This window comes from Rahnella perminowiae (assembly GCF_019049695.1).
GTDB lineage: Bacteria > Pseudomonadota > Gammaproteobacteria > Enterobacterales > Enterobacteriaceae > Rahnella > Rahnella perminowiae.
The window spans coordinates 1-57671 of the sequence record NZ_JAFMOT010000185.1 but is presented as its reverse complement, the minus strand read 5'-3'; the positions used below and the strand labels follow the sequence as shown (position 1 = coordinate 57671).

The 57671-nt window shown below is 52.0% G+C and carries 47 protein-coding genes and 1 tRNA gene; 23 read left to right on the top strand and 25 right to left on the bottom strand.

The features are described 5' to 3' along the window. Positions 1 to 84: 84 nt before the first annotated feature. Complete coding sequence (gene exuR / locus J1781_RS19525) at positions 85 to 861, bottom strand: transcriptional regulator ExuR (RefSeq protein ID WP_129954687.1); 777 nt, start codon at positions 859 to 861, stop codon at positions 85 to 87. Between the two features lie 189 nt (positions 862 to 1050). After that, positions 1051 to 2343, bottom strand: a complete 1293-nt coding sequence (locus J1781_RS19520; protein WP_129954686.1) for an MFS transporter — start codon at positions 2341 to 2343, stop codon at positions 1051 to 1053. Positions 2344 to 3312: 969 nt separating this feature from the next. On the opposite strand from J1781_RS19520, the gene uxaC reads away from it, so the two are divergent. From uxaC to J1781_RS19445, 15 genes are all read left to right on the top strand, one after another. Then, positions 3313 to 4725: a glucuronate isomerase gene (gene uxaC / locus J1781_RS19515; RefSeq protein ID WP_129954685.1), complete on the top strand. Its 1413-nt coding sequence runs from the start codon at positions 3313 to 3315 to the stop codon at positions 4723 to 4725. Between the two features lie 157 nt (positions 4726 to 4882). Next, positions 4883 to 6334 carry a tagaturonate reductase gene (locus J1781_RS19510; protein WP_217138185.1) on the top strand — a complete coding sequence of 484 codons (1452 nt, stop codon included), beginning with the start codon at positions 4883 to 4885 and terminating at the stop codon, positions 6332 to 6334. 10 nt (positions 6335 to 6344) lie between these two features. After that, a complete protein-coding gene (locus J1781_RS19505) occupies positions 6345 to 7835 on the top strand; it encodes a UxaA family hydrolase (protein ID WP_129954683.1) in 1491 nt (496 codons plus the stop codon). A gap of 96 nt (positions 7836 to 7931) precedes the next feature. After that, positions 7932 to 8486, top strand: coding sequence for a YgjV family protein (locus J1781_RS19500; protein WP_129954682.1), 555 nt, complete (start codon positions 7932 to 7934; stop codon positions 8484 to 8486). A 182-nt stretch (positions 8487 to 8668) separates the two neighbouring features. After that, a complete protein-coding gene (locus tag J1781_RS19495) occupies positions 8669 to 10348 on the top strand; it encodes an alpha-amylase family glycosyl hydrolase (protein WP_217234042.1) in 1680 nt (559 codons plus the stop codon). Between the two features lie 105 nt (positions 10349 to 10453). Further along, positions 10454 to 11746, top strand: coding sequence for an ABC transporter substrate-binding protein (locus J1781_RS19490; protein ID WP_217157861.1), 1293 nt, complete (start codon positions 10454 to 10456; stop codon positions 11744 to 11746). A gap of 30 nt (positions 11747 to 11776) precedes the next feature. Continuing rightward, a complete protein-coding gene (locus J1781_RS19485) occupies positions 11777 to 12658 on the top strand; it encodes a carbohydrate ABC transporter permease (protein WP_129954679.1) in 882 nt (293 codons plus the stop codon). Then, complete coding sequence (locus J1781_RS19480; RefSeq protein ID WP_129954678.1) at positions 12645 to 13490, top strand: carbohydrate ABC transporter permease; 846 nt, start codon at positions 12645 to 12647, stop codon at positions 13488 to 13490. Before J1781_RS19485 ends, J1781_RS19480 begins: the two co-directional genes overlap by 14 nt. Positions 13491 to 13533: 43 nt before the next feature. Then, the gene (locus tag J1781_RS19475; RefSeq protein WP_217234041.1) at positions 13534 to 14586 is read left to right on the top strand and encodes a D-guloside 3-dehydrogenase; all 1053 of its coding nucleotides are present in this window, start codon (positions 13534 to 13536) and stop codon (positions 14584 to 14586) included. Positions 14587 to 14598: 12 nt separating this feature from the next. Next, complete coding sequence (locus J1781_RS19470; RefSeq protein WP_217234039.1) at positions 14599 to 15390, top strand: sugar phosphate isomerase/epimerase family protein; 792 nt, start codon at positions 14599 to 14601, stop codon at positions 15388 to 15390. 15 nt (positions 15391 to 15405) lie between these two features. Then, on the top strand, positions 15406 to 16464 hold the full coding sequence (locus J1781_RS19465; protein ID WP_217234038.1) for a Gfo/Idh/MocA family protein: 1059 nt from the start codon (positions 15406 to 15408) through the stop codon (positions 16462 to 16464). After that, positions 16461 to 18707 carry a glycoside hydrolase family 65 protein gene (locus J1781_RS19460; RefSeq protein ID WP_217234037.1) on the top strand — a complete coding sequence of 749 codons (2247 nt, stop codon included), beginning with the start codon at positions 16461 to 16463 and terminating at the stop codon, positions 18705 to 18707. The genes J1781_RS19465 and J1781_RS19460 overlap by 4 nt, the downstream gene beginning before the upstream one ends. Further along, the gene (gene pgmB, locus J1781_RS19455) at positions 18697 to 19380 is read left to right on the top strand and encodes a beta-phosphoglucomutase (RefSeq protein ID WP_217234036.1); all 684 of its coding nucleotides are present in this window, start codon (positions 18697 to 18699) and stop codon (positions 19378 to 19380) included. The genes J1781_RS19460 and pgmB overlap by 11 nt, the downstream gene beginning before the upstream one ends. Positions 19381 to 19389: 9 nt before the next feature. Next, on the top strand, positions 19390 to 20478 hold the full coding sequence (locus J1781_RS19450; protein WP_217234035.1) for an ABC transporter ATP-binding protein: 1089 nt from the start codon (positions 19390 to 19392) through the stop codon (positions 20476 to 20478). A 97-nt stretch (positions 20479 to 20575) separates the two neighbouring features. Beyond that, positions 20576 to 21586 carry an OmpG family monomeric porin gene (locus tag J1781_RS19445; RefSeq protein ID WP_217234034.1) on the top strand — a complete coding sequence of 337 codons (1011 nt, stop codon included), beginning with the start codon at positions 20576 to 20578 and terminating at the stop codon, positions 21584 to 21586. Positions 21587 to 21631: 45 nt separating this feature from the next. Here J1781_RS19445 and J1781_RS19440 read toward each other — a convergent pair whose 3' ends face one another. From J1781_RS19440 to arcA, 13 genes are all read right to left on the bottom strand, one after another. Beyond that, positions 21632 to 22663, bottom strand: coding sequence for a LacI family DNA-binding transcriptional regulator (locus tag J1781_RS19440; RefSeq protein WP_217220002.1), 1032 nt, complete (start codon positions 22661 to 22663; stop codon positions 21632 to 21634). Between the two features lie 99 nt (positions 22664 to 22762). Beyond that, the gene (locus J1781_RS19435; RefSeq protein WP_129954670.1) at positions 22763 to 23494 is read right to left on the bottom strand and encodes a proteasome-type protease; all 732 of its coding nucleotides are present in this window, start codon (positions 23492 to 23494) and stop codon (positions 22763 to 22765) included. Positions 23495 to 23520: 26 nt separating this feature from the next. Next, the gene (locus J1781_RS19430) at positions 23521 to 24315 is read right to left on the bottom strand and encodes a transglutaminase family protein (RefSeq protein WP_129954669.1); all 795 of its coding nucleotides are present in this window, start codon (positions 24313 to 24315) and stop codon (positions 23521 to 23523) included. After that, positions 24315 to 25256: an alpha-E domain-containing protein gene (locus J1781_RS19425; RefSeq protein ID WP_129954668.1), complete on the bottom strand. Its 942-nt coding sequence runs from the start codon at positions 25254 to 25256 to the stop codon at positions 24315 to 24317. Before J1781_RS19425 ends, J1781_RS19430 begins: the two co-directional genes overlap by 1 nt. Further along, on the bottom strand, positions 25250 to 26701 hold the full coding sequence (locus J1781_RS19420) for a circularly permuted type 2 ATP-grasp protein (protein WP_129992016.1): 1452 nt from the start codon (positions 26699 to 26701) through the stop codon (positions 25250 to 25252). Before J1781_RS19420 ends, J1781_RS19425 begins: the two co-directional genes overlap by 7 nt. A gap of 208 nt (positions 26702 to 26909) precedes the next feature. Further along, positions 26910 to 27296 carry a 2-iminobutanoate/2-iminopropanoate deaminase gene (gene ridA, locus J1781_RS19415; RefSeq protein WP_056776488.1) on the bottom strand — a complete coding sequence of 129 codons (387 nt, stop codon included), beginning with the start codon at positions 27294 to 27296 and terminating at the stop codon, positions 26910 to 26912. 55 nt (positions 27297 to 27351) lie between these two features. Then, positions 27352 to 27816, bottom strand: coding sequence for an aspartate carbamoyltransferase regulatory subunit (pyrI, locus tag J1781_RS19410; protein WP_013577172.1), 465 nt, complete (start codon positions 27814 to 27816; stop codon positions 27352 to 27354). Between the two features lie 19 nt (positions 27817 to 27835). Then, positions 27836 to 28771 carry an aspartate carbamoyltransferase gene (pyrB, locus tag J1781_RS19405; protein ID WP_217234033.1) on the bottom strand — a complete coding sequence of 312 codons (936 nt, stop codon included), beginning with the start codon at positions 28769 to 28771 and terminating at the stop codon, positions 27836 to 27838. A gap of 244 nt (positions 28772 to 29015) precedes the next feature. Beyond that, on the bottom strand, positions 29016 to 29522 hold the full coding sequence (locus J1781_RS19400; RefSeq protein ID WP_217220008.1) for an arginine repressor: 507 nt from the start codon (positions 29520 to 29522) through the stop codon (positions 29016 to 29018). A 61-nt stretch (positions 29523 to 29583) separates the two neighbouring features. Continuing rightward, complete coding sequence (locus J1781_RS19395; RefSeq protein ID WP_217234032.1) at positions 29584 to 30987, bottom strand: YfcC family protein; 1404 nt, start codon at positions 30985 to 30987, stop codon at positions 29584 to 29586. Between the two features lie 52 nt (positions 30988 to 31039). Continuing rightward, positions 31040 to 32047 carry an ornithine carbamoyltransferase gene (gene argF, locus J1781_RS19390; RefSeq protein WP_217234031.1) on the bottom strand — a complete coding sequence of 336 codons (1008 nt, stop codon included), beginning with the start codon at positions 32045 to 32047 and terminating at the stop codon, positions 31040 to 31042. A gap of 33 nt (positions 32048 to 32080) precedes the next feature. Then, entirely contained in the window at positions 32081 to 32992 is a 912-nt protein-coding gene (arcC, locus tag J1781_RS19385) for a carbamate kinase (RefSeq protein WP_217234030.1), read from the bottom strand. Between the two features lie 22 nt (positions 32993 to 33014). Next, the gene (arcA, locus tag J1781_RS19380) at positions 33015 to 34235 is read right to left on the bottom strand and encodes an arginine deiminase (RefSeq protein ID WP_217220021.1); all 1221 of its coding nucleotides are present in this window, start codon (positions 34233 to 34235) and stop codon (positions 33015 to 33017) included. Positions 34236 to 34922: 687 nt separating this feature from the next. On the opposite strand from arcA, the gene J1781_RS19375 reads away from it, so the two are divergent. Next, the gene (locus J1781_RS19375; RefSeq protein ID WP_217219314.1) at positions 34923 to 35393 is read left to right on the top strand and encodes a NanQ anomerase/TabA/YiaL family protein; all 471 of its coding nucleotides are present in this window, start codon (positions 34923 to 34925) and stop codon (positions 35391 to 35393) included. Here J1781_RS19375 and J1781_RS19370 read toward each other — a convergent pair. Beyond that, complete coding sequence (locus J1781_RS19370; protein WP_129954665.1) at positions 35374 to 37176, bottom strand: sugar phosphorylase; 1803 nt, start codon at positions 37174 to 37176, stop codon at positions 35374 to 35376. The genes J1781_RS19375 and J1781_RS19370 overlap by 20 nt on opposite strands. Positions 37177 to 37334: 158 nt before the next feature. Continuing rightward, on the bottom strand, positions 37335 to 38342 hold the full coding sequence (argF, locus tag J1781_RS19365) for an ornithine carbamoyltransferase (RefSeq protein ID WP_129954664.1): 1008 nt from the start codon (positions 38340 to 38342) through the stop codon (positions 37335 to 37337). Positions 38343 to 38510: 168 nt separating this feature from the next. On the opposite strand from argF (J1781_RS19365), the gene rraB reads away from it, so the two are divergent. From rraB to J1781_RS19350, 3 genes are all read left to right on the top strand, one after another. After that, a complete protein-coding gene (gene rraB / locus J1781_RS19360; protein WP_129954663.1) occupies positions 38511 to 38936 on the top strand; it encodes a ribonuclease E inhibitor RraB in 426 nt (141 codons plus the stop codon). A 201-nt stretch (positions 38937 to 39137) separates the two neighbouring features. Next, on the top strand, positions 39138 to 40568 hold the full coding sequence (locus J1781_RS19355) for a glycoside-pentoside-hexuronide (GPH):cation symporter (protein ID WP_217234029.1): 1431 nt from the start codon (positions 39138 to 39140) through the stop codon (positions 40566 to 40568). A gap of 14 nt (positions 40569 to 40582) precedes the next feature. Further along, on the top strand, positions 40583 to 42142 hold the full coding sequence (locus J1781_RS19350; RefSeq protein ID WP_238483165.1) for a glycoside hydrolase family 43 protein: 1560 nt from the start codon (positions 40583 to 40585) through the stop codon (positions 42140 to 42142). 40 nt (positions 42143 to 42182) lie between these two features. Here the strand turns inward: J1781_RS19350 and J1781_RS19345 are convergent, their stop codons facing one another. From J1781_RS19345 to J1781_RS19330, 4 genes are all read right to left on the bottom strand, one after another. Beyond that, positions 42183 to 43616, bottom strand: coding sequence for a 6-phospho-beta-glucosidase (locus tag J1781_RS19345; RefSeq protein WP_217234028.1), 1434 nt, complete (start codon positions 43614 to 43616; stop codon positions 42183 to 42185). 63 nt (positions 43617 to 43679) lie between these two features. Next, complete coding sequence (locus J1781_RS19340; RefSeq protein ID WP_217234027.1) at positions 43680 to 45212, bottom strand: PTS transporter subunit EIIC; 1533 nt, start codon at positions 45210 to 45212, stop codon at positions 43680 to 43682. A 147-nt stretch (positions 45213 to 45359) separates the two neighbouring features. Then, positions 45360 to 46100, bottom strand: a complete 741-nt coding sequence (locus J1781_RS19335; RefSeq protein ID WP_129954658.1) for a MurR/RpiR family transcriptional regulator — start codon at positions 46098 to 46100, stop codon at positions 45360 to 45362. Positions 46101 to 46144: 44 nt separating this feature from the next. Then, positions 46145 to 46648 (bottom strand): GNAT family N-acetyltransferase, encoded by a 504-nt coding sequence (locus tag J1781_RS19330; protein WP_129954657.1) that lies wholly within the window; start codon positions 46646 to 46648, stop codon positions 46145 to 46147. Between the two features lie 676 nt (positions 46649 to 47324). Here J1781_RS19330 and J1781_RS19325 point away from each other — a divergent pair. Continuing rightward, positions 47325 to 48356 carry a LysR family transcriptional regulator gene (locus tag J1781_RS19325; protein ID WP_235173385.1) on the top strand — a complete coding sequence of 344 codons (1032 nt, stop codon included), beginning with the start codon at positions 47325 to 47327 and terminating at the stop codon, positions 48354 to 48356. A gap of 84 nt (positions 48357 to 48440) precedes the next feature. Here the strand turns inward: J1781_RS19325 and J1781_RS19320 are convergent, their stop codons facing one another. From J1781_RS19320 to pepA, 3 genes are all read right to left on the bottom strand, one after another. Further along, entirely contained in the window at positions 48441 to 51296 is a 2856-nt protein-coding gene (locus J1781_RS19320) for a valine--tRNA ligase (RefSeq protein WP_129954655.1), read from the bottom strand. Further along, positions 51289 to 51774, bottom strand: a complete 486-nt coding sequence (locus tag J1781_RS19315) for a DNA polymerase III subunit chi (RefSeq protein ID WP_129954654.1) — start codon at positions 51772 to 51774, stop codon at positions 51289 to 51291. The genes J1781_RS19320 and J1781_RS19315 overlap by 8 nt, the downstream gene beginning before the upstream one ends. A gap of 116 nt (positions 51775 to 51890) precedes the next feature. After that, positions 51891 to 53402 carry a leucyl aminopeptidase gene (gene pepA, locus J1781_RS19310; protein ID WP_129954653.1) on the bottom strand — a complete coding sequence of 504 codons (1512 nt, stop codon included), beginning with the start codon at positions 53400 to 53402 and terminating at the stop codon, positions 51891 to 51893. Between the two features lie 278 nt (positions 53403 to 53680). Between pepA and lptF the strand changes: the two genes are divergently transcribed. Then, complete coding sequence (lptF, locus tag J1781_RS19305) at positions 53681 to 54775, top strand: LPS export ABC transporter permease LptF (protein WP_129954652.1); 1095 nt, start codon at positions 53681 to 53683, stop codon at positions 54773 to 54775. Next, positions 54775 to 55845 (top strand): LPS export ABC transporter permease LptG, encoded by a 1071-nt coding sequence (gene lptG / locus J1781_RS19300; protein ID WP_129954651.1) that lies wholly within the window; start codon positions 54775 to 54777, stop codon positions 55843 to 55845. The genes lptF and lptG overlap by 1 nt, the downstream gene beginning before the upstream one ends. Positions 55846 to 55933: 88 nt before the next feature. Here the strand turns inward: lptG and ampH are convergent, their stop codons facing one another. Beyond that, a complete protein-coding gene (gene ampH, locus J1781_RS19295; protein WP_129992005.1) occupies positions 55934 to 57073 on the bottom strand; it encodes a D-alanyl-D-alanine-carboxypeptidase/endopeptidase AmpH in 1140 nt (379 codons plus the stop codon). A 219-nt stretch (positions 57074 to 57292) separates the two neighbouring features. Here ampH and J1781_RS19290 point away from each other — a divergent pair. After that, a tRNA-Leu gene (locus tag J1781_RS19290) sits at positions 57293 to 57377 on the top strand. Positions 57378 to 57671: the final 294 nt, after the last annotated feature.

Below are 57671 nucleotides of genomic sequence, written 5' to 3'. Positions count from 1 at the left end.
CGACAGTGCCTGACAGGATTGACGGGGAGAAAGCAGAAGCTGGAAAAAGGCAGGTTGGGGGAATTAACCTGCCTTAAGGGGAATTTATTTAGTATTCAGTAACGGCGGATCGAGATGAACAACCGGGTTTTCTGAATAAAGATAACGGTCTACGTTGAACTCGAAATCATCGCTGGTGGCGCGGAAAAGCATTTGTTTGGTATTTTCCAGATGCTGCCACATCGCCAGTTTGGCGGCGTGCGGATCACGGCGGATCAAGGCTTTCAAAATCAGATCATGTTCTTCACACCAGCTCTCAATAGACTTCTCATCGATGTGCTCATGCAGTTTGCGCCAGTACGGGTTATGCAAACGCTGGCTCCACATCTTTTCCACGATAGTCGCCAGGGCATTATTCTGCGTGGCCTGTGCCACCTGCACGTGGAATTTTAAATCCCATTCGGAATCGCGGAAGCGGTCTTCCTGGCGCGCATGCTCCTGAATCTCCATCAAACGCATGATGTCTTGCTTTGTGACCTGCGTGGCGGCGAATTCAGCGATGTTACTTTCAATCAACTGACGTGCCTGTAACAGCTCAAACGGACCGGCGGTACCAAACTCGCTGCCACAATCGGTCACCACAAGGTGGCGCTGTTGATTGGACATCACATGAATTCCCGACCCTTTACGGACTTCTACATAACCTTCAACTTCCAGCATGATAATCGCTTCACGCACGACCGTGCGGCTGACATCCATTTCATCGGAAATCAGACGTTCGGCGGGCAGCTTCTCGCCAACCGGATATAAGCCTGTTTCGATGCGTTCCTTGAGCGTGGCAGCCAGTTGTTGATAGAGGCGTCTGGTGTCTGTGGATTCCATATGAGTGCTCTTTAAAGTAGTGAAACCTGTAAGAAGTGAGTGTCGGACAGACCTGTAAATTTATTATACCAGTGCCAGTATACGTTTTACGAAAGGTTGATGCACCGTACATTGGACAGAAAGGCACCGCAGAAAGGGCAGAAAAAGCAAAGCCCGGTAAAGATACTTACCGGGCTGACAAACAAGAACTCAGGCTTTCGCGGTTTTCAGCGGAGCCGGGACAGGTTCTACAGCAGAACGGTTCTGCAAGACTGTCCAGATGATGATGGCACCAAGCAGGTCGAAGACAGCAAGGGCCGCAAACAGCGGGCTGAAACCGATGGTATCGGCCAGCGCACCGACCACCAGAGCAAACATGGTGCTTGCCATCCAGGCTGCCATCCCGGTCAGACCGTTGGCGGTAGCCACTTCGTTACGACCGAACACGTCAGAAGACAGAGTGATCAGCGCACCGGACAGTGACTGGTGAGCAAAACCACCTACACACAATAAAGCGATAGCGGCGTAAGGGCTGGTGAACAGGCCAATCATGCCAGGGCCAATCATCAGAACCGCCCCCATGGTCACGACCAGCTTACGGGAAACGATCAGGTTAACTTTGAAGTACTTCTGGAATAACGGTGGCAGATAGCCGCCCAGGATACAACCGAGGTCTGCAAACAGCATCGGCATCCAGGCAAACATCGCGATTTCTTTCAGGTTAAAGCCATACACTTTGAACATAAACAGCGGGATCCAGGCATTGAACGTCCCCCAGGCAGGTTCCGCCAGGAAACGTGGCAGCGCGATGCCCCAGAACTGGCGGTTACGCAGGATCTGCCAGGCAGACATTTTCTTGCCGTTGTTGGTCTGATGCTGTGCTTCCTGACCTTCCAGAATGTAATTACGTTCCTCAGTGCTGAGTTTCTTCTGATCTTTAGGATGCTTGTAGAAGACCAGCCAGCTCAGCGCCCAGATCAGGCTCAGTGCACCGGTAATGATGAAGGCCAGTTGCCAGCTGTGCATCACGATACACCAGACGACCAGTGGCGGCGCAATCATCCCGCCGATTGATGAACCGACGTTGAAGTAACCTACGGCGATAGAACGCTCTTTGGCCGGGAACCATTCACTGCTGGCTTTCAGGCCGGCAGGGATCATCGCGGCTTCAGCCATACCGACGGCACCGCGGGCGATAGCCAGGCCACCCCAACTGCTCGCCAGCGCGGTCGCCATACAGAAGACTGCCCACATGATGGCGAACATGGCATAGCCTACTTTGGTGCCCATGACGTCGAGAACGTAACCGGCGACCGGCTGCATCAGGGTATAGCAGGCAGAATAGGCGGCGATGATGTATGAATATTGCTGTGTGGTGATGTTTAACTGGCTCATCAGCGTTGGCGCTGCGGCTGCAATGGCGTTACGTGTCAAATAACCTAATACAGTGCCGCATGTCACCAGGGCGATCATGTACCAGCGTAACCCTTTAATCTTACCCATTTAACTCTCTCCCAGTAAATAATCCGGCGATGACAACATCAGGCTGTCAGGGCGCATTTCGCACCACCTGAACAAGCGTGGGGTTCTGGCTTCCTTAAAGTATTTTCGGGAACGTGGCCGCCAGATGATTTCACTGGGAGCTGCCCGTGTTATTACGCACTGCGTTATTGTTATCTGTGCGTAAGTGTCCGATGAACGTCCTGAACACCAGAATTACTGCTTCGCCAGGGATGACTGCACCCGGGAAGTGTTTTGCCCGGGCAACAGCGAAGGGACGTGGCAGGTAATCTCTGACGCTCTTGTCCGGGCGATGCAAAGATAACTTGTCATACAGATTTAAAATTTGAATGACATCACAAAACCACATTTATATTGTGTGGTTACGTAAGTTTTTTAACTACAGACTTATTTACTTGATTTTACAATGAAAGTGGCCTTTCGCATGATCAGCTTCACACTTTTAGAACCATCAGTAACAATGACAATCTGATTATCGAAACGTAATTGGTGTAACAACTTTACGAAACGATCACATTTAAAACGCACAGTTAATGAACGACCTTATTTGTTCATTTATGAGAGATAATCCGTACGACAAATGAGCATCCGGTCGCCGGAGCCTTACGTGATGGTGCTCCGCTGTGGCACGGGCGGGGGCAGGCTGAAGGGAAAGGTGTAATTAAAGAAACACCGAACTTTTATTACATTGGGCATCAATTAACTTGTCATACAGATTTAAAGTTTGAGTGACATCACAAAATGACACTCTGATTGTGAGGATAATAAGCACCAGTACCTGATGGCGATAAAGCCATTGTTTTACAGAGAATTAGTTTGTTTTTTTGGAATGAAATCAGGCGGTTTAGCGGCTTTTGTCCGTTAAAAAGTACTGGACGATAGCTTAAATTGGTGTGATAACTTCGCACCATTGAGTGATAACTCTACAGAATTGATGATGAGGAACTTAAGATGGCGCAGTTTTTAACGGAAGACTTCCTTCTCGACACTGAATTCGCACGTCGCCTGTATCATGACTACGCGAAAGATGAGCCCATTTTTGACTACCACTGCCATTTGCCGCCTGAGCTGATTGCGCAGGACTACAAATTCAAAAACCTGTATGACATTTGGCTGAAAGGCGATCACTACAAATGGCGCGCAATGCGTACCAACGGTGTGCCTGAACGTATGTGTACGGGTGATGCCAGCGACCGCGAAAAATTTGACGCCTGGGCGGCAACCGTTCCTCACACTATCGGTAACCCGCTTTATCACTGGACTCACCTTGAGCTGCGCCGTCCGTTTGGCATCACCGGTAAACTGCTTTCGCCGTCTACCGCAGGCGAAATCTGGGAACGTGGTAATGAATTGCTGGCGCAGGATGCATTTTCTGCCCGCGGCATTATGAAACAGATGAACGTGAAAATGGTCGGTACCACGGATGATCCTATCGATTCACTGGAACATCATAAAGCTGTCGCCCTGGATTCCGCTTTTGATATCAAAGTGCTGCCAAGCTGGCGCCCGGACAAAGCTTTCAACATCGAAGCGGCAACCTTTGTGGATTACATGAAGAAACTGGAAGCTGCCGCTGATGTGTCCATTACCCGTTTCAGCGATCTCCGCGATGCCCTGAAAAAACGTATGGATCACTTCGCGGCCCACGGTTGCAAAGTGTCAGACCATGCGCTGGATGTGGTGGTTTATGGTGAAGCGGATGACGCAACGCTGGATGGCATTCTGGCCCGTCGTCTGAGTGGTGAAACGCCAACTGCACAAGAAATTGCTCAGTTCAAAACCGGCGTTCTTCTGTACCTGGCGTCTGAATATCAACGTCGTGAATGGGTACAGCAATATCACATTGGCGCGCTGCGTAATAACAATACCCGTATGTTCCAGCTGATTGGCGCAGACGTCGGTTTTGACTCGATTAACGACCAGCCGCTGGCTGAACCGTTGTCTAAATTACTGGGCGCACAAGGTCTGGCCGGTGGCCTGCCAAAAACTATCCTGTATTGCCTGAACCCGCGTGATAACGAAGTGATCGGCACCATGGTCGGTAACTTCCAGGGGGAAGGGATGCCGGGCAAAATGCAGTTCGGTTCCGGCTGGTGGTTTAACGACCAGAAAGACGGTATGCAACGTCAGATGACGCAGCTGGCTAACCTGGGCTTACTCAGCCGTTTCGTTGGCATGCTGACCGACAGCCGCAGTTTCCTGTCTTATACGCGTCATGAGTACTTCCGCCGCATTCTGTGCCAGATGATCGGTCGCTGGGTGGAAGATGGCGAAGCACCGGCAGACATCGAACTGCTGGGCAGCATGGTAAAAAACATCTGCTTCGATAATGCGAAACAGTATTTCCAGATTGAACTGAATTGATCTGCAGGAACTGAGCAGTACGACGGAGCGCAGGTTCCTGCGCTCCTGAAAATAAATACTTAAATAACAAACAACTATCCCAATAGACAACGACGGCCACGGGGCAATTTTCCCGCCCTCAAAGACCGGAGTCTGAGCAAATTAAGGTGAATGTGAGATGCAAAGGTTAAATCGCCGTGACTTCCCTGGCCGTCAACATCCGGACAAAATTATTCAGTTCGGTGAAGGTAATTTCCTGCGGGCGTTTGTCGACTGGCAAATCGACCTGCTGAACGAACATACCGATCTGGATGCCGGGATCGTAGTGGTTCGTCCGATTGACACCGACTTCCCGCCTTCACTCAGCACGCAGGATGGCCTGTATACCACCATCATCAGCGGCCTGAACGAACAAGGGCAAACGGTGCGTGATACCCGGATCATCCGCTCCGTTAACCGTGAAATTAATATCTACCATCAGTTTGATGAGTATCTGGCGCTGGCCCGCGATCCGAATATCCGCTTCGTGTTCTCTAACACCACTGAAGCGGGTATCAGCTATGTGGAAAGTGACCGTCTGGACGATACGCCTCCGGCCAGCTTCCCGGCCAAACTGACCCGGTTACTGTTCGAACGTTTCACACATTTCTCCGGTGCGGCTGATAAAGGCTGGGTTCTGCTGCCCTGTGAACTGATCGACTACAACGGTGAAGCATTGCAGGAACTGGTGCTGCGTTACGCACAACAGTGGGCGTTGCCAGCGGCATTTACTCAGTGGCTGGAAAGCAGCAACACCTTCTGTTCAACGCTGGTTGACCGCATCGTCACCGGTTATCCGCGCAGTGAAGTTGACAGCCTGCAGGAAGAACTGGGCTATCAGGACAGTTTCTTCGACAGCGCCGAACACTTCTATCTGTTCGTGATCCAGGGGCCAAAAAGTCTCGCTCAGGAACTGCGTCTGGACAAACTGCCGCTGAATATCCGCCTGGTTGACGACATCAAACCGTATAAAGAACGCAAAGTGGCGATCCTTAACGGCGCGCACACTGCACTGGTGCCTGTGGCCTTCCTGTCAGGGCTGAATACCGTGGGCGAATCGATGAATGATGCGCAAATCAGCCGCTTTGTCGAACTGGCGATCGCCGAGGAAATCTCTCCGGTGCTGGATTTGCCGCAGGATGAACTGACGTCCTTTGCTCAGGCGGTACTCAGCCGTTTCCGCAACCCGTTCATCCAGCATCAGTTGCTGTCGATTGCCCTGAACGGTATGACCAAATACCGCACCCGCATTCTGCCGCAACTGCTGGCGAGCCAGGAAAAGAATCAGCTCCTGCCGCCGCGCCTGACGTTTGCGCTGGCAGCATTGCTGGCGTTTTATCGTGGCGAACGTAACGGTGAAATTTATCCGCTGCAGGACGATGCACACTGGCTGAGCCGCTTCTCCGAACTTTGGGGCAACGTGCGCAACGGCAGCCTGCCGCTGGCCGGGCTGGTCGAGACCGTGCTGGCGGATGAAGAACACTGGGGACGTGATCTGAATACCGTGCCGGGTCTGACGGCAAAAGTGACCGAACAATTGCAGTCAATTGAAGACCGTGGCATGCGCGATGCGTTGGCGGCTTACAGCTAAGAGAGCAACTATGCAAAGTATCATTCAAATCCATACCGCTGATAACGTCGCCGTTGCTTTGCGCGATATCGACGCGGGTGAGCAGGTCGAAGCAGGCGGTTACACCGTGGTGTTGCCTCAGCCTGTTGCACGTGGTCATAAGTTTGCTCTGCGCCCGATTGCGGCGGGGGAAAACATCGTGAAATACGGTCTGCCGATCGGGCATGCGCTGACGGCGATTGAACCAGGTGTGCATATCCATTCGCAAAACGGCAAAACTAACCTGAGCGATCTGGACGAATATCAGTATCAGCCGGACTTCGCCAGCCTGCCGGAACAAATGGCGGATCGCGATGTGCAGATCTTTCGCCGCAAAAACGGACAGGTGGGGATCCGTAACGAACTGTGGCTGATCCCGACCGTCGGTTGCGTCAACGGTATCGCGCGTCAGATCCAGTCACGTTTCCTTAAAGAGACCAATGATGCGGAAGGCACCGATGGTGTTTACCTGTTCACGCATCCGTTTGGTTGTTCACAACTGGGCGATGACCATGTGAACACCCGTACGATGCTGCAAAACATGGTACGCCATCCGAACGCCGGTGCGGTGCTGGTGATCGGCCTCGGTTGTGAAAACAATCAGGTGGACGTATTCCGTGAAACGCTGGGCGAAGTCGATGAAGAGCGTGTGCGTTTCATGACGCTGCAAAAATTTGACGACGAAGTGGAAGCGGGTCTGGAACGTCTGCGCGAATTGTATGCCGTAATGCGTGACGACAAACGTGTGCCCGGTAAACTCAGCGAATTGAAATTCGGGCTGGAATGTGGCGGCTCTGATGGCTTGTCGGGTATCACGGCTAACCCGCTGCTGGGGCGTTTCTCTGATTATGTGATCGCCAACGGTGGTACTTCCGTGCTGACAGAAGTGCCTGAAATGTTTGGCGCAGAACGGATCCTGATGAGCCGTTGCCGCGATGAAAGTACGTTTGAGAAAACCGTTCACATGGTGAACGATTTCAAACAATACTTCATCGAACATAATCAGCCGATTTATGAGAACCCGTCTCCGGGTAACAAAGCCGGGGGGATCACCACGCTGGAAGAAAAATCGCTGGGTTGTACCCAAAAAGCGGGCCAAAGCCCGGTGGTGGACGTACTCAAATACGGCGAACGCCTGACTATGCCTGGGCTGAATCTGCTCAGTGCGCCAGGCAACGACGCCGTCGCCACCAGTGCGCTGGCCGGTGCAGGCTGTCATATGGTGCTGTTCAGTACCGGACGCGGCACGCCTTACGGCGGCTTTGTGCCGACAGTGAAACTGGCCACCAACAGTGAACTGGCAGCAAAAAAACCGCACTGGATCGATTTTGATGCCGGACGCCTGATCCACGATGTCAGTATGGATCAGTTGCTGGGTGAATTTGTGGATCTGATCGTTGCGATCGCTGATGGCCGCAAAGCCAAAAACGAACTTAATGATTTCCGCGAATTAGCCATCTTTAAAAGCGGTGTCACATTGTAACAATTCAGTTTTCTCGTTAGAATGAAACGGCGTTTCAATTATGAAGCGCCGTTTGCTTTTGCAGCGTAAGCATTTCACGTATGAGACGCCTGACAAATGACGTATTACTGGTTTGCCCAGTCAGTGGGTGTTGTGGCCTTTATGGTTGGCATCACAATGTTTTTCAACCGCAGCGACCGCCGCTTTAAACAACAACTTTCTGCCTACAGCGCGATTATTGGCGTGCATTTTCTGATGATGGGGGCTGCCCCTGCAGGCATGAGCGCCTTACTCAATTCCCTGCGCACACTGATTTCCCTGCGTACCCGTAATCAGTGGATTATGGTGATTTTCATCGTTCTGACGCTGGTGCTCGGGCTAAGCCGTGCCCACCACTGGGTGGAACTCTTGCCCGTCGGCGCGACCGTGGTCAGTACCTGGGCACTGTTCCGTACCAGCGGACTGACAACCCGCTGCATTATGTGGTGCTCTACGTGTTGCTGGGTAGCGCACAACATCTGGCTTGGCTCGATTGGTGGCTCACTGATTGAAGGCAGTTTTCTGTTGATGAACGGATTTAACATCATCCGTTTCCGTCGCCTGCAACTGCGTGGTATCGACCCGTTTGAGGTCGAGAAGAAGATCGTTGAGAAGATGGATAAGCAGGGATAATCCCTGCTTTTTTATCCTTTATTCGTTTATCCTCTTTATTTTGAATCTGCTCACAGATTGCAATAATAATTCTCTTTTTCTCCCTGTATTGATTCTTCCGGCCTGTTTGCCTCGTTGACAACTTCCGGACGCAGGAGTAGTTTCCTTTTCTGTGGGAGCGGTCCCACGGAAAAGGAAGAATCATGGACGCTATTAAGGGATTACTGAAAGACATATATGCCGGGAAACTGTCACCGGTATTTTTAGATGATCTGTTTACACGTATTGAAGTTGCCAGAAATGAAATGGCCTATACTGCCAAACAGGGATGGGATGAAAAAGATGTGGTATTGATCACCTACGCAGATCAGTTCACAAACAAACAAGAAAAAACACTCTCCGTATTTGATTATTTTTATCAGCGTCATCTGGCGGATATTTTTAATATTGTGCATCTTCTGCCATTTTATCCTTATTCGTCGGATGATGGTTTCTCCGTAATTGATTATCAGCAAGTCAGTCCGGTGGCGGGGGACTGGGAAGATGTTCGCAAGCTTGGATTATCTTCACGGCTGATGTTTGATTATGTGTGCAATCATATTTCCGCCAGCAGTGAATGGTTTAGACAATTTCTGGCGGGTAATCCGAAATACGAAAACTATTTTATTAGCCTGAACGGGGATAGTGATTTATCTGGCGTGACCCGCCCCCGACAGTCGCCGCTGTTAACCGCGTTCCGTTGTGAAAATGGCGAAACCCGCCATGTCTGGACCACCTTCAGCGCGGATCAGATCGACCTGAATTTTGCGCATCCTGACGTGTTGCGCGATATGCTGGACGTGTTGCTGAAATACCTCGCAGAAGGCGCTGAGTATGTGCGTCTCGATGCGGTCGGCTACATGTGGAAAGAACCCGGCACCTCCTGTATTCATCTGCACAAAACGCACTTACTGGTGAAGTTATTCCGCGCTGTGGTGGATTATGTTTCCCCCGGCACCGTGATTATTACCGAAACTAACGTGCCGCATCAGGACAACATCAGTTACTTCGGTAACGGGTATGATGAAGCGCAGATGGTCTATCAGTTCCCGCTGCCACCACTGGTTCTGCATGCCATACACTGTGAAAATGGCGAAACGCTGAAACGCTGGGCCGCCGGTCTGGATGCCTGTACTCCCGCCACTACCTTCTTTAATTTTCTTGCTTCACATGATGGCATTGGCCTCAATCCGTTGCGGGGATTACTGCCGGAACCGGAAATCCTCAGGCTGGTGGAGGCGCTGCAACAGGAAGGCGCACGGGTGTCGTATAAAAATAATCCGGATGGCAGCACCAGTCCGTATGAAATCAACGTCACCTATATGGATGCGCTGAACCGGCAGGCGGACGGTGATGATATCCGTTTGCAGCGCTTCATGCTGGCGCACGCCATTTTGCTGGCGTTCCCCGGTGTTCCTGCGGTGTATATTCAAAGTATTCTCGGTTCACGTAACGATATTCATGGCGCAGAAATCGCCGGGCATAACCGGGCAATTAACCGGCAAAAATATGATGTCACTGAAATTGAAAAGATATTGTCGAAACCTGATTCATTACGTGCACGGGTATTTTGCGAACTGAAAAAATTAATCGCCTGCCGGACTGAACAAACGGCATTTCATCCTTGTGCGCCGATGCGTGTCATTGAATGTCATGAAAGTGTGTTTGCTTTTACCCGGGGGCAGGGTAACGAAGAAATAGTTTGCCTGTTCAACCTTTCCGCAACACCTGTTCAGATAAATTTCCCTTCGGGGAGTTATCAGGTTTTACCTGGCCATCTCTCTTTGGAATGCCACGGAGAAATAACATTAAAGGCTTACCAATATATCTGGTTGTGTCATTAAAGAAGTCGTTATTTAAATGCTTAATAGCCTAAGGGTTTGATATTTCACAGGCCAGTGATTTCGGCTGGCTATAAATTAGAAAAGGAAATCTTCATGAATATAAAAATGAAAAGAAAATATATCCTTATAGCCCCGTTAGTCTTATCCGTATTATGTTTATCGGCCTGTGAGGATGTTAAAGAGCAACAAGTTACCATTGAGTTTATGCATTCTTCGGTCGAGCAGGAACGTCAGGTGGTGATTAATCAGCTGATCGCGCAATTTGAACAGGAAAATCCGCAGATCACCATTAAACCGGTGCCGGTAGAAGAAGACGCCTACAACACTAAAGTGATTACGCTGGCCCGTACCGGCGCACTGCCGGCCGTTATCGAAGTCAGTCACGATTACGCCAAAGTGATGGATCAGGAACAACTGATTGACCGTGATGCCATCAGGCAGGTGATCGACGGCATCGGTGCAGACCAGTTTTATCCCGGCGTATTACGCATCGTGCGCACGGAAGAGGGCCAGCACTATACCGGCGTTCCGATCCACGGCTGGATACAGGGGATCTGGTACAACAAATCACAACTGTCAGAGGCCGGATTTTCCGCGCCGCAAAACTGGCAGGATATCACCCGCATTGCCACGGCATTTAATCAGCCCGCCCGGAAAAAATACGGCATCGCCTTACCGACTGCTGAAAGTGTCCTGACCGAACAGGCTTTCTCGCAGTTTGCGCTTTCCAATAATGCCAACGTCTTTGATGCACAGGGGCAAATCACGGTGAATACGCCGGAAATGCAACAGGCGCTGGCCTATTACCGTCAGCTCGCCACCTTCTCCATGCCCGGCTCCAATGATGTCATGGAAATCAAAGATGCCTTTATGAACGGCACGGTGCCAATGGCAATTTACTCCACTTATATTCTTCCGGCGGTATACAGCGAAGGCAAAGCTGACGATCTCGGGTTTGCCGTGCCGACCGAAAAATCCAAAGCTGTTTACGGCACCATCACCTCACTGACCATTTCTAACGGGCTGGATACGCCTGAACGTGAAGCTGCCAAACAGTGGGTGAGCTTCCTCGAAAAACCGGATAACGCCACGGCGTGGGTGCTGATGTCGCCGGGTGCCGCGTTACCGGTGACCAAAGGCGTGACCGGTAACGCCACCTGGCAAAACAACCCGGTGATTAAGGCATTTGGCACGCTGCCACAAATGCTGGTGAACGAGTTTGCTAACGTGCAGGTCTTCGGTTCCGTTGGGGAGAAAAACTTCGCGGCAATGGGCGATATCACAGGCTCCGCAGTACTCAGCGAAATGCTCAATAGCGTGACCGTCGGGAAGAAGGATCCGCAGCAGTCGCTGGCGGAAGGGCAAAAGCGTATCGAAACACTGATGCAAAAACGCTAAACGCAGGAGCCTGAACTCTCAGGGAAGATGATGAAATTACGTAAATTTAACCATTCTGACGGTCGGTTTGCGCTGCTCCTGCTCGCCCCTAGCATCCTTTTGCTGGGGCTGCTGGTGGCGTATCCGATGCTGTCGAATATTCAGATCAGTTTTCTGCAAATCCCGCTGAATCCGCGTCTCGATAACCGGTTTGTCGGGCTGGATAACTACCTCAGCATTCTCAGTGACCCGGGCTTTTATCATTCGCTGTGGGTGACATTCTGGTACACCGCGCTGGTCGTCGCGGGCAGCACCGGGCTGGGGCTGGGCGTCGCGCTGTTTTTTAACCGTCAGTTCCGCTTTCGCAAAACGGCGCGTTCGCTGGTGATATTGTCCTACGTCACGCCTTCCATTTCGCTGGTATTCGCCTGGAAATACATGTTCAACAATGGCTACGGCATTGTGAATGTGATCGGGGCTGACATGTTGCACCTGTTCAGAGATGCCCCGCTGTGGTTCGACAACCCGGTCAGTAGTTTTATTCTGGTGGTGTTGTTCGCCATCTGGCGCTACTTCCCCTATGCCTTTATCTCATTTCTGGCGATTTTGCAGACCGTCGATAAATCCTTGTACGAAGCCGCAGGTATGGACGGTGCCAATGCCTGGCAGAAATTCCGCATCGTCACGCTGCCCGCCATCATGCCGGTACTGGCAACGGTGGTCACGCTGCGCGCGATCTGGATGTTCTACATGTTTGCTGACGTCTATCTGCTGACCAACAAGGTCAATATTCTGGGCGTGTATCTCTATAAAACCGCCTTTGCTTTTAATGATTTAGGCAAAGCCGCTGCCATATCCATGGTGCTGTTTGCCCTGATCTTTATCGTGATTCTTCTTGCCAGAAAACGGGTGAATATCAATGGCAGCAACTAACCGCAAGATCCTGCGCAAAGCGGGCTTTTATGTCAGCCTGCTGATTTTTCTGGGGGTGATGTTATTTCCTTTTTTCATCATGCTGATGACCTCGTTCAAAAGCAGCAAAGAGGCGATTTCCCGCCATCCGACGCTGTTCCCGCAGGCGTGGGATTTCCACCATTACGTGGACATTTTCAACCCGCAGATTTTCCCGTTCCTCAGTTATTTTAAAAACAGCCTGACCGTGTCGGTGCTGGCCTCTGTGATCGCCGTGTTTTTCGGCATCCTTGGCGCTTATGCGTTGTCGCGGCTGCGTTTTAAAGGGCGCGTCACCATCAATGCCAGCTTTTATACCGTCTACATGTTTTCCGGCATTTTGCTGGTGGTACCGCTGTTTAAAATCATATCGGCACTGGGACTCTACGACACCACGACTGCACTGGTGATCACCATGGTGGTCCAGACGTTACCGACTGCGGTGTTTATGCTGAAAAGTTACTTCGACACCATTCCTCACGATATTGAAGAAGCGGCAATGATGGACGGCCTCAACCGGCTGCAAATCATTTTCTACATCACCGTGCCGCTGGCGATCTCGGGCATCATTTCGGTATTTGTGTACTGTTTTATGGTGGCGTGGAATGACTATCTCTTCGCCTCTATTTTCCTTTCCAGCTCGGCCAATTTCACCCTGCCTGTCGGCCTGAACACGCTGTTCAGTACACCGGATTATGTCTGGGGAAGAATGATGGCCGCCTCGCTGGTGACCGCGCTGCCGGTGGTGCTGATGTATGCACTGTCTGAGCGCTTTATCAAAGGCAATCTTACCGACGGCGGCGTAAAAGGCTGACGTAACCCATTAAATTTACTGATGAAAGATGAAGGAATATCCGATGAAAAAACTGGTCGCAACCCAGCCGCGCGTGGCTGAACTGATGGATTATGCGGACCGCCCGGTCGCGGCGCATGAAGTCAAAATTCGCGTGAAATTTGGCGCACCGAAACACGGCACCGAAGTGGTAGATTTTCGCGGCGTCAGCCCGTTTATCGACGAAGAATTTTCTGCTGAATGGGGCATGTTTGTGCCGCGTCCGGCAGATGCGCCGCGGGGTATTGTGTTCGGCGACTTCCAGCTCGGCAACATGGTGGTGGGCACCGTCTGCGAAAGGGGCGACGAGGTGACGGATTACGCGTTGGGTGATGATGTCTGTACCTACGGACCGCTGAGCGAAACGGTGATCGTCAACGCCGTGAACAATTACAAATTACGCAAAATGCCCGCCGGTGCCTCATGGAAAAACGCTGTCTGTTATGACCCGGCACAGTTTGCCATGAGCGGTGTGCGCGACGGCAATGTCCGCGTAGGGGATTTCGTGGTGATTGTCGGGCTGGGTGCCATCGGGCAAATTGCGGTGCAACTGGCGAAAAAGGCCGGTGCGAGCATCGTGATTGGCGTTGATCCGCTGGAAAAACGCGGGGAGATTGCACTGAAAAACGGCGCGGATGCGGTGTTTAATCCGATCGGCACTGACATCGGACTGGAAATTAAAAAGCTCACCGGCAAGCTGGGTGCTGACGTCATTATCGAAACCAGCGGCAACGCCCAGGCGTTGCAGGCGGCGCTGCGCGGCATCGCTTACGGCGGCACTATATCTTATGTCGCCTTTGCCAAACCTTTCGCCGAAGGCTTTAACCTCGGGCGGGAAGCCCACTTCAACAACGCCAAAATCATCTTTTCCCGCGCATGTAGCGAACCCAATCCTGACTATCCCCGCTGGAGCCGTAAACGCATCGAAGACGCCTGCTGGGAACTGCTGATGAACGGCTACCTGAACTGTGAAGACCTGATCGACCCGGTGGTCACGTTCAGCAACAGCGCGGAAAGCTACATGAAATACGTCGATCAACATCCTGATCAGAGCATCAAACTCGGCATCACTTTCTAAAAGGACTTAGACATGAAAATCGGTACACAAAATCAGGCGTTCTTCCCGGAAAATATTCTGGAGAAATTCAAATTTATCAAGGCAATGGGTTTCGACGGCTTTGAGATCGACGGTAAATTGCTGGTGAACCATCTTGACGACGTGAAAGCCGCCATTGCTGAAACCGGCCTGCCGGTGATCACTGCCTGCGGCGGCTATGAGGGTTGGATCGGCGATTTCATTGAAGAGCGTCGTCTGAACGGGGTGCAGCAAATCACGGCGATTCTGGAAGCGCTTTCGCAGGCCGGCGGTAAAGGGATCATCGTGCCCGCCGCCTGGGGCATGTTTACCTACCGCCTGCCGCCGATGACCTCGCCGCGCAGTCAGGCGGGCGACCGTCTGGCAGTCAGCTCATCCCTGCGGGAGCTGGAAAATGTGGCCAGACGCACCGGCACTACGGTGTATCTGGAGCCGCTGAACCGCTATCAGGATCACATGATAAACACGTTGGCAGAGGCACGCCGTTATATCGAAGAAGGCGCGCTTGAGCACGTCAAAATCATCGGCGACTTTTACCATATGAACATTGAGGAGGACTGCCTCAGCGCTGCATTCCATCAGCAACGTGATCTGCTCGGCCACGTCCACATTGCTGACAATCACCGTTACCAGCCTGGCAGCGGCAGTATTGATTTTGGTCGCGCATTTCAGCAACTGAAAGAAGATGGTTACGACGGCTATATCGTCTTCGAATGCCGTGTGCGGGCAGAAAATCCGGCACAGGCTTATCAGGATTCACTGACCTATCTTCGCAATTTACTCTGACGGACAGGCCGCAAAATGGAATTTATAACGAGTACGGCAGGAACGCTGAAAGTGGCGCTGGTCGGTGCCGGTCAGGTGGCGGAAAAGGTCCATGCGGCCTGTTACCGCCAGCTTCCGGGGCTTGAGCTGGTGGCTGTCGTGGACTGCGATAGGGCGCGCGCCCAGGCATTTGCAGAGCGTAACGGTATCGCCCGCGCCTGTACCTCGCTGGAAGAAATGCTGGAGGCTGAACATCCCGATATCGTCAGCATTTGTACGCCCAACCTTTTCCATCATCAGCAGGTGATCACGGCATTGCAGCACGGCTGTCATGTGTTCTGTGAAAAACCGCCAGCTATGAGCGCCGCACAGGCGCTGGAAATGTGGCAGGCAGCAGAACAGGCCGGACGGTTACTGGCCTATGATTTTCACCACCGTTTCGCCGAAGATGCACGCATTTTACGCGCAAAAGTCACAGCCGGTGAACTGGGTGAGGTCTATGTCACCACCGCACGGGCACTACGCCGCTGCGGTGTGCCCGGCTGGGGAAATTTTACGGATAAAACGCAGTCCGGCGGCGGACCGCTGATCGACATCGGCATTCATATGCTGGATGCCGCCCTGTACGTGCTCGGTTTTCCGGCGGTACGCAAGGTGACCGCACAGATGTTTCAGAAAATCGGCAACCGTAAAAGTGAAGGGCAGTTCGGACGCTGGGATCCGCAGCAATACAGCGTGGAAGATTCGGTATTTGCCGCTATTGAGTTTTGCGATGGCGGATTGCTGCGTCTGGAAACTTCGTTTGCGCTGAACATACAGCCGCAATCGGTCATGAACGTTGAGTTTTGCGGTGATAAAGCCGGTGCCACGCTGTTTCCTGTACAGGTATATACCGATGAAAAGGGCGAACTGGTGAGGTTATTCCACCGGGACGTTGCTGACGATCAACGCCATGCACGCAGCGTTCAGGCATTTGTCGGGGCAGTGCGCGGAGACAGGGCAGATGTTGCAAATGCTGAACAGGGATACCGGGTCCAGCAACTGGTGGCGGCAATCTATGCGTCGGCAGAGTCGGGAGAGAGTGTGTATTTATGATCCAGCCTCAGATCCTGCCCGAAGCACCGTTTTCACCCCATCGCCTGAATAAGTACGCGAGCCTGCATGCCTGTGGCAATGGCCGGATTGGCATCCGTGGCTGTCACGAGGAAGCCTATACCGACCAGCAGCGGGGCATGTTTGTCGCGGGTTTTTATCACCGCGCGAATGCGACGGAAGTCACCGAACTGGTCAATCTGCCGGATATTACCGGCATGCGTATTGAGCTGAACGGCGAAAGTTTATCGTTGCTTTCCGGCACCCTGATTGCCTATCAGCGCGAACTGCGCACCATGAACGGCGAGCTTTACCGCGAACTGGTGTGGCAGTCGCCCGCCGGGCAGCGGTTCAAAATCGAAACCCGTCGTTTTGTGGCGCTTTCTCCGCTGATGCTGGTGGCGAGCCGTTTAACGGTCACCGCACTGGATACTGACGCGCATCTGTGCGTCAGTACCGGCATGGATGCCACGCAGACCAACAGCGGCAGACAGCATCTGAACGAGCGCTCAGTGCGGGTTTTCGATCAAAACGTTTTACAGGGTTGGTATGAGACCACAGACGGCCAGCAGCAGGCGGTCATCACCAGCCAGTGCCTGTTTCCCGCCCGCGCCAGCAGCAGTTTTTCGGCGAAAAACCGTCAGTTATTACAACATATCGGCCTGCCGTTATCTGCCGGTGAAGCGGTCACGCTGGAGAAATTCAGCTGGATTGCCACATCGCTCGATGCGGACTTCCTGCCTGAAAACACCTTCGCTGCACGCTGCCTGGAGGCCCTGCTGGCACACGCGCAGCAAGGTTACGGACAACTGCTGATGGAAAATACCCGTCACTGGCAGCATTACTGGCAGGCATCGCGGGTCTGCGTGGCGTCAGATCATCCACAGGATCAGCGTGCACTGGATTTTGCGCTTTATCACCTGAAGCTGATGATCCCGGCGCATGATGCGCGTGCCAGTGTGGCGGCGAAAGGACTGACCGGCGAAGGCTATAAAGGGCATGTATTCTGGGATACCGAAATATTTATCCTGCCTTTTGCGCTGCTGAATGCGCCCGGACAGGCGCGAAAACTGCTGGAATACCGCTATCGGAATCTGGTGCAGGCGCAGGAGAAAGCCAGGTGTAACGGCTATCAGGGGGCGTTGTTCCCGTGGGAAAGTGCGTTCAGCGGGAAAGAGGAAACGCCGGAATTCGCGGCGATCAATATCCGTACCGGTCAGCGGCAACGGGTGGCATCAGCGTTAGCTGAGCATCATCTGGTGGCGGATATCGCCTATGCCACGGTGGGCTATTTTCAGGCCACGCGCGACGCTGAATTTATGCAACAAATGGGGCTGGCGTTGCTGAAAGAGACAGCCCTGTTCTGGATGAGCCGCACTGAACGGCGTGGGGACCGGTGGGTAATTCTCAACGTCATCGGGCCGGATGAATATACCGAACATATTGATAATAATGCGTTTACCAATTATATGGCGCAGTACAACGTCCGGGAAGCCTGCCGGTATTTGCAGGCATTTAATCACCAGGATGCTGCATTTTTCACACAGGCGGAAGATTTCCTGACGCACCTGTACCTGCCGCAGCCCGATGCGCAGGGTGTGATCGCGCAGGATGATTCCTTTCTCAGCAAACCTCAGTGCGACCTGACTCCCTATAAATCCCGGCAGGGTACACAGGCCATTTTGCTGGACTATTCCCGTGCAGAAATCAACGAGATGCAGATCCTCAAACAGGCCGATGTGGTCATGCTCATGCAACTGCTGCCCGCGCAGTTCACGCCACAATGCCAGGCCGCCAATCTCCGTTTTTATGAACCGCGTACGATTCATGATTCTTCGCTGAGCAAATCGGTGCATGCGATTGTTGCCGCCCGGACCGGGCAAACAGCGCTGGCATTGCAGTTTTACCGCGAGGCGTGCCGCATCGATCTGGGCGAGGAACCTCACTCTTCAGACGACGGTATTCATGCGGCAGCCACAGCCGCTATCTGGACGGGCGCAGTAATGGGTTTTGCCGGGCTGGATTATCAGTCAGGCGAACTGCATTTCCGGCCATCGCTGCCGCAGGGCTGGACGCGGTTACAGTTTCCCCTTTGCTGGCGTGGAACGCGCCTGACAGTGTCTCTCGAACGACAGCAATTTACCCTCAGCAAAACGGATGCTCAGCCGCTGAAGGTCTGGATCAACGGCCTCTCTCACACATTTACGGAAAGCCTCGTTCTGAAAGGATCTCATGATGAAAACTGAACCCCTGCCGCGAGCCGTGATCTTTGACCTTGATGGCGTGGTAGTTGATACCGCGCACCTGCATTTTATCGCCTGGCAACGGCTGGCGCAGCGTATCGGCATCTCAATCGACACGGCGTTTAATGAGCAACTCAAAGGCGTCAGTCGTCAGGCATCGTTGTTGAAAATTCTCGCTGCTGCCGGACAAACCGGAACTTTTACGCAGGCAGACATTGACGCAATGGCAGCGGAGAAAAATGCAGATTATGTCGGATTACTCACCGGCCTGACGACGGCGGACATTTTGCCGGGGATCTGTGAATTGCTGCTCACATTGCGTGAACAGGGCGTGCTCATTGGTCTGGCGTCCGTTTCACAAAATGCCCCGCAGGTGCTCAGGGCGTTAGGTCTGGAAGGGGCTTTCGATTATGTCGCGGATACCCGCCGGATTGCGAATTCCAAACCGCATCCTGAAATTTTCCTCAACGTCTGTGAGGCGCTGAATATTGCGCCGCAGCATGCCGTGGGGATCGAAGATGCCCAGGCGGGGATTGATGCATTACGTGCCGGAGGGATTTTTTCCATCGGCATTGGCACCACGCTGGAAGGAGCCGATTACCGTCTGGATTCTACCGGCGGGCTGACGTGGGCCGTCATCAGGCAACAATGGTTGCGCCATCAGGCTGACATTTAAGGAAAAATTATGGCTCAGATTTCACTGCAACATATTCAGAAAATTTATGACAAGCAGGTTCACGTGGTGAAGGATTTCAATCTGGAAATCGCAGATAAGGAATTTATCGTGTTTGTCGGCCCGTCCGGCTGCGGAAAATCCACGACCCTGCGCATGATCGCGGGGCTGGAGGAAATATCTTCCGGCGATCTGCTGATCGACGGCGTGCGGATGAACGACGTCGCGCCGAAAGATCGCGAGATCGCCATGGTATTTCAGAACTATGCGCTGTATCCGCATATGTCGGTGTACGACAACATGGCGTTTGGCCTGAAGCTGAGAAAAATTGCGCCGGAGGAAATCAGCCAGCGGGTGAAATATGCGGCGCAGATCCTCGGGCTGAATGAGTACCTGGCGCGACGTCCGGGGGCATTATCCGGCGGCCAGCGTCAGCGGGTTGCGCTCGGGCGTGCCATTGTGCGGGATGCCAAAGTCTTTTTAATGGACGAACCGCTGTCGAATCTTGATGCCAAGCTGCGGGTACAGATGCGTGCTGAAATCAGCAAGCTGCATCATAAACTCAATACGACAATGATTTATGTCACTCATGATCAGACCGAAGCCATGACCATGGCAACGCGGATTGTGGTCATGAAAGACGGCGTTATCCAGCAGGTTGGCGCGCCTAAGACGGTCTATAACCATCCGCAAAATATGTTTGTGGCCGGTTTTATTGGTTCTCCGGCGATGAACTTTATCCGCGGCGCGCTGGATGGTGACTTTTTCGTGACGGAAAGCCTGCGTATTCCGGTGTCTGAAGACAAACTGGCGATACTGAATACGCAGGGTTATCAGCGTAAACCGCTGGTACTCGGTATCCGACCTGAGGATATTGCCGGTGCGGAGCAGCAGAGTGCACATTTTGATGCGCGAATTACAGTGGCTGAACTGACCGGTGCAGAATTTATGTTGTATTGCTCGGTTGGCGGTCATGAGTTTGTTTGCCGTTCAAACGCGAATACCGATTATCAGGCCGGGCAATTATTACCCCTGCGCTTTGATATAAATAAATGTCATTTCTTTGATGGTGACACAGAGCAAGTGATTGCCGCAGATTAATAATCCATTTCACTAACATGTATAAATAATACGAATTTTAAAAGAGGTTAGCTGTTTTTAATATCCATCCGTCCCTACTGTAAAAGGAATTATTATAATGAAAATAAAAGTAGCAGCCGCATTAATTTGTGGCGCATTTTGCTCGTCTGCATTTTCTGCAGAGAGCGAAAGTATTAATAAAAATGAAGATCATAACTCACCGGAAATGCTGACACCGGTACCGATCGGCAACGCAGCGTTACCTGCCGAACCCTGGCAGGTGCAGATCGGTGCCATGCAGGAAACTGAGAACACAGAAGGTCAGGGCGATAAAGACGGCGCTTATGAACCCACGGTATTTGTTAACTTCAGCAAAGGAAAGTGGAACTTATACGGCGCGTTTTATCAGGAAGATCATAATGTTGATTATTCCCAAAACACACGCAGCGACTGGTTTAATCAGGTTGAATTCGATGCGCATTATCAGTTTGCCGATAATGCAGATTATGCACTGGGGCTGATGCTCGGTTTCAGGAACTACCAGTGGCAATATAATGAAGATAAGAAGAAAGAGGGCAGTTCTTATAATACCCAGCGTTATACCATTCAGCCAGACTGGTCGGTTTCACTCAGTCCCACGTTGAAATATAACGGCTGGATGGCGTTGTATAATTATTATAATAGTATGGATGATAATGGCTATCTGAATAAAGAGCTTGAAGGTGAGACGGGTTTGAAATACAGCTTCACCGACGATATCGCAATGCAGGTCAGTTATTATTTAGATCGCGGATGGAATACCGGTGACAGCCAGCGTGGCGAATTCGCCAAACAGGAGGCGCGTATCTATTTGCCGGTGAGTGTCGATCTGTTCTCCGGCGGGAAAACCGTGCTTACACCTTATGCCCGCCGGACGCTGGATACCTATTATTACAATGATGACCGCGCAGAGCGTGAGGGCGAAACTGATACGCGATTCGGGCTGTTAATCAATCAGCCTTTACCTAACGGTTTTGCCATCTCACTGGAATATGCCTACGAATTGCAGCTGCACGATAATACCGATGCCAGCGCCAATGCGAAGACCAAATTCCATTATACCGGTGTCGGGATCACCTATTCTTTCTGATACACCTCATCACCCGACCGGAAGCTGTTTTTCCGGTCGGGTTTTTTATTTTCTGGCCGCGAGCGGTATGGCGGAATGATTCACCACCAATTGGGTCGGCACCAGCGTGCGGGAGTGAGTGCCGGGGCGGTTAAAAATTTTATCGAATAATAAACCGCAACCCTGACAGCCTAACTCGCGGATAGGAATTTCAATGCCAGTTAGCCCCGGAGAAAGGAGGGGGGAAATATTGTCACTGCTGTAACCGGTGATGGAAATTTCGTCGGGGATGATCTTTTTCTGTTCATGGGCCGCACGGTAAATGCTCATGACTTTCACAGCATCGGTGGCGAAAACGGCTGTCGGCGGACGGGCACATTGCAATAATGTTGTCGCCGCCAGATAGGCACTTTCTGTGGTATAACCGCCGTCAATCATCAGGTCGGGTTGCACGGGCAGACCGGCATCCTGCATGGCGCGCTTATATCCCGCAAGACGATCAATGGATACGTGGTAATCAAGCGGCGCGTGCAGGCAGGCAATATCCTGGTGACCGAGCGAAATAAGATGTTCTGTCAGCCGGTAGCTGTCCTGAAAATTATCGGTATCGACGGAGAAAACGTGCTGATACGTTCCTTCAATATTGCCAATCACCATCACCGGTACCTGACAATTATCCAGTTGCTCCAGGATGTATTCATCGGCAGGCGAACTGAGCATTATCACGCCTTTCACCATTTTTTCAGTTATTTTCGCGACACACTTTTGCAAATCTTCTTCGCTATTTTTGGATGTTTGCAAAATAACATCAAAACCCTCTTCTTCAGCTCTCAGGGCAATGGATTGCAATATTTCGGAGAAGAAAGGGTTACCGGCGGTGGTTTTGGTCGAACGAGTGGAAATCACCAGAATCGCATCAAAACCTTTGGACGTCAGCGCCCGCGCAAGTTTACTTGGTTGATAATTCAGTGTGCGGATGGCATCCAGCACGCGCTCCCGGGCATCTGGCGAAATATTGGTCTGGTTGGTGATAACTCTGGAAACGGTAGACTTGGACACTTTTGCCAGACGGGCAATATCATAAATAGTGACTGCCACAATATATGCACCTCAAATATCCGTATTAAGGACGGGATAGGGATAATACGGGGCAGGTCTGAGGTTGTCCATTTTCCCCAGACCCGATGTGGCGGTTTGTTACTCGTCTAATTTCAGCGGCGGCAACTGCGCAAAAATACTCAGCAGGCCTTCGCCCCAGCCTTTGCGGATCATGTCGAAATACGGATGTGTTTCGGTGATCCGGTGCTGTTGCGCAGCGTTGAAACTGTCTGTCGGATAGGTCATCACATCCAGTGGCAGGCCGACGGAAAGATTGCTGCGTAATGTGGAATCCATCGAAATCAGCGCACATTGCATGGCCTGATCCAGCGCGGTGTCGTAACTCAGTACGCGATCGATAATCGGTTTGCCGTACTTACTTTCACCAATCTGGAAATACGGCGTGTCGTGCGTGGCTTCGATGAAATTCCCCTGCGGATAAATGTGGAACAGCCGCTGGCCCTCCCCCTTAATCTGGCCACCGAGCAACAGGTTGCAGCTGAAATCCGTGTTGCCGCCCTGGTTTGCGCCGCTGTCACGCGCAATCACTTCACGCACCGTTTCACCCAGCAGGCTGGCGGCATCGTAGAGCGATTTCACGTTCAGCAGATTTTCCCGCTCATCATCTACACAGCGGCGATGCAGCAGACTGATAATACTCTGTGTGGTCGCCAGATTTCCGGCGCTCTGAATCACCAGCACGCGTTCATCGCTTTGATGAAAAACATGCAGCTTACGGAAGGTGGAAATATGGTCCACTCCGGCATTGGTGCGTGAATCTGAAACAAACACCAGGCCAGAGGACAAGCGCATGGCCACACAGTAAGTCATAAAAATGTTTCCTCAGGGATTCAGGGTCATTGCGGAACGTCAAGCATAGCAACGGCCGCGACAGTACGCATATCTTCGCTTCCTCCGCCCAACCGGATACCGCGGACCGGGCATGCATCAAGATAATCTATGCCGATAGCCAGTTTCAAATGCTGATTCGGTTTGCAGGTGTTGTTGGTGACATCAAAGCTCTGCCAGCGGTCATCCAGCCAGGCTTCCGCCCAGGCGTGCATCGCCACATGCGTTGAATCTTCCGAGTAAAGATAGCCGCTGACGTAGCGCGCCGGAATGCCCAGGCTGCGGCAACAGGCGAGGAAAACGTGCGTGTGATCCTGACATACACCCGTTTGTGCGGAAAAGGCTTGTGAGGCGCTGTCTTTTACCGTGGTGCTGCCGGGGTTGTAAGGCATTTTCAGCAACAACTCGCCCATCAGGTTGCACAGACTTTCGTGCTGCGCCTGTGGCCGGTAATAACGGCTGGCGAAATCGCGGATTGCGCCGTCGGCCAACGTCAGCGGGCTGGTGCGCAAAAACACCAGTGGCGAGAGATGTCCGCAATGGTCGTCCTCGGTATTGTCTTCTATCTCGACCACACCGTTGGCTTCAATGGTGATCGCCTGATGAGGCTGATCGAGCGTCAGGACATGCAATACGTTGCCGTAGGCATCCAGCGTGCGGGTGGCGTATTCCGGCAAAGTCAGATCCCATGACAAAATCTTCTGATGGCTGGAATCCTGCGGCGTGAGGCGCAGATATTGCGTGCTGTGTTTAACTTGTTGTGCATAGCTGTAATGCGTCTGATGCGTGACATTCAGTTTCATTATTGAGCCTCCAGATAGGTTTGATGAATGCTCTCAGCGATGGCATTGGTCTGATCCAGAAACTGCATTAACCAGGGGCTGAGACCCATTTCAACGATCTCGTCCATTTCAGTGAAACGAAGCTGAGCGTGCAGGGTGTGGACACGGCGGCGTGGCAGATTGCCTGCGCTACCCCCGATTTCTTCAAGCTGTTCAGCCATGATTTCGACACAGGAAAGTAAGGATCGCGGTAATTCGCGGCGCAGTATCAGCAGCTCTGCAATATGTTTCTGGCTGAGTTGCTGCTTGTAAAGTGTGTGGAACGCCTCGCGGGCGCTGACCGCACGCAGCAGGGTATCCATCCGGTAATATTCGCGCACCGGATCTTCATCAGCATTCAGCAACTGATTTTTGGCATCCAGCAAACGGGCGGTACTGTCTGCACGCTCAAGCATGGTGCCGAGACGGATAAAGTTCAGGGCATCACTGCGCAGTAATGTACCGAACATGGCACCGCGGAACAGGTGTGAGCGCTCTTTAACCCAGTCGAAGAAAGCGTCCGCACCGGCAGAACCCACGCCCTGACGGCGGATCAGTTTCATCTCGATCCAGGTGGCATTAATGCTTTCCCAGACTTCAGAAGAGAGGCTGCCGCGCACCGCATGCGCATTGTTCCAGGCCATTTGCAGACAACTGAAAATGCTGCTGTGGTTGGAACTGTCCAGCGCGAAGAAGTTGAGCAGATTGCCCATGGATTCCTGCGGATAATGTTCGTTGAATAATGTCCGTGTGCCGGTCATGGTCAGCGGCACCAGCAAATCATTGTTTTCATCGCGTGCGTTGACGTCACGAATCGACATCAGCGACAGCTTATTGGTCACGTCCAGCAGGCGTGCAATATTCTCGGCGCGTTCCAGATAACGCGCCATCCAGTACAGTTCGCTGGCTGTTCTGCTTAGCATGCGTCATCCTCCGTCGGATTCTCTTCCAGTACCCAGGTGTCTTTGGTGCCGCCGCCCTGAGATGAGTTCACGACCAGCGAGCCTTCAGCCAGCGCCACGCGGGTTAATCCGCCCGGTACCAGCCGGATTTCCGCACCGCTCAGGGCAAAAGGCCGCAGGTCGATATGACGCGGAGCCAGCCCGTCCCCCACGAAAGTCGGGCAGGTGGAAAGCGCCAGCGTTTCCTGTGCGATGTAGTTTTCCGGACGGGTGCGCAGTAATTCGCGGAAGCGTTCAATTTCCGCTTTACTGGCCGTCGGGCCAATCAGCATGCCGTAACCGCCTGCACCATGAACCTCCTTCACCACCATTTTTTCCAGATTCGCCAGCACGAAAGACAGATCGCTTTCCTTGCGGCATTGCCAGGTCGGCACATTATTGAGGATCGGATCTTCGGCCAGATAGTAGCGGATCATATCCGGTACATACGGGTAGATCGATTTGTCGTCCGCCACGCCGGTGCCGATCGCATTGGCCAGCACCACGCCGCCAGAGCGATACACGGAAAGCAAACCCGGTACGCCGAGCATCGAGTCGGCGCGGAACGCCAGCGGATCAAGGAATGCGTCATCGATACGCCGGTAAATCACGTCAATTTTGCACGGTCCGGCGGTGGTACGCATAAACACCGCGCCGTCTTTCACGAACAGATCGACGCTTTCCACCAGCTCAACGCCCATTTGCTGGGCAAGGAAACTGTGCTCAAAATACGCACTGTTAAAACGCCCCGGCGTGAGCACCACGACGGTCGGATCGTTGACGGTCGTGCTTTCGCGCAGGGTTTGCAGTAAATGGGAAGGGTAGCGGGAAACCGGTGCGATACGCTGCTCGGCAAACAATTCAGGATATAGCCGCATCATCATTTTGCGGTTTTCCATCATGTAAGACACGCCGGACGGCGTACGCAGGTTGTCTTCCAGCACGTAGTATTCGCCATCGCCTCCCCGCACCATGTCGGTGCCGGCAATGTGCGCGTAAGTGTCCCGGTGAAGATCAATACCCTGCATGCACGGCTGATACTGATCGTTGGCCAGTACCTGTTCAGCGGGCACGATCCCCGCTTTGAGGATCTTCTGGTCATGATAAATATCATGCAAAAAGGCATTCAGCGCCTGAACCCGCTGACGGATCCCGCGATCGAGCATTTGCCATTCACTGGCCGGAATAATGCGCGGCACGCTGTCGAACGGGATCAGCCGTTCCGCGCCATCATCTTCGCCATAAACATTAAAGGTAATCCCCACCCGGTGAAACAACAGCGCGGCTTCCTCTTTTTTGCGCTGGACTGCCTGTTGATCGGCTTGCTGCAACCATTGCCAGTAGGCCTGATAATGGCTGCGGTGTTTGCCTTCAGCCATTAACATCTCATCAAAAAAGGGTGAATCGGAAAGGTCAATCTTGATCATCATCACCTCACAAACTGGACAGGCTGCAATTGAATCGTTCAATAACAATGAAGATCAGGCATAAAGTGTGCCAGCGTGCAAAACGGGCTGAAAAATGGGGGAAATGAGGCCGGTCTGCTTAATTATAGGGCGAGGTGAAGTTTGTTTGCCTGAAAACAGGGCAAAAAAAACCAGCCCGCAGGCTGGTCTGGTGCATCACTGACGCGGTTTAACGGCGGACGGCGATGGCTTCGATTTCGATTTTCACATCTTTTGGCAGACGGGCCACTTCTACGCAAGAACGGGCCGGGAATGGCGCATTATGCTCAGTGAAGAAGGCTTCGTAAGTGGCGTTAACGGTGGCAAAGTCGTTCAGATCTTTTACGAAAACGGTCGTTTTCACGATATCTGACACTTTCAGGCCAGCGGCTTCAACGATCGCCTGAACGTTTTCCAGTGACTGACGCGCCTGTGCAGCAATGTCGTCAGCGACTGCACCGGTTTTAGGATCCACAGGGATCTGACCGGAAGTGATGATCATGCTGCCCAGATCCACACCCTGAACATAAGGACCGATAGCGGCCGGGGCGTTTTCAGTGCTGATTTCGCGGGACATAATGTCTCCTGATTTGAGTTAAGGGGAACGGGAAGTTATCCCCCAGTATAAAGGCTCAGTCGTTATTGAGCACCACCTGATGCTCAAACTCTTTCTCGCAGTATTTGCATTTCAGGTGCACGCCGTCTGCACGTTGTTTCACCGCAAAGCTGGAATCCACCGGTTCAAAACGGCTGATACAGTTGCCGTTCGGGCAGCGCAGAACACCAACGATACGGTCCGGCAGCGTTGGCATCAGCTTTTTCACTACGTCGTAATTATCGATGCGGTTCACCGTCGCACGCGGTGCATACACCGCCAGCTGATTGACCTGTTCATCGGTCAGGAAGGTGTTTTCGATTTTAATGATGTCTTTACGGCCCAGCTCACCGGAAGGCAGATTCAGGCCAACGGTGACACGCTGCTCCGTTTGGGTAAACTTGAACAGAGACAGGAGCTTAAATCCGACCTGCGCCGGAATATGGTCGATGACCGTACCGCATTTGATCGCTTCAACCTGAAGTTTATTGTCGTGTGTCATAATCGTTTTCTCCTCAAGTTTACTGTGCAGTGTCTGCGTTCAGAACCAGCGCCAGCAAAGCCTGACGCGCAAAAATTCCGTTACCGGCCTGCTGGAAATACCAGGCATACGGCGTTTTATCGACATCCGGCGTGATTTCGTCGATACGCGGCAGCGGGTGAAGCACTTTCAGGTGCGGCTGAGCATCCGTCAGGTCAGCCGCCCGCAGGACAAACTGCGCTTTCACGTTGGCGTATTCCGACGGATCAAGACGCTCTTTTTGCACGCGGGTCATGTACAGAATGTCGATTTCAGAGACCACTTCATCAATGCTGCTGTGCAGGCTGTATTCGATGCCTTTCTCTTCCAGTAACGTCAGGATATACCCCGGCATCGCCAGCGCATCCGGCGCGATAAAGTAGAATCGGTTGCCGTTAAATTTTGCCAGCGCCTGCGTCAGGGAATGCACCGTGCGGCCATATTTCAGGTCGCCGACCATGGCGATTTTGATGTTATCGAGACGCCCCTGCGTTTCCTGAATGGTGAACAAATCCAGCAGGGTTTGCGTCGGATGCTGGTTCGCACCGTCACCGGCGTTGAGTACCGGAATACCGCCGGAGAATTCGGTTGCCAGACGTGCCGCGCCTTCCTGCGGATGACGCATCACAATCGCATCGACATACGTACTGATAACCGAAATGGTATCGGCCAGTGTTTCACCTTTTTTACCGAGCGATGTGTTGCTGCTGTCGGAGAAACCGACCACTGAGGCCCCCAGACGATGCATTGAGGTTTCAAATGACAGGCGCGTACGGGTTGAGGCTTCGAAGAAACAACTGGCGATCACTTTGTGTTTCAGCAATTCAGGCTGCGGGTTGGCTTTCAGGCTGGCAGCGGTATCGAGTACCAGTTCCAGCTCTTCGCGGCTGAGATCGTTGATAGAAATGATGTCTTTCTGATACAGCGGATTAGCCATAGTCATTCTCCTGTGCTTTACGTATAAAAGTATGGCGCTCAAATTCCGGACAAAAAAAAGCCCCTCAATGAGGGGCTTTCAGTAAAACGGTAATACCACGGGAGAACAACGGCAGCGGGCTGCCTGACGGCACAGTGTTTGGTCGATGATCTGAGCACAAAACATGGCGATTTTTCATGGGTTCTCCCGACAAATTGTCGCGCATTATACGCGGGTCATTGACGACATCAAGCGGAAAAATGGCCTAAGGCAAACGGTTGCTGCCGTGGTTTTCTTTAATCGCCAGTATGCGCCTGATTATCCTGCACACCCTCTCCAGTTCCGTCGTTTCCCGGGGAGCCACCAATACGGTAGTACTCGAGGCAATCACCCCGAGAACCTCCGGCAACCGGTGATGATCGATTATCCTGCCCACAGCGCGACCATATCCCGACATGACATGCACCACCACAAACTGAGGATTATGATCCACATCGGTGACCATTTCGTTTACCGGCCTTTGGGCATCGGGAGTGAACTGAGACTGCTCATTCAGGGCGTAAATCTTTTTGCCTTTGGCGTTTTGCACCTTCGCGACACCCAGCGTTTTCAGCAACTGTGAAATGGTGGACTGACCGATATTTTTGTATCCCGCGCGCTGGAGTTCCTGACGCAATTCCTCCTGTGATGAAAAACGTCGACTGGCAATAAGCTGATGGCAGAGGATCAGTTGCTGATGTTCTTTTTCAAGTGTAGGTAATGTTCTTTTCATGGTCATATTTCCGGTAAATAAAGGACGTCAACATGGCAAAAAAATCATTTTCTACAAAGACTTAAATCAAAGAACCGAGACTTAACGCGAACATCAGTAATACCAGTAAAATCCCCATCAATGGCGCAACCCACTTCAGCCAGCGGATATAGGGCACCCGCGCGATCGCCAGACCGCCCATGACCACGGCGGAGGTCGGCGTGACCAGATTCACCAGCCCGGATGCGGACTGATAAGCGGTCACCACCAGTTCACGCCCGACGTGGGCGAAATCGGCGAGAGGCGCCATGATCGGCATGGTCATCACCGCCAGACCGGATGAAGAGGGCACCAGAAACGACAGCACCACTTCAAGCAGGAACATGACATTGATGAACAGCACGCTGGACAACCCGGAAACCATACCTTCGGCGCTGTGCAAAATAGTATGATTAATCATGCCGTTATCCATGATCACTACGATGCCACGGGCAATACCGATGATCAGCGCAACGCCAAGCAGGTCGCGTGCGCCATCAATGAATGTTGAAGTCAGTTCTTCCTCACTCATGCGGGCAATCAGACCTGTGAGGATCGCAGCGGCAAGGAAAACGCCGGAAATTTCCCCCATCCACCAGCCCTTTACCGATACGCCATAAATCATCACGACAAAAGCCAGCGCGAAGATCAGCAGGATGATTTTGCGCACGCCGGTAAAAGGCAGCAGTTCTTCACTGCGGTTGCCGAGAAAATGGGTACGGTTGCTTTCCCACTGATCAGCCACAACAGAAAGCGAGGGATCGCGGCGCACTTTACGGGCATAGCGCATCACCCAGATCACGCAGATCAGCCAGCCGATGATCAGGATGGCGACGCGCAGACCGATGCCGTGAGTAAACGGGATCCCGGCAGCGTTGGCGGCAATCACCGTGGCGAAAGGATTGATTGTCGAGCCGAGCGTGCCGATCCCGGCGCCCAGCAGTACGGTAGCGGCGGCCACCAGCGGATCGAAACGGGCAGCCATCATGACCGGCACCAGCAGGGTGTAAAACGGTAATGATTCTTCGGCCATGCCGTAAATGGTGCCACCGGCGGCGAAAAGGGCCATCAGGATCGGGATCATCCATTCTTCTTTGCCCTTCAGACGGAAGGTGACCCGTTCAATCCCGGCGTCAATCGCGCCGGTTTTGGTCACGATGCCCAGAAAACCGCCGATGATCAGAATAAATAAGGCGACATCAATCGCGCCAGCCTGACCGGTGGTGTGGTTGTAAAGGCCATCAACGGGCGCGAGGAAAATATCCACCAGCCCCTGCGGATTGCCGGTCACGGCGTGATAGGTGCCTGAGACGGGGACTTCTTTACCCAGTCCGGCATTCATCGCCATGTCGTACTGACCGGCGGGGATAATCCAGCTCAGGCCTGCAACCAGCGCGATAAGCACAAATAAAATGGTGTAGGCAGAAGGGAATTTGAATGTACGCATAAACGTAATCCTTAAAGAAGGCGTGAAGGCAAAACGCCTTCACGCAAGGGGCTTAGTCATCGCCAAGCGTGGCGACCATGACCGCTTTTATGGTGTGCATACGGTTTTCGGCTTCATCAAAAACGATGGAATGCGGAGACTCAAAAACGTCATCCGTCACTTCCAGCCCTTTCATGCCGTAAGCGATTTCCAGCTCCTTTCCGAGCGTGGTTTCTTCGTTATGGAAAGCGGGCAGGCAGTGCATAAATTTGACGTCAGGATTGCCGGTGGCGTTAAGCACCGCGGCGTTAACCTGATACGGGGTCATCAGGCTGATACGTTCTGCCCAGGCGGTTTTTGCTTCGCCCATCGACACCCAGACATCGGTATAGAGAAAATCGACGCCCTGTACGCCCTCATCAACGTGTTCAGTCAGCAGGATCCTTGCGCCAGTAGTGCGGGCGATATCGCGGCAGACCGCGACCAGCGTCTCTTCCGGCCAGAAGGATTTTGGCGCGACCAGACGGATGTCCATCCCCATTTTCGCCGCGCCGACCATCAGGGAATTGCCCATATTGTTTCGGGCATCGCCCAGATAAGCGAAGCTGATCTGACTGAGTTCTTTGCCCGGCGAGTGTTCAAGCATGGTCATCAGGTCGGCCAGGATTTGGGTCGGATGAAACTCATCGGTCAGCCCGTTCCATACCGGTACGCCGGAGAATTCCGCCAGCTCCTCCACAATCTTCTGCGCAAAACCCCGGTATTCGATGCCGTCGTACATTCTGCCCAGCACACGGGCGGTATCTTTCATCGACTCCTTGTGTCCGATCTGGCTGCCGCCAGGGCCGAGATAGGTCACGTGTGCGCCCTGATCAAACGCGGCGACTTCAAATGCACAGCGGGTGCGGGTGGACGTTTTCTCAAAAATCAGCGCAATATTTTTTCCGCGCAGGCAAGGGCGTTCATGACCCGCTTTCTTATCGTCTTTCAACGCCAGCGCCAGGGTGATCAATTGCTGAATTTCTTCTGGTGTGAAATCAAGAAGCTTAAGAAAATGACGGTTTTTCAATGTGGTAGTCATAAAATCATCCTGAAATAATAAAGTGAAGGCGGGCTATTCCGCGCGGATACAGGTGCCTTTCAGACCGGCCAGAATGGCCTCACCCTCTTCCAGAGCGCCGATCCCCGCCAGCCCGTGGCAGGCATCGACAAACTGGCAGGCAGCATTAACCTTCGGCCCCATGGAGCCTGCGTCGAAAGTCATACCCGTGAGATCCCGTGTAGTGATGTGATGCAGCGGCCGCTGCTCAGGCGTGCCCCAGCCGAGGTACACCGCATCGGCATCGGTCAGGATCAGCAGCGCATCGGCCTGTAACTGACGTGCCAGCAGCGCCGCCGAGAGGTCTTTGTCGATGACGGCTTCCACGCCTTCCAGCCCGTCTGCGGTCTGATGAACCGGTACGCCGCCACCGCCATTGCAGATGACCAGATAGTGCTGATCCAGCAACGCACGAATGGCATCAATCTCGAAGATGCGCTGCGGTTGAGGAGAGGCGACCACGCGGCGAAAATGCTGCCCGTCGGCTTTCATCGCCCAGCCTTTTTCGGCAGTCAGATTTTCCGATTGCGCCTGCGTATAAACCGGGCCGATGTATTTCGTCGGGTTATCAAATGCCGGATCGAGCAGGCTGACTTCCACCTGCGTCAGCAGGGTGCAGACGCGACTTTCCGGAAGGCAATTTTTCAGCGCCTGTTGCAGCAGATAGCCGATCATCCCCTGAGTTTGTGCTACCAGAATATCGAGCGGGTAGGGCGCGACTGCCGGATAGGCGCTGTTTTGCAGCGCCAGCAATCCGACCTGCGGGCCGTTGCCGTGCACCAGCACGACGCGCCATTTCTGGCATAGCGCAGCCAGCGTATTGGCGGCGAGACAGATATTTTTGCGCTGCAGATCGGCCTCGAGCGGTTCGCCACGGCGCAGCAATGCATTGCCGCCAAGGGCGACAACCAGAACAGGTTTATTCATGAAATTTTCCCGGTATAGGTGATCAGATGTCGTCGCGTTCAAGCGGACAACTCATGCAGCGCGCACCGCCGCGGCCTCTGCCCAGCTCATCGCCCGGAATGGGGAGTACAGTGATCCCGGCCTTGTCGTATTTTTCGTTAGTCCAGGTGTTGCGCTCGTAGCCGATGACCACGCCGGGACGCACGGTCAGCACGTTATTGGCGTCATTCCACTGTTCGCGTTCGGCTTCAAAACTGTCGCCACCGGTGGTGATGAGTTTAATGTCGTCAATGCCCAGCGCTTTGCCGATTGCCCGGACGAACTGCGGTTCTTCAGTGCGGCGCAGGCCGCCGTGACCATTGTCGGTGAGTGTCCAGCACAAAGTGGTGTCGCGCACGACTTCCGGATACACCGAGAAAGTGTCCAGATCGATATGTGTCATGACAGTATCAAGGTGCATGCAGGAGCGGTGTTTCGGTAATTGCAGCACAATCACTTTGGTGGCCTGCTGATGTTTGAACAGTGAACGTGCGAGGAATTCCACACCTTGCGGTGTCGTGCGTTCCGATAGACCTATTAATACTGCGCCACGACCAATGACTAATACGTCACCGCCTTCCAGCGTGGCGTGGTCGTAATTGAATTCATCGTTGCCAAAATAAGTAATAAATTCGTTATCGGTAAAGTGCGGGTGCCAGCGATATATGGCCCGTAAATTATTGGTTTCCCGTTTACGCGCTTCCTTTGCCATCGGATTGACCGATACGCCGTTATATATCCAGCAGGAAGTGTCACGGGTAAATAAATGATTGGGTAAAGGCTTAATCACAAAGTCATTTAGCTGATGCGTATCCGTGACCATATTATGAAAAGTATCGGGAATTTCACTGTATGTTAATCCGCCGCTCATAAACCGGGCCGTTTGCCGGTGAGGAAGATCGGCCAGCCAGCCCCGAATTTCTTCGGCAAATTGCGGCCCCAGCCGGTAGTCCGAGATCTGCCGGCTGAGCAGCCAGTCTTTGGCCTCGCGGTTATCGAGGGTTTCCGTCAGCAGGTCAGTCAGCAATAAAACTTCCACCCCTTGCTGGCGCAAGGTCTCGCTGAAGAAGTCATGTTCTTTCCCGGCACGCTCAACGGAAAGCACGTCATCGAATAATAATTCCTGGCAATTCGAGGGGGTGAGTCGCTGTAAACTTAAATTTGGCCGGTGAAGCATTACACTGCGAAGTTGGCCTATTTCGGATCCTACATAATGCCGTTTCATATTTATCCCTTTTGTAAAAAGAAGAGCAAATAATGTTTTGGGCAAATGAATGACGTGGAGAATAAATTTTTTATTCAACCTGAAATGGTATGTGCCCGCAACGAAATGAATAATATTCCGCTTAGGCATTTAATATGTGATTCAGATCGCATCAGAATAAACGGATGACAGAGGTTATCTGTTGATTGATAAGTGTCATTGTTTTATTTATTAGACAGCTCAGTAAAGTGAATAATTAACGAAATATCAGCGTAATTATTTGGCCTGAGAGTAAATGACCGAATGAGATAATATTAACGCAGTTCTAATTAACTCAAAAACAAAGAGTTTATTTTCTCTTTGCATAGAATTTCTTTTTTTATGATTAAAGATTTATAAATTCTCTCAGACCTTAAATAACTATGATTAATTTCGGTGGTTTTTGGTTTAATTAAATTTGTGATCTGTTGGTGAGTTTTTAGAAATAGTCCGTAAGACCAACAGGATGAAAGTGCAGCACTGAATGCATTTTCAGGGTTTATGCAATCTGGTTGCATAATCATTGTTTCTCCGGTCGCGGATGACGTTCTGTCGCAAAATATTCCCCAGGAAGTCAAAATTTTGATCCCGCTCTGGCAACCGGACAGCAAACAGGATTAGTATTTATGAAACGCTGTTTCACTCATGCATTACAAACCCGAGGTTATGATGATCACAGGAAACATCCACGCGCTGCATCTTGTCCCTTATCTGCCCGCTGAACTGCGCGAGGCCATTGAATACGTTAAACAACACATCACACCACAGACGCCGCTGGGCAAACACGATATCCGTGGTGACGACGTCTTTGTGCTGATTTCCAATGATTCGACGGCACCGCAGGCTGAACGCCGTGCTGAATTCCACGCGCGTAATCTGGATATTCAGATTGTGCTGAACGGCACCGAAGGCATGACATTCAGCAATTTACCGGCAGGGTATGTCGATACCGACTGGCTGGAAGATAAAGACATTGCGTTCCTGGCTGCCGGTGAGCAGGAAAAAACCATGATCATGCAGACCGGTGACTTCGTGGTGTTTTATCCGGGCGAAGTGCATAAACCCCTGTGCGCCGTCGGCGAACCGGCCAACGTACGTAAAGCCGTGGTGAAAATGAACGTCAGCGCATTGTCCGCTTAATGCCTATTGTGTAGCGCTTTGTGCGCTTGATCAGCTTCATCCGCCAGCGACGCAGCCTGCCGAGACGTTCCGGCGCTTTGAGTTTGTGTTTGATCCATACTACCTGCCACGGCCGGAGACGCATCTGGCCGTTAAAGACTTCTCCGCCAATCAGATCCTTCCCCTCGACTGCCAGCTTCAACATCTGAGAATGATCGCTGATATTGAATATGCAGCTGATCCGGTCTTCAGTTTTTGGATCATAGCGTTCCATTGCAAACAGGGATTTGCCCAGATCAAACACGCGCTGGCCAGCCTGTGGTGAAAACGCCGGATGTTCGCGGCGGTGCCTGATGAGTGTCTGTAACCCGTAAAAAATGCGGGCACGCAAGCCGTCTTTTTTTTCCAGTTCAGCTTCAAGGGTCGTCAGATCCAACTTTTTACGGTTGATACGGCGGTTGATCCCGGACTGGTGCATGCCGTCAAGATCGTTCTCACTGCCCAGCAGGCTGTGAATATAAATCGCCGGGACGCCGATAAACGACAGCAACAGCGCCTGGGCTGCCAGAAACTTGCGGGCTTTCATTTCGGTACTGTCTTCCGGCTCGGTCAGTGCGCTCAGGTAATTAATGTTCAGTTCATAAGGGGAATGCGTGCCGTCACCGTTGTCTTTATAGGATACGCGGCCTTCCTTACGCAGTGTCTCCTGCGCCATGTATTTACGTTCGTCATCGGTCAGGAAGGTTTCGGTCGGGCGTAAACCGATGCCGTCGTGGCTGGCAAGGAAGTTGAAATAGGTGGTGTCCGGGTAACGCGCTTCCGCATTCAGGCTCTTCGCCCACTGGGTCAGTGTGGTGGTGTCCTGACGCAGAAAAGCGTACAAGGTCAGCGGCGGCAGCGGGAACTGATACACCATATGTGCCTCGTCACCTTCGCCGAAATAACTGATATTTTCGTGATGCGGGACGTTGGTTTCCGTAATGATCCGCGTGCCGGGGATCACTTCATCGAGAATGGTGCGCCAGACTTTAATAATATTGTGCGCCTGAGGCATGTGAATACAGCGCGTCCCGGCTTCCTTCCAGATATAGCCAATCGCATCAAGGCGGATCGACTGCCCGCCGCTGGCGGCGTACTGCAACAGCACATCGATGCTTTCCAGCAGGACCTGCGGATTTTTGAAATTAATATCCACCTGATCTTCACTGAACGTCGTCCACAGATATAACTCGGTGCCGTCGGTTTTGATAAATGGTGAGAGCAGCGGCGAAGCGCGCGGGCGTACGACGCGGCTGTAATCCAGCTCAGGATTAGCGGCAATAAAGTAATCTTTGTAATACGGATCGTCATGCAGATAGCCTTTCATCCACTCGCTTGAGCGTGAAATATGATTGATCACGCAGTCAAACATCAGGTTGAAATTGGCCGAAAGGTGATGAATATCTGACCAACCGCCGAGATGTTCATCGATCCGCCGGTAGTCAATGACGCTGAATCCATCGTCCGAACTGTAGGGATACATCGGCAGTATATGGATATCACTGATGATGTCGCGCAGATAGGTGTTGGCGAAGTGATTGAGCGTCGCCAGCGGTGGTTGCTCGCCGTGACGGATATTATCGCCATAAGTAATCAGATAAACGTTGGTGCCATCCACCCAGCCGGTGGTGCGGTGTTTGCCGTAATTCCATTTGTCGGCGAGATGCAGGATTTTTTTCAGCAGGTCGGCGATGTGTTCCCGGGGGTAAATCCTGCTTAGCAGGCTTTCCAGCCGCAGGACATACTCAAGATTCACTGAGCTCATATCGGTTCCTTCTTCTGCATTTTTGTTTTTTTGATGAAACGCTTTAAAAAGGTTAGTTGAAAATGCGGTCTTCTGACGGGAACGGGCGGGATAAAGTGCAAAATGATGTAAAGATTACGGCGTGCAGGAAAGTTATCCTTGCTGCACGCCTGGAAAAATCAGTGGTTAGCGAGCGTGGCAACCATTACCGCTTTGATCGTGTGCAGACGATTTTCCGCCTGATCAAACACTACGCTGTGGCGGGATTCAAAGACGTCATCGGTGACTTCCATCCCCCCGTGCAGGCCATACTCTTCTGCCATTTGTTTGCCAAGTGTGGTCTGGTCGTCATGAAATGCCGGCAGACAGTGCAGGAATTTTACCTGCGGATTGCCGGTCAGCGCCAGCATCGCGCTGTTCACCTGATAAGGACGCAGCAGATTAATGCGTTCTTTCCACACTTCTTTCGGCTCCCCCATGGAAACCCAGACGTCGGTGTAAAGGAAATCAGCATCTTTCACGCCGGTTGCGATATCTTCGGTCAGGGTGATGCTGCCGCCGTTTTCTTTCGCCAGGTGTTCACAGGTGGCGACCAGTTCGGCTTCCGGCCAGCAGGCCGAAGGCGCAACAAGGCGCAAATCCAGTCCGCATAACGCCGCAGCCTCCAGCAGGGAATTGCCCATATTGTTACGGGTATCTCCCAGATAGGCCAGACGCATGCCTTTCAGCGGCTGGCCCGGCAGATGTTCCTGCATGGTCAGCAGATCAGCCAGCAGTTGTGTCGGGTGAAATTCGTTGGTCAGGCCATTCCATACCGGTACACCGGCATAGTGGGCCAGAATTTCCACTTTATCCTGCCCGTAACCGCGATACTGAATACCGTCGTACATGCGCCCGAGGACGCGGGCGGTATCTTTCATCGATTCTTTATGGCCGATCTGGCTGCCACTTGGGCCGAGATAGGTGACTTTTGCGCCCTGATCGTATGCGGCAACTTCGAAAGAGCACCGGGTGCGGGTTGAGTCTTTTTCGAAGATGAGCGCGATGTTTTTGCCTTGCAGACTGGCTTTTTCGGTGCCGTTCTTCTTAGCGGCCTTTAATTCTGCGGAGAGTTTCAGCAGTGACGAAATCTCTGACGGGGTAAAATCCAGTAACCTGAGAAAATGACGTTTACTCAACAAACTCATGATGTCGCTCCATAGCGCGTAAGCATTTCGGATTGAATTTAAATTCAATTTAACTGTATGAATATGCAAATACAACCCCGCAGTAAAAACTTTGTCGTTTATAGTGGAGACGCGCCCTGCGGTGTGTGAAAATAGCGTACAAACGTCACATTGATTGAGGACAGAGATATGGCAAACCGTGAATTGCTGGAAGAACAACGTGAAGAGACTCGCTTAATCATCGAAGAACTGCTGGATGATGGCAGTGATCCTGACGCGCTTTACACTATCGAACACCACTTATCTTCAGAGAAATTTGACGTTCTGGAGAAAGCGGCCGTTGAAGCTTTCAAACTGGGTTATGAAGTTACTGATGCTGAAGAGCTGGAAGTGGAAGACGGTTCAGTCGTGATGTGCTGTGATGTAATCAGCGAAATCGCGCTGAAAGCGGAGCTGATCGACACCCAGGTTGAGCAACTGATGAATCTGGCCGAAGCCAACGGCGTCAGCTATGACGGCTGGGGCACTTACTTCGAAGGCGATGACGACGAAGAAGGTGAAGACGGCGAAGATGAAGATTTTGTCGACGAAGATGATGACGGAAAGCGTCATTGATTTTTTCTGAATTTGAAACAAAAGGCTGCTGAATTAAGCAGCTTTTTTTATTTCTGCATAACCCCCCTTCTCTTTGTGAGACGCCTCTCGTTTGGTAAATTTCATAAACCATAAGCAAAATATGGTTAAATTCAACACAGCTGCCAAAAGTTAACATACCAATTCTGAAAGATATTCTACCTCATGGTTTGGAGTCAGATTATGGCAGCCGTAAAGAAATTGTCTGTTATAGAAAAACTCGGTTTTGGTATGGGTGACGCCGCTTGCGGGATCGTTTATTCCTCGGTCACGATGTTTCTGACCTACTTTTATACTGATATCTACGGGCTCTCCGCCGCCGCTGTCGGGGTGATGTTTCTGGTTACGCGCATTCTGGATGCCGTGAGTGATCCGCTTACCGGCATTATCGCTGACCGTGTAAAAACCCGCTGGGGGCATTTTCGCCCGTGGCTGATATGGTTTGCCATTCCTTATGCAGTGCTGGCCGTAATGACCTTCACAACGCCTGATTTCGGTCATTCAGGCAAACTGCTTTACGCCTACATCACTTACTCATTGCTGATGCTGTGTTACACCTTTATCAATATTCCTTACTGCGCCCTGGGAGGCGTAATTACGACGGATGATAAAGACCGGCTCTCTGCACAATCTTATCGTTTTACCATCTCCTCTCTGGCCGGTTTACTGGTTTCTGTCGGCACCCTGTGGCTGGTGGATTATTTCGGTAAAGAAAATCTGCAGGCAGGATATCAGGCGACGATGGCGATAATGGGCGCAATTGCTATTTGTATGCTGGTGTTTTGTTTTTGTTTCACTAAAGAACGGATCACGGCGGAGGATACCCGTGAGGTGTCGGTTCTCAGTGATTTGAAAAAGCTGCTGTCCAATGATCAGTGGCGTATTGTCGCCATCATTACCTTTTTCTCCAGTATGGCCGGGGTGATGCGCAGTTCCGCAACGTTGTATTACGCGACGTATCTGATGCTGGATAAGGGACAGAGTCTGATCAGTGGCACGGCGATGAAAAGTACGTTTATCACGACCAGCGTGGTCGGCACGATATTTGGGGCAATAGCAGCGGGATATTTTGCCCGGCGTTTTAGTACACTGACGATGTTTAAAAATATCAATTTGCTGTTGGTTCTGGCGGGCGTCGTGATGTTTTTTGTACCGCCGAAACTCCTGCCAGTAATTTTTCCGCTTTATTTCATTATCGGTTTTTTACACCAGATGTATCAGCCGTTTAAATGGAACATGATGGCCAATGCGGCGGATTATGGAGAATGGAAAACAGGACGTCGTATTACGGGCCTTTCTTTCTCCGGCAATCTGTTCGCGTTAAAACTGGGAATGGCCTTTGCGGGCGCTTTCGTCGGGTTCTCACTTGGCTGGTTTGGTTATCATGCGGGAGCAGAAACACAAACCGCTCTGGCGACCACGGGTATTATTGGTCTCCTGACCGTGGGGCCGTCGGTGTCCTATCTCATTCTTTATTTCCTTGCCCGTTTCTACAAACTCGACGATGCCACCATGAACAAAATCCAGAATGATCTGGCAAAACGCAGCACTGAGATCGCCGACAGGCAGGAAAATAAACCTGACCTGATCCCGGCGGGTCTGGTGGCGAAATAATGGAGATAACCTCAATGGATGATGTATTAAATTCAGGCTGGCAACCCGATTTGGGTGACGGGCATTATCAGAACCCTGTCTTGTATGCGGATTATTCAGACCCGGATATTGTCTGTGTGGGCGACAATATTTACATGGTGGCTTCAAGTTTTAACCATATTCCGGGCCTGCCTGTTCTTCACTCAACAGATCTGGTGAACTGGAAAATTATTAACCATGTTGTGCAGCGGATTAACTATCCCGCCTACGACAATATGCAGCCCGGCAAAGGGATCTGGGCACCGAGTATTCGTTATCATAACGGGCTGTTCTGGGTGTTTTACAGCATGCCTGATGAAGGCATTTTTATGTCTTACACCGCAGACCCTGCCAAAGACTGGAGCGAGCCGCATTGTATTAAAGCGGTGAAGGGCTGGATCGATCCTTGTCCGTTCTGGGATGACGACGGGCGCGCATGGCTGGTTCATGCGTTTGCTTACAGCCGTTCCGGGATTAAACATCAGCTACAGCTTTGTGAAATGGCGCCCGATGCGACATCTCTTCTTGATGAGGGAAGCATCATTTTTGATGGCGCGGTTTCCCATCCGACCATTGAAGGGCCAAAAATGTATTGGCGTAATGGCTGGTATTACATCTTCGCTCCTGCCGGGGGCGTCGAAAGTGGCTGGCAGACTGTATTACGTTCGCGACAGATTAACGGCCCGTTTGAGGCCCGGGATGTGTTGCATCAGGGCACCTCGAAAGTGAATGGCCCGCATCAGGGCGGATGGGTCGAGCTGAAAAACGGGGAATGCTGGTTTATGCATTTTCAGGATGCTGCACATAATGGCCGGATAGTGCACTTACAGCCCATGCGCTGGAAGCATGATGACTGGCCGGAAATCGGTGAGAAGGTTGATGACGCAGGGCCCGGGCAACCCGTGTCGGTTTACCCAAAACCCATGACGGGCAAAGAGGGTAAATCCTGCAAACCGCAAACAACTGACCGCTTTGCTGACGGCCGTTTTGGCCTGCAATGGCAGTGGCAGGCGAATCCGCAACGTGACTGGATTATTCCGTCACCGGAGGGGCTGAAACTGGTCTGCCGGCCTTTTGGTGCGCGGTCTTTGTACGACACACCCCAACTCCTTTTGCAGAAATTATCCGCACCTCAATTTACGGTAACTACGCGTCTGACTCCGCATTTTAACCACGACGGGGAACAGAGCGGCTTGATTGTCTATGGCGAGAGATATGGAGCGGTTTCGGTGTGCCGGCAGGAAGGCGGATGGGCGCTGGTGTTTGATTTCGGCTGGATGAGCGATAAAGGTGTTCTGAGCCAGAAAAGAACCGTGCTGTCGACGCTCATCCGCAACGAAGCGGTGTTCATCAGAGCGGAGATATTGCAACGTGGTGTCTGTCATTTCTCTTTCAGACAGATCGAAACCGAAGAGTGGAAAACCGTTGAGCCACAACTAGCAATTTCAGCGGGGAAATGGGTAGGGGCAAAAATCGGCATTTACTCTGCCGCGTCCGGACTGGACTCAGATGCAGGATACAGCGAGTTCTCGTATTTCGAGGTAAAACGTTACTAGTCATAAAAGCCAGCTCCGTCAGGAGCTGGCTGTCTACGATTTAAAGCACCTCTCCGTTACTCTCAATCACTTTCTGATACCAGCCGAAGCTCTCTTTTTTAGAGCGCGTCATGGTGCCGGTGCCGTCATCGTTCTTATCGACGTGAATAAAGCCGTAACGTTTGCTGTACTGGCCCGTGGTAAATGACACGCAGTCGATGCAGCCCCACGGCGTGTAGCCCATCAGATCCACACCATCTTCCAGTACGGCTTTTTTCATCTGCTCAATATGGGCTTTCAGGTAGGCGATGCGGTAATCATCATGAATGATGCCGTCCTCCCCCGCTTTGTCGATAGCGCCAAAGCCATTTTCGACAATAAACAGCGGCTTCTGATAACGTTCGTACAAGATATTCAGTGTGTAGCGCAGACCCACCGGATCAATCTGCCAGCCCCAGTCAGAAGCTTTCACGTGCGGATTCGGTACGCTGCCCGCAAAACCGGACAAGCCGTTATCATCACTGGGATTGTGTGCCGATATGGCGTTACTCATGTAATAGCTCAGGCCGATATAATCTGCGCAGCCGTCGCGCAGCGCCTGTAAATCGCCGTCTTCCATGTTGATGTTAAAGCCGCGTCGTTCCCATTCTTTCAGCGTATAGGCCGGGTAATAACCGCGCATATGAACGTCGCTGAACAGGAAGCGTTCGTGCATCGCTTCGACGGCATACATCACATCGTCCGGGTGGCAGGAAAACGGATACAACGGCACCATGGCGATCATGCAACCAATCTGGAAATCCGGATTGATGTCATGGCCGAGTTTGACCACTTTGGCGCTGGCCACAAACTGATGATGCAGCACCTGATACATCGTTTCTTCCGGATTTTCCTGTTCGGTGAATACCACACCGGAGCAGCAATAACCGAACAGCGGATATTTCCAGTTACGCTGGTTATTGATCTCGTTGAAGGTCATCCAGTATTTCACTTTGCCTTTGTAGCGTTCCATCACCACCTGGCTGAAGCGTACAAAGAAATCCACCACCTGACGGTTTTTCCATCCGCCGTATTCTTTCACCAGATGCCACGGCATTTCGAAGTGGGAAAGGGTGATGACCGGCTCGATATTGTATTTGAGCAACTCATCGAACATATCATCATAGAATTGCAGTCCGGCTTCGTTTGGCTGTAATTCGTCACCGTTCGGAAATATACGCGTCCAGGCAATCGAAGTGCGGAAGCATTTGAAACCCATTTCAGCGAATAAAGCGATGTCTTCTTTGTAATGCGAGTAGAAATCGACGGCTTCATGGTTTGGATAGCTGTAACCTTCAAGCACGCCGTCGGTCATCACGCGGTCAACGCCGTGTGCGCCGCCGGAAAGCACATCGCAGATACTGATGCCTTTACCGCCTTTGTTCCAGCCGCCTTCAACCTGATGCGCCGCAACCGCGCCGCCCCATAAGAAATCCTTTTGTAACTGATGGCTCATTTGATTCTCCTCGATACCTGGTGAGGGCAGAATGCTTCTGCCCTGTAGAACGTAATCTGTGACTTAATTCATTTCAGCCTGGGTGGCGCGTGGTGTTTCTGCCTGCGGTTTTTGGGTTGCGACGACATCCGGCTCATCTTTGAAGCCGACCAGCCAGGTGAACAGCGCGCCGAGGACAAACGCGACAGTAATCGACAACAGGAAACCGAGGAACTGCGGCATATGGCCTTCTTTGAAGAACACCGGCAGTACGGCGATACCCGGCAGGCAATAGCTCCACGACACCGCATTAAAGGAACCGGCAATCGCGCCGCCGATACCACCTGCTACGCAACTGCACAGGAACGGTTTTTTCAGGCGCAGCGCCACACCGTAAATTGCCGGTTCCGTGATACCGAACAGACCGGTGACGCCAGCAGACAGTGAGATACCTTTCATTTCGCGACTGCGGGTTTTCAGGTATACGCCAAACATGCTGCCGGTCATGGCGAAGACGGCAGACGCCTGCAGACCGGTAAAGGTGTCATAACCCAGCGTGGCGTAGTTGCCGACGGTGACGGGTGTAATGCCCCAGTGAACCCCCAGGGTGACCAGTGGCTGCCAGAAAGCTCCCACCACAAAACCGGCAATCGTCGGGCTGAGGTGATAGAGCGTGTTGTAAACGCCGCCAATAGCACCGCCAATCAGATTACCCACCGGCCCGAACACCAGCAGCGTCATGGGCACCATAATCGCGATACAGAACATTGGCGTGAACAGGTTACGGATCACCACCGGCAGGAATTTATTAAAGAAATGCTCGATATAAGACATCGCCCAGACCATCAGAATGATCGGGATAACGGACGCGGTATAGCTCAGGTATTTCACCGGAATCCCCAGGAAATCCAGAGTGGGTGCCGAAACCGGAATGCCGACAACATTCTGTAAAATGTTGGCGATATCAGGATTACTGACTGCTTCGCGCATCAGTTGTTGCATGGCCGGGTCAGCGGAGTTGACCGACGTGATTTTGAACGCCGTCAGCATATTCATGTAATCGGGGCTGATCAGTGCACAGGCGGTAATGACGGCGGTGAAAGGGTTGACGTTGAATTTTTTCGCGGCGGTGAATGCAATCATCACCGGCAGGAAGGTAAAGGCCGTCCAGGAGACAAAATTCAGGATACGGTAAGTGCCGCTGCTGGCGTCCATAATCCCGACGGCGGCCAGGAAGGAGATAATCCCCTGTAAGATACCGCAGGCGGCAAGCTGATAAAGGAAAGGCGTAAAGATGCTGGAAATAACGTCCATGACACGGCTGACAATACCGACATTTGGCGCTGAAACCGGCGCGTTTTCATCAATCCGGATCAGTTTCAGCACCTGTTTGTAAGCATCGCTCACGTGGTTGCCGATCACCACCTGCATTTGTCCGCCGGCTTCGATAACGGTGATAACGCCTTTCACACGTTTTAATTCTTCTTTATCGACCGCTTTATTATCTTTCAGAACAAAGCGTAAACGTGTGGCGCAATGTGTGATACTAATCACATTATTATCGCCGCCAATATATTTAACGATCTCCTGAGCTGTCTGAGCGTAATCAATAGCCATTATTTATTATTCTCCTGCGGGTATACAGAGGTGAGCTTTTTTGTTTTTTTACTCGTTGGCAGGAGTGTAGCAAAAGAAAGTATATTGTCACGATATAACAAAAATCGAATCGGGTGATTTGTTACTTCTTTAAAACACCCTGTTTTTTCATTGCGCTGAGTCACGTTTTATTAAAGGTAATTTCTTTCCGATAGTCTCGATAATATAAAGTACCGGGATCTGCGTGGTAATATTATATTGCCCTTCGAGGACTATTTGTGGCATGTGGTAAGAGATGTTGAGGTCTGCCATCCGCGCCAGTGTTGAATTCTCGCTGTTAGTCAGGCTGATGATCTGGCAATTATGCTGGCTGAACTGCGTAGCGAAACGCAGCACTTCTTCCGTTTCACCCGAGACAGAAAGAATAATGGCGATGGCATCTTTATACATATCGCTGTTGATCGGGAAATAAGGGTCGTCAATAAAGGTACTGAATTTTCCGACATTAGAGAAAAAGCGTGCGCTATACTTGCCTAATGAACCTGATGTTCCCACGCCCACAAATATAATACGTTGCGCATTGGCAATCTGGCGGGCTGCGTTTTCTAATAATTCATCAAACTCACTGTTATTAATGCTTTTGAAATAACTGATGATCTCACTGATACCAAATGATACCGGTGGCTTTTCTTCATGTTCTAAAAACAGCTTAAAGCGGATGCGGAATTCAGAATACCCCTCGCAGTCCATTTTCTTGCAGAAACGCAAAACGGTCGTGGTCGAGACGCCTGCGGCATCTGCCAGTTCACGAATGGTCATGTACATCGCCTTATCGCCGTTTTTGACGATGTAGTTGTAGACCGTCAGCTCCAGTTCATTTAACGCGGAAATGGCTTTATGTGTGAACATTCAGATGCCTGTTTGCAAAGAGCGGATAAAGGATGAACACGGTGTCAGAGATATTTTAACATCGTCACTTCACAATCAACATGGCCGGTATTGCCAAGTGCGCAATCAATGTGGTGAAAACCCAGACGCTCATACAGTGCAATGGCCTGGGTCAGACTGGCGGTGGTTTCCAGATAGCAGCGGGCAAAACCCTGCTGGCGCGCATGTTCAATAGCCTGTAAGGCCAGTCGTTTTGCCAGCCCCTGACCGCGCAGTGCCGGCATAAAATACATCTTCTGCAATTCACATAGATCACTCTCTGCACCGGATAATGGCGCGACGCCGCCGCCGCCCGCAACCACCCCGTCAAGTTCTACGACCCAGTAGGCGCAGCGCGGCTGACTGTAGGTTTCAAACAAATGATCCAGATTCGGATCCGCGACGGTATAGCCTTTATCGGCGGTCAGGCCAAATTCGGCAGAAACGTGGCGGATCACGTTGGCGATGGCTGCATTATCTTCATGGCGTATCGGTCGCACCCGCACGCTGACAGGAAGGGAGGTCGTCATGTTACTCACTCAGTTTCAATAACAGGTAATCAAACAGACCGTTTTAATACCACCTTAGGGCCTGCTGATGCAACGCCGCAGGCGTTTCCCGGTGGTTTTACTTATCTCAGATGAGCATTTTTCCCCTGTACTGAAGGCAACTATTCTTTGCCTCCAGTACAGGGACATGATCAAACCTTCCTCGTTACACCCGTTGCGATGCCCCTTTCTTCTTTTAAGAAAGGCATTCTGCCAGCCTTTCAGAAGGCCAGATAAAATATCAGTTAATAATCAATACCACGTTAACCTGCGCCAGGTTCAGATTCAGGTTCAGCGCAAAGGCGGAGAGTGTTTAAGAATCGCTATCACTTATCGCTGACGCGTATTATTCCTCGTTATCGGGTAAACAACTTTTCGAACGCTGAATGTACTATTTAGTAATCTTAAATGCTGGTGTATCTGTATGAATGATCGGAAATTTATATGAATTTTCTATTTTTCTAAAAAACGGACAGATTTTCATTCTAATTTGTTAAAGGTATAGTTCAGTAAAGTTTATTTCCTCATAGACAGAATGTGTAAAGCTGGCGTTTTATATCACTGTCTGCTTTTCTTTTAAATTGATTTTAATGAATAAAATCAGATCATTTGTATTAATAAAATACATCAAATTTACTTACAGGTAAGGAGACCAACAATGAGTAACTTGACTATGATTGAGGGTGAGAATACGAATTTTCGTAACACACCTGAGATCAGAGGGCTGGAAAGCATGAAAGAGAACATACTCACCGATCGTTTTAAAATGGTGAAAAATTTTGATCTCAATTTATTAACTACGTTTGAGGCTGTTTTCATTCATCGTAGCGGAACCAAAGCGGCGGATGCTCTTGGCATCACACCTTCCGCTGTCAGTCAGGCTCTTGGGCGTTTGCGGGTTCATTATAATGATGCGTTGTTCATCAGGGATGGTAAGGCGCTGGCACCCACAACCGTTGCAGTGGGTATACATGAAGGGCTGGCAGAGGCTTATGACAATCTGATTGCGAAATTGCAGAATATCTCATTTGATTCTGTACCAACCCGCCTTGTTGTTAACTGTTCACCTTACTTATCTATGTTTACCATGAATGTGATGCGCAAGGTGCTGGATGAAGTGGCGCCTGATTGTGAGATAATTCATCACGTTAGCAATAACTCCCTGACTGATATCGAAGAGTCGCTGATTTTCCGTAAAGCAGACATTGTTTTTGATATTCATCCGCACATTAGTCACTCCCGGGTAAGCCAGCATATTGCCGACGAAATGCCGGTCCTGATTTGCCGCGGTTCACATCCGCGCATCAAAGGAACGGTGACACGCGAACAGGCAATTGCTGAAGAGTATATTTTTGTGGATTCGGAAAGTGCCAGCGCTTTATCTAACCGGCTGAACGTGAATAAGATGCTGCAGCACGAAAGAAAAGTCAGATACATCAGCCCTTCATTACTCTCTATTATTTCAATGGTTGAGGTTTCTGACCTGCTGGCGTTTGTTGCCGAACGTTTCTATGAAAAAGTAAAAAATTCGTTCGATGTCCAGAAGCTGGAAATGGAGTTCGATTTACCTTCTCAGCCGATATATATGATTTATAACAAAGCGGCTCTTAATAACCAATTTTTTGCCACGCTGGTAAAAAAAATGACCGAGCTTTTTGTGGACGCGCATAACAACGATTCTCAGCCCTGAAGCAGATTAAATAAAAAAGGCCAGTCAGATTACGCTGACTGGCCTTCGTTTTTATTGTGTTTTAACGCTTACGGATAACCGGAATTACAGCGCGGCAATCGTGGCTTTCTGTTCTGCCAGTTTCACTTTTGCTTCGCCACAGGCCGTCAGACGTTCACGTTCTTTGGCGACGACGGCTTCCGGCGCACGCGCCACGAACCCTTCGTTAGACAACTTGCCTTCGATGGAGGCAATCTCGCCATCCAGTTTTGCCATCTCTTTGTCCAGACGCGCCAGTTCGGCATCTTTATCAATCAGACCGGCCATTGGGATCAGCAGTTCCGCACCTTCCACCAGTTTGGTGACAGAAACCGGGCCTTTGTCGCCAGCAGGCAGAATGGTGATGGATTCCAGACGTGCCAGCGATTTAATAAAGCTCAGGTTCTGTTCCACACGACGTTGTGCATCTGCACTTGCGCCGCGCAGCAGCAGTTCCAGCGGTTTAGCCGGGGACAGGTTCATTTCAGCACGCACGTTACGGATAGCGATGATCGCCTGCTTAATCCACTCCAGATCAGCCAGCGCCAGTTCGTCTGCTTTTGCTGCGTCAAACTCAGGGAAAGGCTGCAGCATAATAGTTTCTGCCGTGATGCCTTTCAGCGATTTCACGCGCTGCCAGATGGTTTCTGTGATGAACGGGATGATCGGATGCGCAAGACGCAGCAAACCTTCCAGTACTTCTACCAGTGTATGACGGGTGCCGCGTAGCTGGGCTTCGTTGCCCCCATTCATAACCGGCTTGGTCAGTTCCAGATACCAGTCACAGAACTGGTTCCAGGTGAATTCATACAGAATGCTGGCAGCCAGATCGAAGCGATAGTTATCCATCGCTTCACGGTAAGTTTTTACCGTGCGGTTATATTCCGCGAGGATCCAGCGGTCAGCCAGTGACAGCTCAAGTTCGCCGCCGTTCAGGCCGCAATCCTGATCTTCGGTGTTCATCAGTACAAAGCGGCTGGCATTCCACAGCTTATTACAGAAGTTACGGTAGCCTTCAAGACGCTTCATGTCCCAGTTGATGTCACGACCGGTAGATGCCAGTGCCGCCAGCGTGAAGCGCAGGGCATCAGTACCGTGCGGTTCGATACCGTTCGGGAATTGCTTCTCGGTGCGCTTGCGGATTTTCTCTGCCAGCTGCGGCTGCATCATGTTGCCGGTACGTTTTTCCAGCAGATCTTCCAGCGAGATACCGTCGATCATATCCAGCGGATCGATAACGTTACCTTTGGACTTGGACATTTTCTGCCCTTCATCGTCGCGGATAAGCCCCGTCATATAAACGGTGTGGAACGGAACCTGCGGCTTGCCGTTCTCGTCTTTCACAAAGTGCATGGTCATCATGATCATGCGCGCGATCCAGAAGAAGATGATGTCGAAGCCGCTGACGACCACGCTTGAGGGGTGGAAGGCTTTGAGGTCAGGTGTCTGTTCTGGCCAGCCCAGCGTGGAGAAAGTCCACAGACCGGAAGAGAACCAGGTATCGAGCACGTCTTCGTCCTGAGTCAGTACAACGTCTGCGCCCAGGTTATTTTCGCTGCGTACTTCCGCTTCGTCGCGGCCAACAAATACGTTGCCTTCGGCGTCATACCACGCCGGGATACGGTGTCCCCACCACAGCTGACGGGAAATACACCAGTCCTGAATGTCACGCATCCAGCTGAAATACATATTCTCGTATTGCTTTGGCACGAACTGAATGTCGCCTTGCTCAACGGCCTCCACCGCCACTTTCGCCAGCGGCGCAGTCCGCACATACCACTGGTCAGTCAGCATGGGCTCGATAACGACGCCGCCACGGTCACCGTAAGGCACAGTCAGATCATGAGGTTTGATTTCTTCCAGCAGACCGGCTTCGTCGAAGGCAGCGACCACGGCTTTACGCGCAGCAAAACGCTCAAGCCCACGGAACTGTTCAGGGATCTCATTGCTGCAGGCATCCGTTTCTTCGCCGTTGGTATCGAAAATTTCAGCGGCCTGGCGGATATCGCCATCAAAAGTCAGAATGTTGATCATTGGCAGGCCGTGACGTTTACCGACTTCATAGTCGTTAAAGTCATGCGCCGGGGTGATCTTCACGCAGCCGGTGCCTTTTTGCATATCGGCGTGTTCATCGGCAACAATCGGGATACGACGACCTACCAGCGGCAAAATGATCTCTTTGCCGATCAGATCCCGGTAACGCGGATCTTCCGGGTTAACGGCCACGCCGGTATCACCGAGCACGGTTTCCGGGCGCGTCGTCGCGACTACCAGGTAATCTTTGCCTTCAGCGGTTTTCGCGCCGTCAGCCAGCGGATAACGCAGGTGCCACATGGAACCTTTTGATTCGCGGTTTTCCACTTCCAGATCGGAAATCGCGGTGCGCAGTTTCGGATCCCAGTTCACCAGACGTTTGCCACGATAAATCAGATCTTCTTTATACAGGCGAACAAACACTTCGCGCACGGCGTCAGACAGGCCTTCATCCATCGTGAAGCGCTCGCGCTCCCAGTCTACGGAATCGCCCAGACGGCGCATCTGGCGGGTAATGGTGCCGCCGGATTCTGCTTTCCAGTCCCAGATTTTGTTGATGAAGGCTTCGCGGCCATAGTCGTGACGGGTTTTGCCTTCTTCTGCGGCGATTTTACGCTCAACCACCATTTGCGTTGCGATACCCGCATGGTCAGTCCCCGCCTGCCACAAGGTGTTTTTCCCTTGCATGCGCTGATAGCGGATCATGGCGTCCATGATGGTTTGCTGGAAAGCATGACCCATGTGCAAGCTGCCGGTAACATTCGGCGGCGGGATCATGATGGCAAAGCTTTCTTTACTGGTGTCACCATGTGGCTTGAAATAGCCCTGTTGTTCCCAGTGCTCGTAAAGCGGCTGCTCGATGTCTTGCGGGTTATATGTCTTATCCATTTCGCTTCGTATTTTCGTCGGTCGATGTGGTGACTGAGGGCGTCGGGGCCGTCGTCAAAGAGAAACCCACGCTGCGATAGGCTTTGTAGCGTTCGCGCGCAAGTTGTTTAAGGGAATCTTCGTAAGGAACGAAGTCTACCACTTCATGGAAAGCAGTAGCAAAATCTGCAAACTCAGGCATCAGGCTGATGAGCAAGTCGCGCGGGGCATTACCGCGTTTTCCCGGCCAGCATAATTCAACCGGCGCGCCAAAACGCGGCCCTTCGCCAGCCAGGTTATGCGGGACAAAATGGCCCGGTTCGCGTTGCCAAAGCGCCTCATCCAGGCGTTCAGCCTGTTTTTGGTCTTCACAGGCCAGCAGAACACGTTTGCCCATCCGGTAACGTTCAGCGGCGACCACGCAGGCCAGGGCTTCGTGTGAGCTGAGCTCGCCACTGGCGTCCGGCGCATCGAGAAGAAAGAAGGTTGCCTGTTTCATGATGAGTTCACTGTGCTGCTGAGAAAAAAACAGGGGCGCAACTGGTGCGCCCGCCTGTGACAGGTCTGGCGAACCAGACCCTGATAGTGAAGATTATATCTTATTTAGCGCTGGAATCACTCATCGCCATCCAGGCCTGCACGGTTGAGCAGGAACTGTGACAGCAGTGCCACCGGACGACCGGTCGCACCTTTGTTCTTACCTGAACGCCATGCGGTACCGGCGATATCCAGGTGCGCCCAACTGTATTTACGGGTGAACCGTGACAGGAAACATCCGGCGGTGATAGCCCCGCCCGGACGGCCGCCGATGTTTGCCATATCCGCAAAATTAGAATCCAGCTGTTCCTGATATTCATCAGCCAGCGGCAGACGCCATGCACGGTCACCCGACTGTTCGGATGCACCGATCAGTTCATGAGCCAGCGGATTGTGATTCGACAGCAAACCGGTGATGTGATGGCCAAGGGCAATCACGCAGGCACCGGTCAGCGTGGCGACGTCAATCACCAGCTCAGGATCGAAACGCTCAACATAAGTCAGCGCATCGCACAGCACCAGACGGCCTTCGGCATCGGTATTCAGCACTTCGACAGTCTGGCCGGACATGGTGGTCAGAATATCGCCCGGACGGAATGCCTGACCGCCTGGCATGTTTTCACAGCCAGCCAGCACGCCAATGACGTTCAGCGGCAGATTCAGTTCAGCCACCACGCGCATCGCGCCATAAACCGCTGCGGCGCCACACATGTCGTACTTCATTTCGTCCATATCCGCGGCGGGCTTAATGGAAATACCGCCGGAATCGAAGGTCAGACCTTTACCGACAAGCACGATAGGCTTAGCGTCCGGATTAGGATTTCCTTTATATTCCATCACCGACATCAGTGATTCGTTTTTCGAACCCTGACCCACCGCCAGATACGCATTCATACCCAGCTCTTTCATCTGCTGCTCGCCGATAACGCGGGTCGTGATGTTGGTGCTGAACGCATCTGCCAGCTGACGGGCCTGTGACGCCAGGTAAGCGGCGTTACAGATGTTGGGTGGCATGTTGCCGAGATCTTTCGCGGCTTTAATACCGGCTGCCACCGCCAGACCGTGTTGAATGGCGCGCTCACCGCTGGTCAGTTCACGGCGGGTCGGCACGTTGAATACCATTTTACGCAGCGGACGGCGGGGTTCGGTTTTATTGCTTTTCAGTTGATCGAAGGTGTAAAGCGATTCTTTGGAGGTTTCGACCGCCTGACGCACTTTCCAGTAAGTATTACGCCCTTTAACGTGCAGCTCGGTGAGGAAGCAAACGGCTTCCATAGAACCGGTGTCGTTCAGAGTGTTAATGGTTTTCTGGATCACCTGCTTGTACTGGCGCTCATCCAGTTCGCGTTCTTTGCCGCAACCAATCAGCAAAATGCGTTCTGAAAGAATATTCGGTACATGATGCAGTAAGAGGGTCTGGCCCACTTTGCCTTCAAGTTCGCCACGGCGAAGCAGGGCGCTGATGTAGCCATCACTGATTTTATCGAGTTGTTCGGCAATCGGTGACAGACGGCGAGGTTCGAAAACGCCGACTACAATACAGGCACTGCGTTGTTTTTCCGGGCTACCGCTTTTTACGCTGAACTCCATGCACTCTCCTGAATCTTAAAGACAAGGGCGGGAGGTACGGCTAGAATGAGTCGCCGGAGACACTCTCCCGTCATTGTGTTAACGACCTGTGTTAACCTTAAACGGCGTTAGTTTTTATTTTGGCGGCTATAAGCAAGTTCCTATAGGACACCCCAATTCTCGGTGTTGTAATACTATTTTAGCTGCGAAGGTTGCCATATGATGAGAATAAATGACGGATTAGCGATGAAACTAGCGATTTTCCTTCAAAAAGACAAGTTTTCACAGGCGTATTAAGCGTGATCATCATTAGATATCTGGTTAGGGAAACCTTCAAGAGCCAATTTGCCATTCTGTTCATTTTGCTTCTCATCTTCTTCTGTCAGAAGCTGGTCAGAGTGCTCGGAGCAGCGGTCGATGGCGATATCCCAACAAATTTAGTTCTCTCACTTCTGGGCCTTGGCGTTCCGGAAATGGCGCAGCTTATTCTGCCGCTCAGTCTGTTCCTCGGCCTGCTGATGACGCTCGGTAAACTTTATACCGACAGTGAAATCACGGTCATGCATGCCTGTGGCCTGGGAAAACGCTCACTGGTCATCGCCGCACTCATTCTGGCGCTGTTTACCTCATTCTTTGCCGGTGTGAACGCGATCTGGCTCAGCCCGTGGTCGTCCAAACATCAGGACGAAGTGCTGGCGGAGGCGAAAGCCAACCCGAGCATGGCCGCAATGGTGGAAGGTCAGTTCCAGCAAGCCCAGAACGGCAATGCGGTTCTGTTCGTGGGCAGTGTTAAAGGGAAAGAGTTCCATAATGTCTTCCTGGCACAGCTGCGACCGAACGGCAACCAGCGGCCTTCCGTCGTGGTGGCTGATAAAGGCCATATGCTGCAGCGTGCGGACGGTTCCCAGCAGGTGATGCTGGATAAAGGCACCCGTTATGAAGGCACGGCGCTGCTGCGTGATTTCCGCGTGACAGACTTCACCGATTATCTGGCGGTCATCGGCCATCAGACAGTGCAGCTCGACCCTAATCAGTCTGATCAGATGACCATGACGCAACTCTGGCACTCTTCTGAGCCGGAAGCGCGGGCAGAGATGAACTGGCGTTTAACGCTGATCGTTTCAGTGTTTATCATGGCTTTGCTGGTGGTTCCGCTCAGTGTGGTGAACCCCCGTCAGGGGCGCGTACTCAGCATGCTGCCGGCTATCCTGCTGTATCTGATTTTCTTCCTGCTGCAAACCTCGCTGCGCTCCAACGGAGCCAAAGGTAAGCTGGATCCGATGCTCTGGATGTGGGGGACCAACCTGCTCTATCTGGCACTGGCGCTGGTGCTTAATGCATGGGATACCTTGCCGGTTCGCAAAATCCGTGCGCGTCTGAGAGGAGCTGCCTGATGTTTGGCGTATTAGACCGTTACATTGGTCGCACTATTTTCAACACCATCATGATGACGCTGTTCATGCTGGTGTCACTCTCCGGCATCATCAAGTTTGTCGATCAGCTGCGTAAAGTCGGGCAGGGCGGATATTCTGCCGCAGGGGCAGGTTTATATACTCTGCTGAGCGTACCGAAGGATATCGAAATCTTCTTCCCGATGGCGGCATTGCTGGGCGCATTGCTGGGCCTCGGCACGCTGGCAACACGCAGCGAGCTGGTGGTGATGCAGGCTTCCGGCTTCACCCGTATGCAGATTGCGGCCTCTGTGATGAAAACCGCTATCCCGCTGGTGCTGCTGACCATGGCGATTGGTGAATGGGTGGCGCCGCAGGGCGAACAGATGGCCCGTAACTACCGTGCACAGGCCATGTACGGCGGTTCACTGCTTTCTACCCAGAACGGATTGTGGGCAAAAGACGGTCACGATTTTATCTATATCGAACGCGTGGCCGGTGAAAAAGAGCTGACCGGCGTCAACATCTACCATTTCGATGAAGAGAATAAACTGCAGTCGGTCCGTTATGCGTCCTCCGCGACCTTTGATAATGGCGAGTGGAAACTCTCGCAGGTGGATGAGTCTGACCTGACGGATAAGCTGCAAATCACCGGTTCCCAGACACTGACCGGGGTATGGAAAACCAACCTGACGCCGGACAAACTGGGTGTTGTGGCACTCGACCCTGATGCGTTGTCGATCAGTGGCCTGCACAACTACGTGAAATACCTGAAGCAGAGCGGACAGGAAGCAAAACGTTACCAGCTGAATATGTGGAGTAAAATCTTCTCGCCACTGTCGGTTGCAGTGATGATGCTGATGGCGCTGTCATTCATCTTCGGGCCTTTGCGCAGCGTCCCGATGGGCGTACGTGTGGTGACCGGTATTTGCTTCGGTTTTCTGTTCTACGTGCTTGACCAGATCTTCGGTCCGTTAAGCCTGGTTTATAACATTCCGCCGATTCTGGGCGCCTTGCTGCCGAGCGGACTGTTCTTCGTCATCAGTATGTTCCTGCTGCTGAAAAAACGCTAAATCCGGCAGTGCACGGATACCGATAAACAAAAAGCAGGCCCTTTACCGGGGCCTGCTTTTTTTTACGTCTGTCTGCAGAGATGAGCAATCAGATCTCGTTATTGCGCACCAGATCAGCCACCAGATCGTTCACGCCATCACTCATATTTTTAAACTTGGTCAGTTCGCTGCGGGTCACCACCACGAACACGCCCACACCGCGCTGCGGCACCATCGCGACATAGGTGATAAAGCCACCGCCGCCGCCGGTTTTCTGAATGATGCGTGGCAGCAACGGCGTCGGCGCCATGGTTACCCAACCCATTCCCAGCGAGTCCGCCATTCCCGGCACATCCATCCCTTTGAGCGAGACCAGGTCCGTGCGCTTGTAATACATCTTCTGCGCCATGTCGGCGGTCGCGGTGCGCTGGCCGAGGAACTGACGCATCCAGCGGCCCATATCGGCAGGCGTGGAATAAAGACCACCACTGCCCGCTGCTGCTATCGTGTTAATACACGGGCTCGGACGCAGACCTTCCATCAGGCGTGAACACTGGCTGGCGTTTGGCGTCAGCGTGGTATCCACCATGCCCAGCGGCTGAGTGATTTGATCGCGCAGCAACTGGGTATAAGGCTGATTCGCGGCCTTCGATAACGCATCGGAAAGCAGGTCAAACGCCAGATTTGAATAAGAGGCACGCGCACCCGGCGGCACGGTGAGCTTGGCGACACTCAGCCAGCTCCAGCGATCACTTTTGGTCGGCCAGGTAAAGACTGCCCGGTTCGCCGCACCACCCGGCTGCTCACGCGGCAGGCCGCTGGTGTGGGTAGCGAGATTGAGCAATGTGATCGGATTTGTACCGCTGTAAGCAGGAACGCGGGCACCGGCCGGGGCATATTTACGCAGCGGATCATTAATACTGACTTTACCCTGCTGCGCCATTTTCACCAGCACTTCACTGGTAATCAGCTTGGTCAGCGAGGCGATACGCACCACGGAGTCTTCACGCGGGCGCAAATCGGAGCCGGGACGGGTTTCCCCGAAACTGCGGAAGACCTGCTGATTATTATCGACCACCACCAGCGCCATTCCCATCGCGCCGCTGCCGTAAAAGATGTGTTCTGCATGGTCATCCACGACCTGCGACGCCAGACGCGCATTCTGCTGCGCGTGGCTCCATAAAGGCGTACTGGCGAAGGCCAGCGCGAGGAGCGAAAGTGAGAGTTTTTTCAACAAGCTGGTATCCATCAACAGGGCAAGATCTATTCGTGATTTGTATACTAATGCGAAGTTTGAGAAACGGCATTGGAAAAACGTGGCCAGACAGAAGATTTTTGTCAGCAAATCCTCCCTGTGTTGCGGAGTATGTCTGTTTTTTCAACACTTAAACCGAACAAGGCGGGATAACTATTGCGTGCCCGGCTGGTCTGGGTATAATGCCCACGTTTTCCGCATACTACTTACAGTGCCGAAGTGGCGAAATCGGTAGACGCAGTTGATTCAAAATCAACCGCCGCAAGGTGTGCCGGTTCGAGTCCGGCCTTCGGCACCATTAGTATGTAAATTAAGTCACCTGCAGGTGGCTTTTTTTATGCCTAAAATCCAGTCTCTGCAAGGCTTTGCCCCGCTTTTCAGTCAACCGACGTCAATCTGAGTTACCCCACATCAACATGCTTGTGAGTATAGAACCGAGTATATATGCTGGTTCGATAATGCTTATGACCTGCCCCCAGGATTAGATACAACCGTCAGTTAGTAATGTCGGTTTGTTTACCTTCACATTTTCCATTTCGCCACCGTGCTGCAAACTCTGATGGCGTCAGATAATTCAGTGCCGAATGTGGAC

What these genes read in the sequence shown, in the direction of transcription:
- exuR (WP_129954687.1), bottom strand. Translation starts at nt 861, where the DNA reads ATGGAATCCACAGACACCAGACGCCTCTATCAACAACTGGCTGCCACG.
- J1781_RS19520 (WP_129954686.1), bottom strand. Translation starts at nt 2,343, where the DNA reads ATGGGTAAGATTAAAGGGTTACGCTGGTACATGATCGCCCTGGTGACA.
- uxaC (WP_129954685.1), top strand. Translation starts at nt 3,313, where the DNA reads ATGGCGCAGTTTTTAACGGAAGACTTCCTTCTCGACACTGAATTCGCA.
- J1781_RS19510 (WP_217138185.1), top strand. Translation starts at nt 4,883, where the DNA reads ATGCAAAGGTTAAATCGCCGTGACTTCCCTGGCCGTCAACATCCGGAC.
- J1781_RS19505 (WP_129954683.1), top strand. Translation starts at nt 6,345, where the DNA reads ATGCAAAGTATCATTCAAATCCATACCGCTGATAACGTCGCCGTTGCT.
- J1781_RS19500 (WP_129954682.1), top strand. Translation starts at nt 7,932, where the DNA reads ATGACGTATTACTGGTTTGCCCAGTCAGTGGGTGTTGTGGCCTTTATG.
- J1781_RS19495 (WP_217234042.1), top strand. Translation starts at nt 8,669, where the DNA reads ATGGACGCTATTAAGGGATTACTGAAAGACATATATGCCGGGAAACTG.
- J1781_RS19490 (WP_217157861.1), top strand. Translation starts at nt 10,454, where the DNA reads ATGAAAAGAAAATATATCCTTATAGCCCCGTTAGTCTTATCCGTATTA.
- J1781_RS19485 (WP_129954679.1), top strand. Translation starts at nt 11,777, where the DNA reads ATGAAATTACGTAAATTTAACCATTCTGACGGTCGGTTTGCGCTGCTC.
- J1781_RS19480 (WP_129954678.1), top strand. Translation starts at nt 12,645, where the DNA reads ATGGCAGCAACTAACCGCAAGATCCTGCGCAAAGCGGGCTTTTATGTC.
- J1781_RS19475 (WP_217234041.1), top strand. Translation starts at nt 13,534, where the DNA reads ATGAAAAAACTGGTCGCAACCCAGCCGCGCGTGGCTGAACTGATGGAT.
- J1781_RS19470 (WP_217234039.1), top strand. Translation starts at nt 14,599, where the DNA reads ATGAAAATCGGTACACAAAATCAGGCGTTCTTCCCGGAAAATATTCTG.
- J1781_RS19465 (WP_217234038.1), top strand. Translation starts at nt 15,406, where the DNA reads ATGGAATTTATAACGAGTACGGCAGGAACGCTGAAAGTGGCGCTGGTC.
- J1781_RS19460 (WP_217234037.1), top strand. Translation starts at nt 16,461, where the DNA reads ATGATCCAGCCTCAGATCCTGCCCGAAGCACCGTTTTCACCCCATCGC.
- pgmB (WP_217234036.1), top strand. Translation starts at nt 18,697, where the DNA reads ATGAAAACTGAACCCCTGCCGCGAGCCGTGATCTTTGACCTTGATGGC.
- J1781_RS19450 (WP_217234035.1), top strand. Translation starts at nt 19,390, where the DNA reads ATGGCTCAGATTTCACTGCAACATATTCAGAAAATTTATGACAAGCAG.
- J1781_RS19445 (WP_217234034.1), top strand. Translation starts at nt 20,576, where the DNA reads ATGAAAATAAAAGTAGCAGCCGCATTAATTTGTGGCGCATTTTGCTCG.
- J1781_RS19435 (WP_129954670.1), bottom strand. Translation starts at nt 23,494, where the DNA reads ATGACTTACTGTGTGGCCATGCGCTTGTCCTCTGGCCTGGTGTTTGTT.
- J1781_RS19430 (WP_129954669.1), bottom strand. Translation starts at nt 24,315, where the DNA reads ATGAAACTGAATGTCACGCATCAGACGCATTACAGCTATGCACAACAA.
- J1781_RS19425 (WP_129954668.1), bottom strand. Translation starts at nt 25,256, where the DNA reads ATGCTAAGCAGAACAGCCAGCGAACTGTACTGGATGGCGCGTTATCTG.
- J1781_RS19420 (WP_129992016.1), bottom strand. Translation starts at nt 26,701, where the DNA reads ATGATCAAGATTGACCTTTCCGATTCACCCTTTTTTGATGAGATGTTA.
- ridA (WP_056776488.1), bottom strand. Translation starts at nt 27,296, where the DNA reads ATGTCCCGCGAAATCAGCACTGAAAACGCCCCGGCCGCTATCGGTCCT.
- pyrI (WP_013577172.1), bottom strand. Translation starts at nt 27,816, where the DNA reads ATGACACACGACAATAAACTTCAGGTTGAAGCGATCAAATGCGGTACG.
- pyrB (WP_217234033.1), bottom strand. Translation starts at nt 28,771, where the DNA reads ATGGCTAATCCGCTGTATCAGAAAGACATCATTTCTATCAACGATCTC.
- J1781_RS19400 (WP_217220008.1), bottom strand. Translation starts at nt 29,522, where the DNA reads ATGAAAAGAACATTACCTACACTTGAAAAAGAACATCAGCAACTGATC.
- J1781_RS19395 (WP_217234032.1), bottom strand. Translation starts at nt 30,987, where the DNA reads ATGCGTACATTCAAATTCCCTTCTGCCTACACCATTTTATTTGTGCTT.
- argF (WP_217234031.1), bottom strand. Translation starts at nt 32,047, where the DNA reads ATGACTACCACATTGAAAAACCGTCATTTTCTTAAGCTTCTTGATTTC.
- arcC (WP_217234030.1), bottom strand. Translation starts at nt 32,992, where the DNA reads ATGAATAAACCTGTTCTGGTTGTCGCCCTTGGCGGCAATGCATTGCTG.
- arcA (WP_217220021.1), bottom strand. Translation starts at nt 34,235, where the DNA reads ATGAAACGGCATTATGTAGGATCCGAAATAGGCCAACTTCGCAGTGTA.
- J1781_RS19375 (WP_217219314.1), top strand. Translation starts at nt 34,923, where the DNA reads ATGATCACAGGAAACATCCACGCGCTGCATCTTGTCCCTTATCTGCCC.
- J1781_RS19370 (WP_129954665.1), bottom strand. Translation starts at nt 37,176, where the DNA reads ATGAGCTCAGTGAATCTTGAGTATGTCCTGCGGCTGGAAAGCCTGCTA.
- argF (WP_129954664.1), bottom strand. Translation starts at nt 38,342, where the DNA reads ATGAGTTTGTTGAGTAAACGTCATTTTCTCAGGTTACTGGATTTTACC.
- rraB (WP_129954663.1), top strand. Translation starts at nt 38,511, where the DNA reads ATGGCAAACCGTGAATTGCTGGAAGAACAACGTGAAGAGACTCGCTTA.
- J1781_RS19355 (WP_217234029.1), top strand. Translation starts at nt 39,138, where the DNA reads ATGGCAGCCGTAAAGAAATTGTCTGTTATAGAAAAACTCGGTTTTGGT.
- J1781_RS19350 (WP_238483165.1), top strand. Translation starts at nt 40,583, where the DNA reads ATGGATGATGTATTAAATTCAGGCTGGCAACCCGATTTGGGTGACGGG.
- J1781_RS19345 (WP_217234028.1), bottom strand. Translation starts at nt 43,616, where the DNA reads ATGAGCCATCAGTTACAAAAGGATTTCTTATGGGGCGGCGCGGTTGCG.
- J1781_RS19340 (WP_217234027.1), bottom strand. Translation starts at nt 45,212, where the DNA reads ATGGCTATTGATTACGCTCAGACAGCTCAGGAGATCGTTAAATATATT.
- J1781_RS19335 (WP_129954658.1), bottom strand. Translation starts at nt 46,100, where the DNA reads ATGTTCACACATAAAGCCATTTCCGCGTTAAATGAACTGGAGCTGACG.
- J1781_RS19330 (WP_129954657.1), bottom strand. Translation starts at nt 46,648, where the DNA reads ATGACGACCTCCCTTCCTGTCAGCGTGCGGGTGCGACCGATACGCCAT.
- J1781_RS19325 (WP_235173385.1), top strand. Translation starts at nt 47,325, where the DNA reads ATGAGTAACTTGACTATGATTGAGGGTGAGAATACGAATTTTCGTAAC.
- J1781_RS19320 (WP_129954655.1), bottom strand. Translation starts at nt 51,296, where the DNA reads ATGGATAAGACATATAACCCGCAAGACATCGAGCAGCCGCTTTACGAG.
- J1781_RS19315 (WP_129954654.1), bottom strand. Translation starts at nt 51,774, where the DNA reads ATGAAACAGGCAACCTTCTTTCTTCTCGATGCGCCGGACGCCAGTGGC.
- pepA (WP_129954653.1), bottom strand. Translation starts at nt 53,402, where the DNA reads ATGGAGTTCAGCGTAAAAAGCGGTAGCCCGGAAAAACAACGCAGTGCC.
- lptG (WP_129954651.1), top strand. Translation starts at nt 54,775, where the DNA reads ATGTTTGGCGTATTAGACCGTTACATTGGTCGCACTATTTTCAACACC.
- ampH (WP_129992005.1), bottom strand. Translation starts at nt 57,073, where the DNA reads ATGGATACCAGCTTGTTGAAAAAACTCTCACTTTCGCTCCTCGCGCTG.